The sequence below is a fragment of the Pseudoduganella violaceinigra DSM 15887 genome, from assembly GCF_000425385.1.
Taxonomy (GTDB): Bacteria; Pseudomonadota; Gammaproteobacteria; order Burkholderiales; family Burkholderiaceae_D; genus Rugamonas; species Rugamonas violaceinigra.
In genome coordinates, this window is the sequence record NZ_AUDI01000023.1 from 1 (window position 1) to 55,871 (window position 55,871).

Annotated in this window: 53 protein-coding genes, 1 tRNA gene and 1 pseudogene (1 of these 55 running past the window's edge); 37 read left to right on the top strand and 18 right to left on the bottom strand. The window is 63.0% G+C overall.

Annotated elements, in window-relative coordinates; translation table 11 throughout:
• Nucleotides 1-312 (bottom strand): annotated as a pseudogene (locus H597_RS0114870) (transposase); the annotation flags it as partial.
• A gap of 554 nt (nt 313-866) precedes the next feature.
• Here H597_RS0114870 and H597_RS0114880 point away from each other — a divergent pair.
• Both H597_RS0114880 and H597_RS0114885 read left to right on the top strand, forming a co-directional pair.
• Complete coding sequence (locus H597_RS0114880) at nt 867-2,405, top strand: M20/M25/M40 family metallo-hydrolase (RefSeq protein ID WP_028102851.1); 1,539 nt, start codon at nt 867-869, stop codon at nt 2,403-2,405.
• 213 nt (nt 2,406-2,618) lie between these two features.
• Nucleotides 2,619-3,239 carry a hypothetical protein gene (locus tag H597_RS0114885; protein WP_028102852.1) on the top strand — a complete coding sequence of 207 codons (621 nt, stop codon included), beginning with the start codon at nt 2,619-2,621 and terminating at the stop codon, nt 3,237-3,239.
• An 86-nt stretch (nt 3,240-3,325) separates the two neighbouring features.
• Here the strand turns inward: H597_RS0114885 and H597_RS30990 are convergent, their stop codons facing one another.
• A complete protein-coding gene (locus tag H597_RS30990) occupies nt 3,326-4,024 on the bottom strand; it encodes a flagellar brake protein (RefSeq protein ID WP_051293808.1) in 699 nt (232 codons plus the stop codon).
• 242 nt (nt 4,025-4,266) lie between these two features.
• Here H597_RS30990 and H597_RS33355 point away from each other — a divergent pair, with 242 nt between their 5' ends.
• Entirely contained in the window at nt 4,267-5,076 is an 810-nt protein-coding gene (locus tag H597_RS33355; RefSeq protein ID WP_307579932.1) for a helix-turn-helix transcriptional regulator, read from the top strand.
• A gap of 31 nt (nt 5,077-5,107) precedes the next feature.
• Nucleotides 5,108-5,440 (top strand): putative quinol monooxygenase, encoded by a 333-nt coding sequence (locus H597_RS31005; RefSeq protein WP_051293810.1) that lies wholly within the window; start codon nt 5,108-5,110, stop codon nt 5,438-5,440.
• Between the two features lie 69 nt (nt 5,441-5,509).
• Here the strand turns inward: H597_RS31005 and H597_RS0114905 are convergent, their stop codons facing one another.
• The 5 genes from H597_RS0114905 to H597_RS0114925 form a co-directional block, all read right to left on the bottom strand.
• Nucleotides 5,510-6,472: a hypothetical protein gene (locus H597_RS0114905; RefSeq protein ID WP_028102854.1), complete on the bottom strand. Its 963-nt coding sequence runs from the start codon at nt 6,470-6,472 to the stop codon at nt 5,510-5,512.
• Between the two features lie 122 nt (nt 6,473-6,594).
• Nucleotides 6,595-7,671 carry an acyltransferase family protein gene (locus H597_RS31010; RefSeq protein ID WP_051293811.1) on the bottom strand — a complete coding sequence of 359 codons (1,077 nt, stop codon included), beginning with the start codon at nt 7,669-7,671 and terminating at the stop codon, nt 6,595-6,597.
• Between the two features lie 92 nt (nt 7,672-7,763).
• Nucleotides 7,764-8,987, bottom strand: a complete 1,224-nt coding sequence (locus tag H597_RS0114915) for a GNAT family N-acetyltransferase (protein WP_035374325.1) — start codon at nt 8,985-8,987, stop codon at nt 7,764-7,766.
• 155 nt (nt 8,988-9,142) lie between these two features.
• Nucleotides 9,143-10,066: an aldose 1-epimerase gene (locus H597_RS0114920; protein ID WP_028102856.1), complete on the bottom strand. Its 924-nt coding sequence runs from the start codon at nt 10,064-10,066 to the stop codon at nt 9,143-9,145.
• Nucleotides 10,056-10,955 (bottom strand): SMP-30/gluconolactonase/LRE family protein, encoded by a 900-nt coding sequence (locus H597_RS0114925; protein ID WP_229632177.1) that lies wholly within the window; start codon nt 10,953-10,955, stop codon nt 10,056-10,058. The genes H597_RS0114920 and H597_RS0114925 overlap by 11 nt, the downstream gene beginning before the upstream one ends.
• Before the next feature lie 128 nt (nt 10,956-11,083).
• Here H597_RS0114925 and H597_RS31015 point away from each other — a divergent pair, with 128 nt between their 5' ends.
• From H597_RS31015 to H597_RS0114945, 4 genes are all read left to right on the top strand, one after another.
• The gene (locus tag H597_RS31015) at nt 11,084-12,112 is read left to right on the top strand and encodes a LysR family transcriptional regulator (protein ID WP_051293813.1); all 1,029 of its coding nucleotides are present in this window, start codon (nt 11,084-11,086) and stop codon (nt 12,110-12,112) included.
• 69 nt (nt 12,113-12,181) lie between these two features.
• Entirely contained in the window at nt 12,182-14,140 is a 1,959-nt protein-coding gene (locus H597_RS0114935) for a glycoside hydrolase family 97 protein (RefSeq protein WP_028102858.1), read from the top strand.
• 10 nt (nt 14,141-14,150) lie between these two features.
• Complete coding sequence (locus H597_RS0114940) at nt 14,151-16,151, top strand: hypothetical protein (protein ID WP_035374328.1); 2,001 nt, start codon at nt 14,151-14,153, stop codon at nt 16,149-16,151.
• A gap of 122 nt (nt 16,152-16,273) precedes the next feature.
• Nucleotides 16,274-19,264: a TonB-dependent receptor gene (locus H597_RS0114945; RefSeq protein WP_028102860.1), complete on the top strand. Its 2,991-nt coding sequence runs from the start codon at nt 16,274-16,276 to the stop codon at nt 19,262-19,264.
• A 24-nt stretch (nt 19,265-19,288) separates the two neighbouring features.
• Here H597_RS0114945 and H597_RS0114950 read toward each other — a convergent pair whose 3' ends face one another.
• Nucleotides 19,289-20,452, bottom strand: coding sequence for a glycerophosphodiester phosphodiesterase (locus H597_RS0114950; RefSeq protein ID WP_028102861.1), 1,164 nt, complete (start codon nt 20,450-20,452; stop codon nt 19,289-19,291).
• Nucleotides 20,453-20,577: 125 nt separating this feature from the next.
• On the opposite strand from H597_RS0114950, the gene H597_RS31020 reads away from it, so the two are divergent.
• From H597_RS31020 to H597_RS31025, 4 genes are read left to right on the top strand one after another with little or no spacing between them, the layout of a single operon-like run.
• Nucleotides 20,578-21,003, top strand: coding sequence for a MarR family winged helix-turn-helix transcriptional regulator (locus tag H597_RS31020; RefSeq protein WP_051293814.1), 426 nt, complete (start codon nt 20,578-20,580; stop codon nt 21,001-21,003).
• A gap of 49 nt (nt 21,004-21,052) precedes the next feature.
• Complete coding sequence (locus tag H597_RS0114960) at nt 21,053-21,262, top strand: YtcA family lipoprotein (RefSeq protein ID WP_051293815.1); 210 nt, start codon at nt 21,053-21,055, stop codon at nt 21,260-21,262.
• A 9-nt stretch (nt 21,263-21,271) separates the two neighbouring features.
• On the top strand, nt 21,272-22,297 hold the full coding sequence (gene mdtN / locus H597_RS0114965; protein WP_028102863.1) for a multidrug transporter subunit MdtN: 1,026 nt from the start codon (nt 21,272-21,274) through the stop codon (nt 22,295-22,297).
• Between the two features lie 5 nt (nt 22,298-22,302).
• The gene (locus H597_RS31025; protein ID WP_035374352.1) at nt 22,303-24,036 is read left to right on the top strand and encodes an FUSC family protein; all 1,734 of its coding nucleotides are present in this window, start codon (nt 22,303-22,305) and stop codon (nt 24,034-24,036) included.
• Here H597_RS31025 and H597_RS31030 read toward each other — a convergent pair.
• The gene (locus H597_RS31030; protein WP_154668118.1) at nt 24,026-24,682 is read right to left on the bottom strand and encodes a hypothetical protein; all 657 of its coding nucleotides are present in this window, start codon (nt 24,680-24,682) and stop codon (nt 24,026-24,028) included. The two genes, H597_RS31025 and H597_RS31030, sit on opposite strands and share 11 nt — an antisense overlap.
• Nucleotides 24,683-24,845: 163 nt before the next feature.
• Here H597_RS31030 and H597_RS0114980 point away from each other — a divergent pair, with 163 nt between their 5' ends.
• A complete protein-coding gene (locus H597_RS0114980) occupies nt 24,846-27,068 on the top strand; it encodes a DUF945 family protein (RefSeq protein WP_154668119.1) in 2,223 nt (740 codons plus the stop codon).
• A 12-nt stretch (nt 27,069-27,080) separates the two neighbouring features.
• Here the strand turns inward: H597_RS0114980 and H597_RS0114985 are convergent, their stop codons facing one another.
• Both H597_RS0114985 and H597_RS0114990 read right to left on the bottom strand, forming a co-directional pair.
• Nucleotides 27,081-27,764: a pentapeptide repeat-containing protein gene (locus H597_RS0114985; RefSeq protein WP_051293817.1), complete on the bottom strand. Its 684-nt coding sequence runs from the start codon at nt 27,762-27,764 to the stop codon at nt 27,081-27,083.
• Complete coding sequence (locus H597_RS0114990; RefSeq protein WP_028102866.1) at nt 27,764-27,979, bottom strand: hypothetical protein; 216 nt, start codon at nt 27,977-27,979, stop codon at nt 27,764-27,766. The genes H597_RS0114985 and H597_RS0114990 overlap by 1 nt, the downstream gene beginning before the upstream one ends.
• A gap of 103 nt (nt 27,980-28,082) precedes the next feature.
• Between H597_RS0114990 and H597_RS0114995 the strand changes: the two genes are divergently transcribed.
• From H597_RS0114995 to H597_RS0115010, 4 genes are all read left to right on the top strand, one after another.
• A tRNA-Lys gene (locus H597_RS0114995) sits at nt 28,083-28,158 on the top strand.
• Nucleotides 28,159-28,206: 48 nt separating this feature from the next.
• Nucleotides 28,207-28,893: a YjjG family noncanonical pyrimidine nucleotidase gene (locus tag H597_RS0115000; protein ID WP_028102867.1), complete on the top strand. Its 687-nt coding sequence runs from the start codon at nt 28,207-28,209 to the stop codon at nt 28,891-28,893.
• An 84-nt stretch (nt 28,894-28,977) separates the two neighbouring features.
• Nucleotides 28,978-29,601: a hypothetical protein gene (locus tag H597_RS33360; RefSeq protein WP_154668120.1), complete on the top strand. Its 624-nt coding sequence runs from the start codon at nt 28,978-28,980 to the stop codon at nt 29,599-29,601.
• A 44-nt stretch (nt 29,602-29,645) separates the two neighbouring features.
• Nucleotides 29,646-30,221 carry a hypothetical protein gene (locus H597_RS0115010; protein WP_028102869.1) on the top strand — a complete coding sequence of 192 codons (576 nt, stop codon included), beginning with the start codon at nt 29,646-29,648 and terminating at the stop codon, nt 30,219-30,221.
• On the opposite strand, the gene H597_RS0115015 is transcribed toward H597_RS0115010, so the two are convergent.
• Genes H597_RS0115015 through H597_RS31040 form a run of 3 tightly spaced genes read right to left on the bottom strand, consistent with a single transcriptional unit; the run spans nt 30,218 to nt 32,541 of the window.
• Nucleotides 30,218-31,672, bottom strand: coding sequence for an MDR family MFS transporter (locus H597_RS0115015; RefSeq protein ID WP_229632178.1), 1,455 nt, complete (start codon nt 31,670-31,672; stop codon nt 30,218-30,220). The genes H597_RS0115010 and H597_RS0115015 overlap by 4 nt on opposite strands.
• Nucleotides 31,669-32,127 carry a MarR family winged helix-turn-helix transcriptional regulator gene (locus tag H597_RS0115020; protein ID WP_028102871.1) on the bottom strand — a complete coding sequence of 153 codons (459 nt, stop codon included), beginning with the start codon at nt 32,125-32,127 and terminating at the stop codon, nt 31,669-31,671. Before H597_RS0115020 ends, H597_RS0115015 begins: the two co-directional genes overlap by 4 nt.
• A 21-nt stretch (nt 32,128-32,148) precedes the next feature.
• Complete coding sequence (locus H597_RS31040) at nt 32,149-32,541, bottom strand: hypothetical protein (RefSeq protein ID WP_035374333.1); 393 nt, start codon at nt 32,539-32,541, stop codon at nt 32,149-32,151.
• Nucleotides 32,542-32,609: 68 nt separating this feature from the next.
• Between H597_RS31040 and H597_RS0115030 the strand changes: the two genes are divergently transcribed.
• Nucleotides 32,610-33,674: an aromatic ring-hydroxylating oxygenase subunit alpha gene (locus H597_RS0115030; RefSeq protein ID WP_028102872.1), complete on the top strand. Its 1,065-nt coding sequence runs from the start codon at nt 32,610-32,612 to the stop codon at nt 33,672-33,674.
• Nucleotides 33,658-34,965, top strand: coding sequence for an APC family permease (locus H597_RS0115035; RefSeq protein WP_028102873.1), 1,308 nt, complete (start codon nt 33,658-33,660; stop codon nt 34,963-34,965). Before H597_RS0115030 ends, H597_RS0115035 begins: the two co-directional genes overlap by 17 nt.
• On the opposite strand, the gene H597_RS0115040 is transcribed toward H597_RS0115035, so the two are convergent.
• The gene (locus tag H597_RS0115040) at nt 34,904-36,175 is read right to left on the bottom strand and encodes a hypothetical protein (protein WP_028102874.1); all 1,272 of its coding nucleotides are present in this window, start codon (nt 36,173-36,175) and stop codon (nt 34,904-34,906) included. The genes H597_RS0115035 and H597_RS0115040 overlap by 62 nt on opposite strands.
• On the opposite strand from H597_RS0115040, the gene H597_RS34840 reads away from it, so the two are divergent.
• On the top strand, nt 36,174-36,314 hold the full coding sequence (locus tag H597_RS34840; RefSeq protein WP_154668121.1) for a hypothetical protein: 141 nt from the start codon (nt 36,174-36,176) through the stop codon (nt 36,312-36,314). The two genes, H597_RS0115040 and H597_RS34840, sit on opposite strands and share 2 nt — an antisense overlap.
• 160 nt (nt 36,315-36,474) lie before the next feature.
• On the opposite strand, the gene H597_RS31045 is transcribed toward H597_RS34840, so the two are convergent.
• Both H597_RS31045 and H597_RS0115055 read right to left on the bottom strand, forming a co-directional pair.
• Entirely contained in the window at nt 36,475-37,584 is a 1,110-nt protein-coding gene (locus H597_RS31045) for a sterol desaturase family protein (protein ID WP_051293818.1), read from the bottom strand.
• Nucleotides 37,559-39,220: a hypothetical protein gene (locus H597_RS0115055; protein ID WP_154668122.1), complete on the bottom strand. Its 1,662-nt coding sequence runs from the start codon at nt 39,218-39,220 to the stop codon at nt 37,559-37,561. Before H597_RS0115055 ends, H597_RS31045 begins: the two co-directional genes overlap by 26 nt.
• 85 nt (nt 39,221-39,305) lie before the next feature.
• Between H597_RS0115055 and H597_RS0115060 the strand changes: the two genes are divergently transcribed.
• From H597_RS0115060 to H597_RS0115070, 3 genes are all read left to right on the top strand, one after another.
• Entirely contained in the window at nt 39,306-39,902 is a 597-nt protein-coding gene (locus H597_RS0115060) for an IMPACT family protein (RefSeq protein ID WP_028102876.1), read from the top strand.
• A gap of 67 nt (nt 39,903-39,969) precedes the next feature.
• The gene (locus H597_RS0115065; protein WP_051293819.1) at nt 39,970-40,890 is read left to right on the top strand and encodes a GGDEF domain-containing protein; all 921 of its coding nucleotides are present in this window, start codon (nt 39,970-39,972) and stop codon (nt 40,888-40,890) included.
• A gap of 59 nt (nt 40,891-40,949) precedes the next feature.
• Nucleotides 40,950-41,687 (top strand): hypothetical protein, encoded by a 738-nt coding sequence (locus tag H597_RS0115070; protein ID WP_028102878.1) that lies wholly within the window; start codon nt 40,950-40,952, stop codon nt 41,685-41,687.
• A 22-nt stretch (nt 41,688-41,709) separates the two neighbouring features.
• On the opposite strand, the gene H597_RS31050 is transcribed toward H597_RS0115070, so the two are convergent.
• Nucleotides 41,710-43,347, bottom strand: a complete 1,638-nt coding sequence (locus H597_RS31050) for a methyl-accepting chemotaxis protein (protein WP_083941115.1) — start codon at nt 43,345-43,347, stop codon at nt 41,710-41,712.
• 105 nt (nt 43,348-43,452) lie between these two features.
• On the opposite strand from H597_RS31050, the gene H597_RS0115080 reads away from it, so the two are divergent.
• The 14 genes from H597_RS0115080 to H597_RS0115150 form a co-directional block, all read left to right on the top strand.
• Nucleotides 43,453-44,850 carry an L-cystine transporter gene (locus H597_RS0115080; protein ID WP_028102879.1) on the top strand — a complete coding sequence of 466 codons (1,398 nt, stop codon included), beginning with the start codon at nt 43,453-43,455 and terminating at the stop codon, nt 44,848-44,850.
• 11 nt (nt 44,851-44,861) lie between these two features.
• Nucleotides 44,862-45,518: a thiol:disulfide interchange protein DsbA/DsbL gene (locus tag H597_RS0115085; protein ID WP_028102880.1), complete on the top strand. Its 657-nt coding sequence runs from the start codon at nt 44,862-44,864 to the stop codon at nt 45,516-45,518.
• Nucleotides 45,519-45,693: 175 nt separating this feature from the next.
• Nucleotides 45,694-46,155 carry a hypothetical protein gene (locus H597_RS0115090; RefSeq protein ID WP_154668123.1) on the top strand — a complete coding sequence of 154 codons (462 nt, stop codon included), beginning with the start codon at nt 45,694-45,696 and terminating at the stop codon, nt 46,153-46,155.
• A gap of 80 nt (nt 46,156-46,235) precedes the next feature.
• Entirely contained in the window at nt 46,236-46,691 is a 456-nt protein-coding gene (locus H597_RS0115095; protein ID WP_154668124.1) for a hypothetical protein, read from the top strand.
• Nucleotides 46,685-47,035: a hypothetical protein gene (locus tag H597_RS0115100; protein WP_028102883.1), complete on the top strand. Its 351-nt coding sequence runs from the start codon at nt 46,685-46,687 to the stop codon at nt 47,033-47,035. Before H597_RS0115095 ends, H597_RS0115100 begins: the two co-directional genes overlap by 7 nt.
• 472 nt (nt 47,036-47,507) lie before the next feature.
• Nucleotides 47,508-47,969, top strand: coding sequence for a GNAT family N-acetyltransferase (locus H597_RS0115110; RefSeq protein WP_028102885.1), 462 nt, complete (start codon nt 47,508-47,510; stop codon nt 47,967-47,969).
• A 38-nt stretch (nt 47,970-48,007) separates the two neighbouring features.
• A complete protein-coding gene (locus tag H597_RS31055) occupies nt 48,008-48,415 on the top strand; it encodes a hypothetical protein (protein WP_035374338.1) in 408 nt (135 codons plus the stop codon).
• 111 nt (nt 48,416-48,526) lie between these two features.
• Nucleotides 48,527-49,774, top strand: a complete 1,248-nt coding sequence (locus H597_RS0115120) for an efflux RND transporter periplasmic adaptor subunit (RefSeq protein WP_028102887.1) — start codon at nt 48,527-48,529, stop codon at nt 49,772-49,774.
• Nucleotides 49,771-50,433: an ABC transporter ATP-binding protein gene (locus H597_RS0115125; RefSeq protein WP_028102888.1), complete on the top strand. Its 663-nt coding sequence runs from the start codon at nt 49,771-49,773 to the stop codon at nt 50,431-50,433. The genes H597_RS0115120 and H597_RS0115125 overlap by 4 nt, the downstream gene beginning before the upstream one ends.
• A gap of 9 nt (nt 50,434-50,442) precedes the next feature.
• On the top strand, nt 50,443-51,681 hold the full coding sequence (locus tag H597_RS0115130) for an ABC transporter permease (protein WP_028102889.1): 1,239 nt from the start codon (nt 50,443-50,445) through the stop codon (nt 51,679-51,681).
• Nucleotides 51,681-52,883, top strand: a complete 1,203-nt coding sequence (locus H597_RS0115135) for an ABC transporter permease (RefSeq protein WP_028102890.1) — start codon at nt 51,681-51,683, stop codon at nt 52,881-52,883. Before H597_RS0115130 ends, H597_RS0115135 begins: the two co-directional genes overlap by 1 nt.
• Before the next feature lie 9 nt (nt 52,884-52,892).
• The gene (locus H597_RS0115140) at nt 52,893-54,266 is read left to right on the top strand and encodes a sigma-54-dependent transcriptional regulator (protein WP_028102891.1); all 1,374 of its coding nucleotides are present in this window, start codon (nt 52,893-52,895) and stop codon (nt 54,264-54,266) included.
• Nucleotides 54,263-55,567, top strand: a complete 1,305-nt coding sequence (locus tag H597_RS0115145) for a sensor histidine kinase (RefSeq protein WP_028102892.1) — start codon at nt 54,263-54,265, stop codon at nt 55,565-55,567. The genes H597_RS0115140 and H597_RS0115145 overlap by 4 nt, the downstream gene beginning before the upstream one ends.
• A gap of 171 nt (nt 55,568-55,738) precedes the next feature.
• Nucleotides 55,739-55,871: the start of a histidine phosphatase family protein gene (locus H597_RS0115150; RefSeq protein ID WP_028102893.1), read on the top strand. 632 nt of this gene lie beyond the right edge of the window; only the first 133 of its 765 coding nucleotides appear in the window; the start codon lies at nt 55,739-55,741; its stop codon lies beyond the right edge, outside the window.

The following is a 55,871-nucleotide window of genomic DNA, read 5'->3' on the forward strand; positions in this document are numbered from 1 at the left end:
TTATGAACGCGTACCTGGCAGCGACTCCCGCGCAAAGTACGCCGCCGCCTTTTTTACGATATCTCGCTCCATGCGGGCTTCTGCGAGCTCTTTGCGAAGCTTGGCAACCTCCGCCTCCAATTCTGGAACAGAACGGCCGCCTGGCGCCGCTTTAGTCGATGGGCCGCGCTTCGCAGCTGCCACCCAGTTTGCCAATGTGCCTTTAGGAATGGTAAGTCGGGTCGCTGCGTCCTCCAGCGTCAAGCCCTGGGCCAAGACCAGCTTTACTGCTTCTTCTCGAAGCTCTGGCGTGTACGTTTTTACTTGTTTCATTAAATGCTCTCCAGTTGGTGAAGTTTACCAAACAGGAGTGTCCGAAAAACTCAGATTACCTCATACTTCACCGGAGCTCCCGTCGTAATTCACACTCTGTACGACTACGATGCGCGCCAGAACACTGTGACGAACATCAGGCCGCCGTTTGCGTTCGTGTCAAACTTGGGGAACCCAACACTCACGCGCATCCGATAGCGCTCAACCCAGACCATCGTCTAGCCCCCCGTGTCCGGCGAAGCGCAACAAGGTCAAGCAGTGCGTATCAAACGAGTTGATCGACATGCCTGCGCCAGTTTCCCCCGCGGCGATGGCGCGCACTACAGAACGAAGGAAGACAGCTGACGCCATGCTCGTAAAGCTCGTCCCGTCATTTTCCTCATTGGTTAGCCTCGCCGTCCCCGCACACTTCGCTCGCACTCCAGCCAAGGCCTTGCGAACACATTCCTAAGCTTGGCTAATTTCTCTCCTTATCGTGCGTGAATTGACCATGAAAATGGGCACATGCTTGAATGCGCGGCATGCAATAAACAATTCACCCTGGAGATAGAGAAATGCACCAAAAGCTGTTTGCCGCCCTGCTCGTCGGCTGCTCCCTCAATGCCGGCGCCGCCTCGGCGCCAAAGAAAGTCTGGATCACCCTCGGTGACTCTGCGTACATCGCGCTGAAACAAATTGCACCGGATGCCACCGCGCGCGAATCCCGATCCCTCGCCACCGCCCATACCTTTGCCGGCGCTGTTCAAAGCGACCGCGTGCACGTGGTGGAAGTCAATGAAACAAGCCTGTCCGAGCTGACGCATGCGGTACACGAAGACCTGCGCCGCTGCGGCGGGTATGTCGCGCATGACTCGTATGCCGAGGCGGTACGCGCCTTGCAGGCGGTCACGCCGGCCCAGGTAACCGCGCCATCCTATGCGATCGACAATCAGGAGCTGGTCAAGCCAATGCTGGCCCAATTACAGGACATCAATATAGGTCGCACCATTACCGACCTGTCCAATTTCACCAATCGCTACTACAACAGCCGCCATGGCGTGGCGGCCTCCGACTGGATCAAAGCGAACTGGTCTACCCTCGCCGCTGGACGCAGCGATATCACGGTCGAGCAAATCGCCCACACAGGGTGGGCGCAAAAATCGGTCATGATGACGATCAAGGGCCAGTCTAAGCCGGATGAAATCATCGTCATCGGTGGGCATCTCGATTCCATCCATCGCGGCAGCACGGACGAAAACGCTGTCGCGCCAGGCGCTGACGACGATGCGTCCGGCATCGCCACCATGACCGAGGTAATCCGGGTGATGACGCGCAACGGCTATAAGCCGAACCGTACCATCAAATTTATCGGCTACTCCGCCGAAGAAGTGGGATTGCGCGGCTCAAAAGATATCGCCCAGCGCTTCAAGGCCCAGAACGCCAACGTCATTGGCGTCCTGCAGCTTGATATGACGAACTACCAGGGTGCGGAAAATGACATCTATTTGTTTACCGATTACACCAACGCCGCGCAGAACGACTTTCTGGCAAATCTGATCAAGAGTTATACCCCGGCCCTGAAAGTCGGCCAGGACCGCTGCGGCTATGGCTGCTCGGACCATGTATCCTGGTTCAACCAGGGCTATCCCACCTCGATGCCATTCGAAGCAAGTTACGCCGGTATGAACAAGAACCTGCATACTGTAAACGACACCTTCGCCTCGATGGGCAGCCAGGCCGTGCATGCCCTGAAATTCGCGCAACTGGCGATGGCATATGCGGTTGAACTGGGCAGCGATGCTGCGGCGCCATCGACCGGCGGGATCGACGAGACTCATCAAGGCAAATTAAGCCCGGGCCAAAGTGTGCGTTTCGGCCCCTACAAGCTCAGTGCCGGTACGCGCTTGAGCGCCGAATTGAGCGGTTCTGGCGACGCCGACCTGTATCTGCGCACTGCTTTGGCGCCGGAAAAGTTCGCTTGGGACTGCCGCCCTTACCGTGGCGATAGCGATGAAAAATGCGCTGTCACATCGGTCGGCGCGAGCGAAGTATTTCTGATGGTTGATGGTTACCGCGACGCCAGTTACACACTGGTAGTCAAAGCAATTAAGTAAGCGCGCTGGACTTATCCAGCCGCGCACGCCGCCAGCGCCACCAGCTTCGGCAAGCACGCCGGCACAAGCTGTGGCGCTGATTAGCGCCCACTTCAGCATGGAGTACAGCGACAGCACAGAACCCCTTACAACCGTGATTTTGTGTGCAATTTGACCCTGGTGCGGTCTGCTACACTTTTCCCCCTTAAAAATCCAAAACACCTAAGGGGAAATATGCTTCTGATCTGGGGAAAGCGCATGTATGGCGCAGCTGACAAAGTGGGTTCAGTTTCCGTAAAAACAATATTTGGCCACTTCTGGTACATCCCGCTATTCCCAATGACAAGCTACTACGTCGAAACGAAGACCGACCGGGTATTTGAATTGAATGGGATCCGGTGGCTTTCCGTCCTGTTCGCCTACCTTCGCGGCTGGGGGACAGTGGTGGCACTCTTCGCCTTGATTCAGATTGCAAGCCGGGATTCCGATGCGGCACTTCCGACTTATGCTCTCATTGCCGCCATGGCTGCATTAGTCGCCGCATCGTATTTCTTCGACAAGAAGATCCAGCGCGAGGAAGTACGTAAGCTGCGCCAGTTGATGGACAAACACTTTGGCCTCGCATTGGATCCCTACGAATGCCTCGTAAGCCTGGAGCAAGAGATTACGGCGCGAGCCAGGGACAATGCCGCCACTCCGCTCGAAGAAGACTGGTACAAGCGCATTGTCCGCGATCGGCTTTCCGACCAGCGGCTGCTGGAACTGGCCATGCTTCGGGCGCGATGCGACCAGCATGACAAGGCCTTGCAGCAGGAAGTGCTCGGAAGACTTGCTGGTCCATCCCAAAAAGCCTGATAAACAGAGCTTTTGTTTCGCCCCCGAACAGTCATTGAAGACCCAGGGCTGTTTCAATGGGGAAGAGCTTCCGCTGCAGCACGATCCTAGCCTGTCGTACCGGCTTCACCGTTTGCAGCGGGAACATGAAGGATCTGCGCCATAACGCTCTTGAACTTGGCTTCCTCCTCGGGCGCCAGCGTGTTGAACTTGCAGCCGATATGCAGCTGTTCACCCAGCAGGAAGGAACGGTGGGCACGCGTGAAGCGCACTTCCAGTTCCGCCACCGTGACAGTTTCCTCACCCAATTCCAGCACCACATCGCGCAGCTTACGCCCCTTGAGCAAGCCCTTGGCCTCGATCTTGGTGCAGCGCAGGCCTATTCCGCCCATCGATAAATCGTAGATCTGAAACTCATGCGGCGTTGTGCCGTTCACCACGAACGACGCCATGAAGCTGGCGCCCAGGGGCGATTCCACACGCTCCGCGGCGCGCCGGTTCAGCACCACACAGGTTTCCGGGAAGATCATCGGGATCAGCTGCGGCTTGCCCACGACCGTGCCCCATTCCTGGCTGGCGAGACGGAACTGCAGCTTCGCATTGCCCAGCACTGCGACAAAGGTGATTTTGCCGGGCACCAGGGCCGCTCCTGCATTGAGCTCCATGACGAAATGCGGCAACTCGGGGTCGACCGAGAGGATGCGTCCAAGCACCGGCTCGCGGCTGCCGGGCGCGTACATCGATATCGCGTCGCCGTGCGCGGCCAGCAGCGTCAACGCGTCGCCGATCTCGTCTTCGCTGGTCATGTCATACGAGCTTGCCCCAGCCACGAAGGGGGCTATCGCATCTTGCGGCCGCGGCGGTCCTTTGCGGATCGGGACGGCATGGGGCTCATGGAGTAGCATAGCGCCTACTTATGATCAGGATAACTTTTCACTCGGCCTGAGTCAGCCTATGAATTCATCATAGTTTGCGTTTTGCTCGATAGCAACTTATTTCGAAACTTGCAAAAGGAATTGTCATCTCGAAATCACCTGATAGCGCGTCCATACGCCCATTTCGCTGGCATCTTCGTCCAAGATCTATCCTGCGCCCCTACATCGACCGTTATTGGGGTTGGGAAGGCCTACACCGGCTCCCACCCCTGCTGCCGCCCGGAACCGGTTCGGAGTGCGTTTTTCATTACGCCAAGCCTTACCTGTTGAATGGGAAGGATGCGCCGCATGCGATGCTCCTGTGCATCCGCACGCACGCGGTCGCCATCGAGGAAAACGGGGCGCTTGGTTTCGTCGCCGTACGTTTCCGTGGCGGCAGCCTGCGTCATTTCTGCGCCCAGCCCCTGGCTCATTTGCATGACCAGGAATTGCCAGTGCAAGCGCTCTGGGGCGGCGACGCGGAGCGTTTGAGCGACCAGCTAAGGATGGCGGACGGCCCCGCCACCCGCGCCGCGGCACTCGATCAGTTCTTCCTCGCGCGACTGGGCGAATATGAACGCCGATCCGAACGCGGGCTCGACGCGCAGCTCGACAAGCTGTATTACGCCCCTGGCATGAGCATAGACACACTGGCAGAGCATTCGGGCTGGACGCGCCGCCACTTCCAGCGCAAATTCACCGACGCATTCGGCCTTGGCCCCAAGCAGTTCGCCCGGATCGCGCGGCTCAGCCATACGATGCGCCTGCTGGCACTGGAACCGAATGTGACGGCGCTCGATGCGGCGTTGCGCATCGGATATTTCGACCAGGCGCACTTCATCCACGAAACGCGCGCGCTGACGGGCGTTACGCCGCAAACCATTATCACGGGGATGCGGGAAAAGTCCCATTTCTACAATCCGCCATCGCGACCAATTGCATAAACTCGGTACTCCTCTCACACATGGAGTCCACATGTACCTGCTTGCTACGCTCGAAGCCCGCCCGCAATTCCTCGATACCCTGCTCGCCGAACTGGATCATATGGTCGCGCATTCGCGCTCCGAACCCGGCACACTGCAATACGAAGTATTCACCGATCTTGAAAACGGCAGCAGGATTACCGTGTTCGAGCGCTACACCGATGCCGCAGCAGTGCAGGCTCACCTCGATAGCGCGCCGCTGCAGACGCTTTTCGCCAAGTTCGAACACTACCTCAGCGCACCGCCAACACTGCTTCGCATGACACGGCGGGAGGGATTCCTGCGTGAAGGGCTTGCGAATGCGCCTGCCGTCGAATTGAAATGAGGAGATCGCCTCTGGAGGCCTCCTCTCATTATTTGATCCAGGACCTACAGGCATTCGCCTTGCTTGCAGCTAGCCCATACCTGCCAGCGATCGGAAGATGAAATTGCCGGCAAGCGCTATCGCGCAGACGATGCTGTATGCCACGACGAGGGACAACGCTATGGCGTGGGACGGGCTCTGGTCGATTTTCAGCCTGTCCCTCACCCAGGTCGCGCCTTGATCCAGGCGGACGGCCATATACAGGACAAGATAGCCAATCAAATACAACCATAGCCAAACGGAAGTCAGCAGGCTCGATAGGAAAAGAATCGACTCCGGAAAGGCGTAAACAAGCTCAGTCAGAAGCCCGCCCTTGATGTCAAAGCCGCCCCGTCCCGAAGGCACGAGCATGTCGCTGGTAAGGTCCCCAAGAAGCTGCAACTGAGTGGGAAGAACGGCCGGGTTCAACCAGATATCCAGCGCTTCGGCCGGCCCAAGCGCCGAGAATCCCGGCACGACCACTCCTTTCGCTGCCGTAAAGAGTAAATAGAACAGGAGAATGGACAGGAAAAGATCGATGATCACGGCCCCAAACGGCGAAAGAGATCTTTTCCCCACCGACAAATGGATGATCTTTCGAGTAAGGCTGGTCGACAAAAAATCGATCGCCAGGGAGACGGCAATCAGCGGTCCGGCGCTCTTCAAAATCAGGTGCCGTGAAGCGGCGTTTTCAAGCCAGCTGGTGTAGCTGGGAAACATCAACGCGCAAAACGCAAGGACCAAGGCTATCCACACTCCGCTAAGAGCAACTGAACGCCTGACCGCCTTCCATGAGAGAATTTTCGGTCCAAAGAACCGGTCCGACACATAGAGAAAGAATTTGAACGCAGATCTGGATGCAGGAAGCAACGATCGCTTCTTTGCAAACTTTATCATCTCTTGCTTTGCAAGATCAGACGCACCATGCTCGGCGAGATGAGCCAGGTAGTAGGCAAACCCCGCAACGCCCGCAAGCGAAGGCGCCAGGATTTTCAACAGATCCAGGTTGGTCATTTATCCCCCAGGTATGTGTCCGGGAACAGCAGAATTGCTTGCACCAATAATGCTTCGGCACTGGGGACGTTGGCAAGCTCTGGAACAAAGCCGGCCGCTACAGTTTGGCCTGGATCAGATCTCTAAGCACGCTGGGTGTTTCCCGTTTGGCTAGTCGATGCCTGCAAGAGTCGGCCCAGCGGGATCTCTACCCAGCGATGGAAGGCCGCCCCGGCAACAAGGCTTGCGCCCCATGCCGTCAGCATGCCGGCGCCCTGCAGCACAGGATCGGCCGGCACAAAACGCGTGAAGGCAGCGTTCACCAGCAGGCAAACCGGGAAGTGGATCAGGAAGACCGCGTACGAAGTCCGCGCCAGCGCGTTGACCACGGACAGGAGGCGGCTTTTGCGCTCGAATTGCATGCGCCCGAAAATCACCAGGGCGCAGGCCACCATCATCGCCAGCGCCAGACGGCTGCGGAAATTCACGGCCAGCGCCACCAGGGCCGGCAAGAAGATCGCCGCCTGCACCAGCACCGCGCCGCGCGTTTTGCGGCGCGGGTCGCCCGCCCACCATGCCGCCATGCCAAGGCCATAGCTACCGAAGAAGTACGGCGCCCAGTTGTCCCAGGACGAATCGAGGTTGAAGTGCAAGACGGAGAAGGCGCAGCAAATCGCAACCATGGTCGGCACCAGCCACGGACGGCGCACCGGGCCGGAAATGCGGGCCGCCAGCCAAAGGATACCGACCATCATGGCGTACAGCTGGAAGTCGATCGCGACGTACCAGGCGCCGGCCGACAGCGACGGATAGCCCAATACGCCATGCGCCAGGGCGGCATGGGCGGCCAGCTGCCCGACTGTCGCCGGGGCGGAAATCGAATGGTGATCCATCCAGTGACTGGCCAGCAGCGAAGCGACAGCGGCAATAAGGGTGGCGGCGATGAAGGGTGGCGCCAGTTTGGCATAGCGGCGCCAGATTGCGCCCAGGGGGTCGATCATCACGGGCTGGGCGCTGGGCGCCAGCGATTTGGCCGCGAGGAAGCCGCCGACCACCAGGAAAACCTGGACGGCAAGGCGCGCGCTGCCCGCCAGCCAGTCAATCAAGTCTGGCAGGAAGGGCCGCACCTGGTCGGCCATCGGGCCGTAGAATGCAAGGTGGTGCAGCACAATTAACTGTGCTGCAACAGCCTTTAGTAAATTGATCACGCCGTACTTCATTACATCTGCTGCCGTCGATCCAAAAGGACGACATGATACCTGAGCTCAGCAGATTAGCGGCGCGCGCCTAGCAACCGCTAAGTAACGAAGTGTTACGCCGCCTTGTTTTCAGCCTTCTTGAACGGGCTGCGGTCAGGGGCTTCGTCATGGTCGATATTCAGCAGCAGGTGCTTGATGACCTTGTTCATCAAGGGCTGGCGATGGCGGATCAGGACGCCGAACGGTTCCGGTCGCGCGCCCAATGCCGCTTTCGGCTCGAGCGCGGTGCGGCCGAAGGAAACGCGCTTGCAGCCCAGGCCGATGGCGTCCGAAATGCCGGCATGCAGCAGGCGCAGGTAGATCGGCAGGTCGGCGGCGGCCGCGCGGTCGAAGCCGATGTGGAAGGCGATGGCCGTCTCGCAGTCGGCAATGGTGACCAGGAAGCCCAGCATCTTGCCTTCGCGCTTGACAATACTGCAACGGAAGCGCTCCCCCGCCGCTTCCTGCAGCACCGGGAAATATTCCGGCGACAGTTCGAAGGGACGGAAGCCGGCGTTCATCTGCACCGCCTTGTACAGGGCGTGAATTTCGTCGCGCATGCCGGCCATGTCGGTGAAGTGCTCCACCGTGCATTGCGCCTGTTCGATCGGCTTGAAGATGCCATTGCGGATGTTGGCGCGGTATTTCGAAGCCAGGCTGGCCAGGTAATCGTCGTAGGTTTTCCAGCCCTCTTCCAGCGCCAGCACCATGTTCGGCTCCGTTTCCACGAAACGGTAGCTGAGGTTCTTGAGGAAGGACGCGTCTTCCACCTGCGGGCCGTGCAAGTCCTTGATCATGACGAAATTTGCCGAACCGGCAAGTTTTTCAGCCTGGCGTACGCGGTACAGGACTTCGGCCACGCCGTGCCAGGCCAGTTCCGGATCGACGCCCGGGGCGAAGGCGATGCCGTGCTGGCCGAAGGTGAGCAGGTTGCCGCAGGTGAGCACGCGCTGCCCCAGGCTTTCGCCCAGCGAGCCAAGCGAGGCTTTGCTGGCCTGCGCCAGCTTGATGTCGGCCAGCTGCATGTAGATGGCCGCCACCGGCTGCTCGTCCTCATAGACCAGCGCATAGCGCGGATCGAGGTTGGCCGGCAGCACGGCTTCCAGCGCATGCAGGTAGTCGTAGGACAGGAAGAAGCCCGAGGCGGCGGTGAGGCCTTGCCAGGCCGGAGCATCGAGCATGCCGATCGAATCGGCGATGGCGTAGCGCAGTTGGGCGGGGCCGCGCAGGCGCTTGCGTACCTCGCGGCGTTCGGTCAGCGCGTTTTTTACGGAGCGCAGTGTTTGCTGGATCTTCATCGTTACGAAATTGGCAATGGAACGGCGCAGTCTAACACGTCTGCCGCCGGCTTAGAGGCTGTTTCAAAATGGGCATGGCTAGGCGCAGCGACGAAGGCAGCGCGCCTGCACGGCAAGGAGCTGCAACAACGCCATGGCCATTTTGAATCGGCCTTTTAGCCGATGTGCGCTTCCAGGCGAAGCGCGCTATGCAGGGCGGCGCCGGGTGCCAGCACTGCACCGCCGGTCGCCGCGGGCGGGTAGCCGGCCAGGTTCAGCCAGTCGGTGCAGTTGCTGACCGGCTCCACGCAGAACCAGCGGGCGTTGGGTGGCACATAGAGCGCCAGCAGGTCGAGGGGCGCGGCGGCGCGCAGGGTCAAGGCCGCGGCCCGGCGCCGCTCCCCGGCTGGCCAGTCGATGCGCGCCACGCCCTGCCAGCCGCAGAAATTGTGATCGAGGCGCAGTCCTTGCAGCTTGCGGCCGGCGGCCAGTTGCTCCAGCAAAGGCGGCTGCTCGAGCGCGGTAGGCAGGCAGGCCGCGTCGGTGGCCCATTTCCCTTCGAGGCGCGCCTGCAGCCGGGTGCCGTGGCGGCGCGGCAGGTAGGGATGGTGGCCAAGCCCCACCGGCATGGGGTCGTCGCCCAGGTTGCGGATGGAGAGCTCGAGCAGCATGCCTTGTTCGTCCAGGCGGATATCCTGCACCGCTTCGAACGGCCAGGGCCAGCCGCCGCGGGCCTGGCCTTCATAGCGCAGCGTCATGCGGGCGTCGGCCGCACCGCCGATCTCCGAATGCCAGGGCAGCTGCCAGCCTACCCCGTGCAGCGCATGTGGCACGGTGCTGGGATGCGGCGCCAGGGCGATCTTGCGGCCGCCGTATTCGGCGCGGCCACCGCGCAGGCGGTTGCAGAAGGGCAGCAGCGGGAAGCTGGCCATGGCGCGCGCGTCACGGGCGCGCAGCGCGCCTTCGCTGGCGGGCCGCAGCCAGTGGAAGCGCTGTCCCCGCCCCTGCTCGCTGTAAAAGCGCGCCAGCGAGCCACCGATGCCCGGCGCCAGCTCGGCACGCAGGCTGCCGTATTGAAGCGGCAGGAGCCTAGTTCGCATGGAACTGGAAGCGGCTTTCCGCCAGGCCGCGCGCTTCCAGCACAGAGACGCGGAACAGCGCCCCGGCGCGTGGCTGCAGCGCCAGTTGCGCCGGCGACAGCGACTGCCGTGCGCTGGTGACGAACAGTTCGTCCATGTCGGCGCCGCCCAGGGAGACGCAGCTGGGCTGCGCCACCGGCAGCGGCAGCGTGCGTTCCAGTTCGCCCTGCGGCGTATAGCGCGCCACCTGCCAGCCGCCCCATTGGGCGTTCCACAGGTGGCCGCCGGCGTCGACGCAGGAGCCGTCCGGCACACCGATGGCCAGCGTGGCGAACACGCGCACATTCGCCAGCGAGGGATAGTCGCAGCACAGGATGCGCGAATCGCACGAGTCGCAAAAGTACATGGTGGCGCCGTCGGGCGAGAAGCAGATGCTGTTGGCGATGCCCACCGGCGGCAGATCCAGCAGTTCCAGGGACAGGTTGCAGTTCAGGCGGTAGAAACGGCCCAGGGGGGCATGCTCGGGGGCCTCGTTCATTGTGCCGAACACGAAGCGCCCGGAACGGTCGCAGCGGCCGTCGTTGACGCGCACGCCGGGCGGAAGCTTGAGCGCATGCAGCGTGTGGACGGCGCCGTCCGCGACATTCAGCACCGCCAGACGCGACGCCATGCCCAGCAGGATCAGACCGTTTTTCGACGTCGGCGCCAGCGAGGCCACGCGCTCGGGCATCTCCCAGCGGCGCAATGCGCTGCCGTCGCTGGCGCAGCAATACAGCGCTTCGCCCTCGATATCGCTCCACCACAGGCGCTGGCTGTCGGCGCACCAGTGCACGCCTTCACCCAGCATGTCGCAATGCGCTGTCAGCGCGCGCGCCATGCCGCCCATGTCCGTCCTCCACTGATATGCCATGCCGCTCCCCGAAACAAATTGTGCCGATTATGTTAGCGGAGCGCGCGATATGAATCCAATCAACAAATTGCCAACACCGATACCAATTTAAGTATGTTAAAACGCCATGACACCCGAAAGGCAAGGTAATGACTGCTCCAAATCCGAACTGGTTTCTACGCGCGCGGCTTAAGACGCGCCAGCTGCTGCTGTTGATCGCTATCGATGACGAACGCAATATCCACCGTGCGGCGGAGGCGCTGTGCATGACGCAGCCGGCCGCCTCCAAACAGCTGAAGGATCTGGAGGAGATGCTCGGCATCGCCCTATTCGAGCGGCTGCCGCGCGGCATGGAGCCGACCATTTACGGCGAAAGCATGATACGCCATGCGCGCATGGCGCTCACCAGCCTGGCCCGCGCGCACGAGGATATCGTCGCCCTGAAGTCCGGCCTGGCCGGCCAGGTCGACGTGGGCAGCATCATGACGCCCGCGCTGCGCCTGCTGCCGCGCGCCATCACGCGCGTCAAGCAGCAGGTGCCGCAGCTGCGCATCGGCGTGCAGATCGAGTCCAGCAACGAGCTGCTGGAGCGCCTGCAGCGCGGCACCCTCGATTTCCTGCTGGCGCGCCTGTCCAATTTCCACGACAACGCCGACCTGCATTACGAGGAGCTGGCGCCGGAGCCGGTGGTGGCGGTGGCGCGCATCGGCCATCCGCTGGCCGCGCGCAGCAAGCTGACCCTGCAGGATCTGGTGCGGGTGCCGTGGATCATGCCCTCGCCCGGCAGCCTGCTGCGGCAGCGCTTCGACCAGCTGTTCCACAACGCGGGCATGGAGCCGCCGAGCGATGTGGTCAATACCAGCGAGATCGTGCTGATCACCAGCATGCTGCAGATGAGCGATGCGCTGAACGTGATGTCGACCGATGTCGCCCTGCGCTACCGGGAACTGGGCCTGCTGGCCATCCTGCCGCTGGACCTGGACTGCCGCATGGATCCCTTCGGCATTGTGCGGCGGCGCGACCGCGTGCTCTCGCCCGGCGCGGAGCTGCTGCTGCAGGCGATCCGGCGCGAGGCGTCGGAATCGCCGGCGCCGGCCGCGGTCGCGGCTCCTGCCGCAGCAGCTGCTGCTGCCGCGGCCCCGGCGGCGGATAACGTATTCGATATCGCTTTGGCATAAAAAGTCATTGGATCGGTATCCCTGCCCGCCCTTAGCATGGGCCGGAATACCTATATCCGGAGACCTGCCATGAACAACCTGTCCCTTGCGCGCCGCCTGGCCGGTGCGCTGCTGTTGATTGCGCCGCTCGCGGGCCACGCCGCGCGCTCCCTCGAACTCAGTTCGCCCGACCGCCAGCTGCGCGTCACCATCGACACCGGCGAGCGCCTGGCGCTGGCCATCAGCCATCGCGGCACGCCGCTGGTGCTGCCGACGCCGATCGGCATGACCTTGAGCGGCATCGGCACCCTGGGCGACAAGCCGCGCCTGACCGGGCAGCAGCGCCGCAGCGTCGACGCCACCGTGCAGCCGGTGGTGGCGCAGAAGTCCAGCGTAGTGCGCGACCGTTACAACGCCCTGCAACTGGAATTCGCCGGCGGCTACGCACTGGAGGTGCGCGCCTACGACGAGGGTGTCGCCTACCGCTTCCGCACCAGCCTGCCCGGCCAGGTGACGGTGGAGGACGAGCAGGCCGGCGTCAACCTGCGGCCGCAGGACACCTTGTACTGGCCGCAGGAAAAGTCGATGCAGTCGCATAACGAGCACTATTACCAGGCGCTGAGCGTGGGCGACGCCGCCGGCAAGCTGGTCGGCGTCCCGGCGCTGGTGAAGAACGGCGGGCTGCACCTGGTGTTCACCGAATCGGGCCTGCGCGACTATCCTGGCCTGTACCTGCACGGCGAAGCGGCCGGCCTGCGCGCCATCTTCCCGAAAGTGGCCCTGGCCGAGACGGCGCGCGACGACCGCAACGTGCCGGTGACGCAGGAGGCGCCGTATATCGCGCGCACCGAAGGTAAGCGCGCCTTCCCCTGGCGCATCCTGGGCATCGCCGCCGATGCCGGCGGCCTGCTGCTGAACCAGATGCCCTACCTGCTGGCCGATCCGCAGGAATTAAAGGAAACGGGATGGATCAAGCCGGGCAAGGTGGCCTGGGACTGGTACAACGGCAACAAGCTGTATGGCGTGCCGTTCAAGGCCGGCCTGGATACGCGCACCTACCGCCACTACATCGACTTCGCGGCAGACAATGGCCTGGAGTACATCATCATGGATGAAGGCTGGTACAAGCTGGGCGACCTGCTGGCGGTCAAACCGGAGATCGACATGCCGGAGCTGATGGCCTACGCAAAACAGCGCGGCGTCGGCATCATCCTGTGGGTGTCGTGGAAGACCCTGGACAGCCAGATGACGGCGGCACTGGACCAGTTCGCGCGCTGGGGAGCGGCGGGCATCAAGGTCGACTTCATGCAGCGCTCCGACCAATGGATGGTGAACTACTACGAGCGCGTCGCGCGCGAAGCGGCCGCACGGCGCCTGCTGGTGGACTTCCACGGCAGCTTCAAGCCCAGCGGCCTGCAGCGCACCTGGCCCAATGTGCTCACCTTCGAGGGCGTGAAAGGCCTGGAAAACAACAAGTGGACCGACAAACAGACGCCGGAGCACGACGTCACGCTACCCTTCATCCGCATGTTCGCCGGCCCGCTGGACTACACGCCCGGTGCCATGAGCAACGCCCACCGCAAGGATTTCGTGGCCAGCTTCGACCGCCCGATGAGCCAGGGCACGCGCGCGCACCAGCTGGCGATGTACATGATCTACGAAAGCCCGCTGCAGATGCTGGCCGACAGTCCCTCGCAATACCGCGCCAACCCCTCTTCGCTGGCCTTCATCCGCCAGGTGCCGGTTGAATGGGACGAGAGCCGCGTGCTGCACGCCCAGCTGGGCGGCTATATCGCCATGGCGCGCCGCCGCGGCGATACCTGGTATGTGGGGGCGATGACGGGCGCGGACGGGCGCGACCTGGAGCTGGACCTGTCCTTCCTGGGCCAGGGCGATTACCGCATGGACAGCATGGAAGACGGGCCCAACGCCGCCGTCTTCGCCATCGACGTCCAGCAAGGCTGCGCCGCCGTGACCCGCGCCAGCCGGATAACGATGCGCCTGGCGCCGGGCGGCGGCTGGGCCGCGATCATCCGCAAGACGAATTAAGGAGAAGCCTATGCAAAGCCTATTCCGCGCCCCCCTCGCCGCGGCACTGCTGGCCGCCGGGCTGGCGCAGGCGGCGCCGCCCGCCTTTACGCCGCGCTGGCAGATCGACGGCAACGCCATCCGCTGGCAGGTGCAGGACGCCCACAGCGACCAGCTTGAAATGAGCGGGCGCCAGGTCTCCGCCGTGATCGACTACGGCAGCCGGGCCGACGGATCGCTGCTGCTGGCGCGCACCGTGGTGTGGCCGATGCTGCGCACGATTCCGGACGATACGCACGCCAGCCTGATTCGCAAGTTCGGCGCCGAGGCGTCGCCAGCCATCGCCATCGACGGCCAGCCGGCCGCCGAGCGCCTGCAGCAGGTGCGTTTCGACGGCCGCCTGGCCCTGCAATCGCAGCTGGCGCCGGGCATCATACTGCTGCGTACCCTCACACCTTCGCCGGACGAACCGGCGCTGGTGGAGCGGCTGGAACTGGTCAACAACGGCAAGACGGCGCGCCGCTACAGCTTCGCCGCGCTGGAGCGCAGCGAGAGCACGCCGGCCGAACAGGGCACGCACGGCGCCTATGTGGTCGAAGTGCGCTCGCCGGCGCGCGAAGGCGAACTGGCGCCCGGCGCACGCACCCATGTGGACCTTGTCTTCAGCGCCCGCCTGCAGAACGAAATGGTGTACGTGGACGGCGATGAAGCCCTGCAGGCGCGCGCGCGCAAGGTGGCGCAATGGCGCGAGAACCTGGTGCTCGAAACGCCCGATCCCGTGATCGACGCAATGTTCGCCTTTTCCAAGGTGCGGGCCGCCGAAAGCATCTTCGCCACGCGCGGCGGCCTGCTGCACGGGCCGGGCGGAACACGCTATTACGCGGCCATCTGGGCCAACGACCAGGCCGAATACGTCAATCCCTTCTTCCCCTACCTGGGCGACCGCGCCGGCGTGCAGAGCGCGCTAACGAGCTTCAGCATGTTCGCCCGCTATATGAACGCGGACTTCAAGCCCATCCCCTCGTCCATCGTGGCGGAGGGCCGCAGCTACTGGAACGGCGCGGGCGACCGCGGCGACTGCGCCATGATTTCCTACGGCGCCAGCCAGTTCGCCCTGGCCCAGGGCGACGCCAATACCGCGCGCCAGCTGCTGCCCCTGATCGACTGGTGCCTGGAATTCACGCGCCGCAAGCGCGATGCGCAAGGCATCGTGCATTCCGACAGCGACGAGCTGGAAGGCCGCTTCCCCTCAGGCAAAGCCAATCTGTCGACCAATGTGCTGGCCTACGGCGGCCTGGAAGGGGCAGCGCGCCTGGCGGCGGCGCTGGGCGATACGCCGCGCGCCGCCGCACTGCAGCAGGAGGCGCAGGCGCAGCGGGGCGCCATCGAGCGCTATTTCGGCGCCCGCATGGGCGGCTACGATACCTACCGCTATTACGACGGCAACGATAAGCTGCGCGCCTGGATCGCCCTGCCGCTGGCGCTGGGCATCAACGAGCGCCAGCACGGCACGGTCGATGCGCTGCTGTCGCCGCAGCTGTGGACCGAGAACGGCGTGCTCACCGAAGCGGGCGACAAGACCTTCTGGGACCGCGCCACGCTGTATGCGCTGCGCGGCCTGCTGAAGGCCGGCGAGCTCGATCGCACCATGCCCTACCTGCGCTATTACTCGGGCCGGCGCCTGCTGGGCGAGCACGTGCCGTACGCGGTGGAAGCCTGGCCGGAGGGACAGCAGCGCCACCTATCGGCCGAAAGCGGGCTGTATGCACGGGTCGTGACGGAAGGCCTGTTCGGCATCGAACCAGCCAGCCTGCGCAGCTTCACCATCGCACCGCGCCTGCCCAAAGGCTGGCCGCGCATGGCGCTGCGGCATTTGCGCGCTTTCGGCGCTGGCGCCAACGGCGGCGGCATCGACATCGTCGCCACCCGCACGGCGCGCGGCCAGCGCGTGCTGGTACGCCTGGACGGCAAGACCCTGCTCGACGAGGCCTGGGACGGCAAGGCGCCCCTGCTCGTCACCCTCCCGAATTAAGCCATACCGTTTTCAGTATTGATGGCCGCCAAAGATTCATTAGCTCGCCATCAATATCTTGCCTAGCATATCTCCGTCGGCCGCCACTGCGCGGCCGATCGATAACTACACCAGGAGATAGAATGAAGAACACGTCCCAACGTGTGCGGATGACCATCCTCGCGCACGCCCTTGCAATGGCTTTCGCTGGGCCAGCCCTTGCACAATCGAATGCCACCGGTACCATTTTCGGTCACGTCGCCAACGGCAGCGGCGTCACCGTGGTGCTGGAGAATGTCGCCACCGGTGCGCGCCGGACCGTCAGCGTGGACGCCAAAGGCCACTACAACGCCAACTCCATGCAGCCTGGCGCCTACAAGGTGATGCTGGTACGCGACGGCAACGTGGAGCGCGTGCTCGAGGTGGAAGCGCTGATCGGCCAGGGCGTGGAAGCGTCCTTCGAAACGATGCAGGCTGTGACCGTGACCAGCCGCCGTCCAACCATCGACGTCAGCAACACCAACAACGGCGTGGTCTTCACCGCGCGCCAGCTCGACGAACTGCCTATCTCGCAAAGCATTTCCGGCATTATCGCCCTGGCGCCGGGCACCACGCGCGGCAACCCTAACGTCGCCGGCGACAGCTTCGGCGGCGCCGGTGTGTCGGAGAACGCCTACTACATCAACGGCTTCCCGGTCACCAATGTGTATCGCCAGATCGGTTCGACCACCCTGCCCTTCTTCGCCATCTCCCAGGCCCAGATCCTGCAAGGCGGCTACAGCGCCGAATTCGGCCGCTCCACCGGCGGCGTGGTGAACATCACCACCAAGAGCGGCACCAATAAATGGGAAGCGGGCGCCGTGCTGCAATACACGCCGAACTGGCTGCGCGCCAAGCCGGACGACACCTTCTACCCGAACACCGGCAGCAATCCGAAAACCGACGGCAAGCTGCTCACCTACCGCCACATCAACAACGCCACCGACGTCTTCGGCAGCGCCTATGTCGGCGGCCCGCTGATCAAGGACAAGCTGTTCATGTTCGCCAACGTGGAGTCGGACCGCTTCACCACCGGCTATGTCAGCAAGAGCTCCGATTCGCTGAACAAGACCAACGGCTGGACCGAACGCGAAACCCGCACCCCGCGCTACCTGCTCAAGCTCGATTACAACATCACCGACGAGCACCGCCTGGAATTCACCCAGATCCACGACGAAAACAAGAAGACGCAGCAAAACTACGGCTTCGATTACGCCACCCTGGCGCACAACAGCACGGTGGCCGGCGGCACGACGGGCGACGGCGCCAAGACCGACGACTCGATCCTGAAGTACACCGGCTTCCTGACCGACAACCTGACCGTGACGGCCCTGGCCGGCCGCTTCAAGTCGACCTATCCGCAAAGCCGCGCGGGCTATGTCCCGACCATCTACCAGGTCAGTGCACCGCTGAACGCGCAGGTACCGGGACTGACATACAACAATCCGCAGACCATCGGCGGCACCGTCCAGGTGGAAAACGCGGAAGACAAACAATCCACGCTGCGCCTGGACGTCGAGTACAAGCTGGGCAAGCATGCCCTGCGCGCCGGTATCGACCGCAACAACGTATCCTCCATCAACGGCTCGGAACTGGCCGGCGGCGGCAGCTATTACTACCTGCGCAGCAACAATCCGAATGAAGCGGTCGACGGCGGCAATTCGCCGGCCTCGGGCGGCGGTTTCGGCCCGCAAGGCTATTACGTCAATGTCTACCACCAGAGCGACGCCGCCTCGCCGAAAACCGACCAGGCAGCGCAATACATCCAGGACCGCTGGCAAATCACCGACAGTGTGCTGCTGGACATCGGCCTGCGCAACGAACAGTTCACCAACAAGAACAGCGACGGCATCGCCTATGCCGCGCAACGCCATATGCTGGCGCCGCGTGTGGGCGCAGCGTGGGATGTACGCGGCGACGGCACCCTGAAGGCCTTCGCCAACGCAGGACGCTACCACCTGCAGATTCCGACCAGCGTGGCGCAGCGTATCGCCGGCAATCCGGTCCACATCGACCACTATTACACCTATACCGGCGTTGACCCGGTCACGGGTGCGCCGACCGGCCTGGTGGCAATCAGCCCGCCTATTTCGTCCGGCAACGAATGGGGCACGCCCAAGGATCCACGCCAGGTGGCGGCCAGCAACCTGGGCGCCACCTATCAGGACGAACTGGCGCTGGGCTTCGAAGCTGCGCTGAACCCTGAATACACCTTCGGCTCCAAGCTCACTTACCGCACGCTGCGCAACACGATCGAAGACTGGTGCGACTCGCGTCCGGTGCAAGCCTGGGCCAAGCGCAACAACGTCGACGCCAGCGGCTACGGCATGCCTTGCCTGCTGGTCAATCCTGGCCGCGACAACACGCTGACGCTGGACCTGCGCGGCGACGGCAAGCTGGTGACGATTCCGCTGACGGCCGAGGAAATCGGCCTGCCGAAAGTGAAGCGCATCTACACGGCGCTGGACATGTTCGTCGAACACCCGTTCCGCAACGGTTGGTACGGCAAGGTCAACTACACCCTGTCGCGCAGCTACGGCAATATGGAAGGCCAGGTGATGTCCGATATCGGCCAGGCCGACATCGCAGCCACCACCTCCTTCGACTTCCCGGAACTGATGGACGGCGCCAGCGGCCTGCTGCCGAACAACCACAAGCACGTGCTCAAGGCGTTCGGCTACTACCAGGTGGCGCCTGAATGGACGCTGGGCACTAACATCAACATCGTCACCGGCGGTCCCAAGTCCTGCATCGGCAACCTGCCCAAGGCGCTCAACCAGGATGGCAAAAACCCGGCCGCAGGGTACGGCTCCGGCACCTTCTATTGCGATGGAAAGCTGGCGCCGCGCGGTTCGGCGGGCACGCTGCCGACCGACATCCGCATCGCCCTGAACACGACCTACTCGCCGCAATTCATGAAGGGGCTGAAACTGAAGGCCGACGTATTCAACCTGCTGAACCGCCAGACCGTCCTGGCCACCCAGCCGGTGTACAACTCGGGCAAGGATACGGTCAGCCCGTACTACGGCCAGGTGCAGGGCCGCGCACCGGAACGCCAGGTGCGCTTCTCCGCGGAGTACAACCACAAGTTCTGATCTTGCTGTAGTCTGGAGACGAGGTTAGCGCCCCGTCTCCTTCAAGTATTCCGCGCGCGCCGCCAGGGCGGTGTCCGCGAAATCGGAGAACAGGCCGTCGACGCCCAGCGCGAAGAACTGTTTGTACTCCAGCACTGGATCACCCTTGTAGTTGCTGGCCAGGCGGCGTTTCTCGTTGCGGAAGGTGTAAGGGTGCACCAGCAGACCGGCCTTATGGGCGTCGGCCACCAGCGTGGTCGGCGCCATCGTCGTCGTGTCGGCATCATTCACCTTGCCGTCCCCGTTCACGTCCGCCACCTTGCCGTTCGCATCCAGCGTGCCCTTCACGCTCACGATATAGCGCTTCCACGGGCCGATCCCGTCGGCATAGGTCTTGATCTCGGCCAGCCCGGCCGGCGTCACCATATCGCTGAACTTGCGCTTGTCGCCCGCCAGCGCCCAGTCGAATGGTTTGTCGTACGGCGCCGCGTATGTCAGGGCGCCCGTCTTCAGGTCCACATCATCGGCATCGATCAACTGCACCATCTTCAGCCTGGAACCCTTGCTGCGCATGTATTTCAGGCTGCCCGGTTCGAAGGACTGCACGAAAACCGGCGCATCGCGCTCGGTCCAGCCGGCGGCGGCCAGCAGCGCCAGTAGCTTGTCCTCCAGCGGCAATCCTTGCTGGCGATGGAAGCTGGGGTTCTTGGTCTCTGGATAAATGGCGATATTGCGGCCGCTTTTCTTGACCAGATCGATCACTTCCTGGATGGTCGCGATCCTGAACTTGCCGTTGAACTGCTGCGGACGTTCGGCGTCGGTCGAAATGCCGCCCAGCGTCTTGATCTCGGCCAGCGTGAAGTCGCTGGCGAACCAGCCTTCCTGCATCTCGCCGTCGACGCTCAGGGTGCGCTTGCGCGACGCAAATTCGGGGTGCTGCGCCACATCGGTGCTGTAGGCCAGGTTCGGGTCGTGGCGGGCGATCAGCACGCCGTCCTTGGTGGAGATCACGTCCGGCTCGATCGCATCGGCGCCCAGTTCGATCGCTTTGGCGTAGGCTTCGACGGTTTCCTCCGGCAGATAGCCGCTGGCACCGCGGTGCGCCACCACCAGCGGCAATTGTCCCTCGAGTGTCGGCAGTGCCGGCAGGCCGCCGCCGCATGCCGCCAATACCGCTGCCACCAATGTGCATCCCACTACTTCTTTCATTGCTGCTCCGCCTGGAAAGTTGAAAATGCGGCGGATTCTAAAAAGTAAAAATGACAAGGTGATGAATCAGGCAAGCGTGCGCACAGTGCTTGACAATCATTGCCCAGGCAACATATAGTTCATTTATGAATAAAATCCCGCTCCCCCGCCGTGTTGCCCGCCTGATCAGCCGCGCCCAGTCCGTCCTGGCGGACGAGCTCGACGCCAAACTGGCGCCGTTCGATATCACGGCGGCGCAGTACGTGGTGCTGTCCACCCTGCACAGCGGCCGCGCCAATATCGCGGCACAGATCTGCAAGGAGCTGTCCTACAGCCCGGGCGCGATGACGCGCATGCTGAACCGGCTGGAGCAGAAAGGCATGATCCAGAAAGGGCCAAGCCTGGACAGCCGCCGCACCGTGCGCCTGGAATTGACGGAAGCAGGCCAGCGCCTGTTCCCCAGCCTGCTGGCGGCGTCGGGCACGGTCATCGCAGACTACTTCGGCACGTTCAGTACGCAGGAACTGGAAACGTTCGAGGCCCTGCTGCTGAAAATGTTCGCGGGGAAGTGAGTCTTTTTTGCCCAAACAGTTGCCTAGGCAACCAATTCATAGGAACGCAATGGAACCATCAATCAATGTGCTGGGCGCTTACTTCCCGGACTGGCTGTTCTGCATCGCGGGTGCCACGGTGCTGAGTTTCCTGCTGCACGCGCTGTTGTCCGCGCGCGGCTGGCTGGTGGGCGTGCCCTCGCACCTGCTTGCGCTGGGCTATCCCGCCTTCGCCACCGTGCTGTCGCTGTCCGCATGGCTCATGCTTTTCCAACATTAAGGCGCCACCATGAAGAAAACCCGCAACTCCCGCCTCTGGAGCGCCATCGTGCTGACGCTCACCCTGACGGCGATCGGCCTGGCCATCTATGTGGTGCGCACCCTCGACCGCGCGCCGCGCACCGACGATGCCTATGTCTACGCCGACACGATCACCGTCGCGCCCGAAGTCAATGGCCGTATCGTGGAACTGGCAGTGACCGATAACCAGCGAGTGAAGCAAGGCGACCTGCTGTTTCGCATCGATCCCCAGCCCTTCGCGGAAACCCTGGCCAAGGCCGAAGCCAGCCTGAAGGCGCTCGACAGCGAAATCAGGCTGACCCGGCGCGCGGTGGAAGCGCAGAAATTCGCTGCTGCCGCCTCGCGCGCCAACGTCGAACATGCCCGGGCGGCGAACGAACAGGCGGGCGACACGCTGGCGCGCCTGGAGCCCCTGCTCAGCAAAGGCTTCGTGTCCGCGGAGCGCATCGACCAGGCGCGCACGGCCAAGCGCAGCGCACAATCCCAACTCAGCGCCGCACTGCTGGACGCGCAGCGGGCCGAGGCCTCGGTCAGCGGCGTCGACGCGCTCGTCGCGAAACGCGAAGTCGCCAAGGCTGAAATCGCCCTGGCGCGCCTGAACCTCTCCTACACCGAAGTGCGCGCACCGGGCGACGGCATTGTGCTCAACCTGAAAACCGCGCCCGGCCAATTTGTCGGCGCCGGCCATCCGGTCTTCACGCTGGCCAGCTCGAACCGCTGGTATGTGGTGGCCAATTTCCGCGAGACCGACCTAGCCGGTATCAAGGCCGGCCGCCACGCCCAGGTCTATCTGCTGGGGGACACCTCGAAGCGCTACAGCGGCACGGTGGAATCGATCGGCTACGGCGTATTCCCGGATGACGGCGGCAGCGAAGTGGCCGGCCTGCCGCGCGTGCCGCGCTCGATCAACTGGGTGCGGGTGGCGCAGCGCTTCCCGGTGCGTATCCTGGTCGAACAGCCCGATGCCGCTTTCCGCATCGGCGCCTCCGCCGTGGCCATGCTGGGCACCCGGTGAGCGCCATGGACACCCTGCTCGCCCGCGTGCGCGCCGAGCTGGCGCCCTTCCCCGGCCGCATGGATGCCGTGTGGCGCCTGCTGGCCAGCTGCACCCTGGTCATCGTCTGCTCCATGACTCTGCAAGTGCCCTCGCTCACGCTGTCGCTGATCATGGTGTTCTTCACGGCGCAGGAAAACACCGTGCTCACCCGCATGAGCGGCATCGCGCTGATCATCGGCAGTACGCTGGCGGTCGCATCATCCCTGCTGCTGGTCAAATTCACCATCGACGTGCCCATGCTGCGCATTCTGGGAGCGGCCTTGATCGCATTTTGCGGCATGTATTTTCTACGGGCCAGCAAGCGCGGGGCCATCGGCTTTCTAGTGGCGCTGATCGTCGTGTACGCCCAAAGCATGGCCGACATTTATGAAAGCCCGGAAGTGCTGACGCGCGCCCTGCTGTGGGTATGGGTTGCGTCCACCTATCCGATCGTCCTGACCATGACGGTACAGCGCCTGTTCCGGCCTGCGTTGCCGGTCCGGCTGCTGGTTGAAGAATATGCGCGCCAGTTGGACGAGGTCGTGCATCAGCTCGATGCACGCCTGGCGGGCACTGCCCCGCCGCGCTTCCACAGCGGGCGCGTTGGCCAGGGCGTACTCGCCGTGCAGCGCCAGCTGGCATTTGCCGCGCTGGGAAACCAGGAACGCAGCATGGCGCGTGCCGCGGCGATCAGCCGCCTGCACGCGGCGGCGGCACAACTGGCCCGCCAAGCACCTGTCGATGTCTCGCCAGACGAGCGCATTCGCATGCTCGCCATGCGTGACGCATGCATATCGCTGCGTGACTGCCTGGGGCATGACGCGCCCTTCCATCTTTCGGCGCAGGACAAAGGGGAAGCACGCCATAGCGGCGCCCCCCGTCCCATCCTGCGTGAAATGGAGCGCGCATTGCGCGCAGCGGCATCCGCCGAAAGCGCCGCCAACGAGCCTGGCGCCGCTTCGCCGCCGCAGCCGCAGCCGGCCGCTACCGCAAGCGAAGCAAACCGCCTGCTCTATGCGAAATTCGCATTCAAGGCCGTGCTGGCGGCCATGGGCACCTATGTCATCTATACAGCCCTGCAATGGCCCGGTATCCACACCGCCATGCAGACCTGCATCATACTGGCCCTGCCCAGCCTCGGCGCGACCACCCACAAAGGCATCACCCGCTTGCTGGGTTGCTGCCTGGGCAGCTTGGCGGCGCTGGTGGCAACCGTGTTCGTGGTTCCGCACCTGGAAAGCATCGTCGGCCTACTGGCCATGTCGCTGCCCATCATCGCTGCCGGCGCCTGGATCGCAGTCGGCTCGCCGCGCTCGAACTATATCGGCGTGCAGATGATGTTCGCATTCGCCCTCGCGCAACTGGGCAGCTTCGGCCCCGTCACCGACGTGACCGAAATCCGCGACCGCCTGGTGGGCATTCTGCTGGGACTCGCCGTCTCGATCACGGTCTATACGGTGCTGTGGCCGGAACGCGAAGGCGATGCACTCAAAACCGCCCTGGCGAAATTAAGGAAAGCAGTGTCGGCCTGCGCGCATGCCAGCCATGAAAATATCAGCGCCGCGCGGCTACAGGCATGGGTTCTGCTGCAGCAGTGCCGCGAGCTGCAGGCGCGGGTCGCGCTGGAACCGGGCTGGCGCGGGCGCAAATCGCGCCGCGTTGCCCGGCAGCTGGCGCAGGCGGAAGAAAGCCTGGCGGCGCAGGGCCTCAGGTCTTAGACAATGCGTTCACCAGCTCTTTTTCCAGCGAGGCAAAGTTGCCCTGGACGCTTTGCAGGCTGCCCTGTATCTGCACGGCCGCATAATAGAGGCCGGTGCCGTCCACCTTTCCGAAATCAAGATCGGCCGCCTTGTTGAAGAACGACGGCGCGTCGACCATCTTCAGCACGTCGACGCTTGCATTATCGCGCTGCAAGGCATAAACCCCGGCGTAGCGCTGCAGGCGAACCGGGTCCATCCAGCTCGCGGCCTGGCTGGCCACAGCCACTTCCCAGGCTTCGCGGCGCAAGGTCGGCGTCGCCACGTGGATGCCGAACTTGTGGTCGCTGGCTGCCATCAGGTGTTCCAAAAGCTGTTTGCCTTCCACTTTATCGCGGATGTCCTGGCTAAGCACTTTGCGAACCTTCTCGAGCCGCTCGATTTCCAGCTGGTTCTTGTGCATGGTGGCGCGCAATTCTTCAAGGTTGGCCCGCATCTCTGCATTGATGCTCTCCTCCGCCGCATGTGCGCGGTGGCTGTGGTGCCAGCTTTGCACCGCGTGTTCCAGCGCCAGCGCAGTCAGGATACTCACCACAATCATGGTGTATTCGCCGGCGAACATTTTCATGGAGGCGAGCGCGCCCTTTTTCGGCATTTCTACGTGCATTGGCTTAGTCCTTGGTCTATCGCCCTCGCGGCGGGGCGCGCATTATCTTACACTATTGGCATGTCTTTTTTAGAACGAAAATCACGGAGTGATAAAGAGCGCATTTTTTCGCCTCCGCGCCGCACTATAATCTCCGCGAATTCAACAGCAACCGCTTTCCACAGTGTCTAAATCGCAACTCCTCTGGGCCTTGCTTGCCCTGTCTCCCCTCGCATTTGCCGAACCAGCCAATACGCCGCAAACCGCCAGAGCCGCTTCCGGCTACGCGAACGAATACCTGATGCGCGAGCTGGGTGCCCGCATGTCGGTACCGCAAGGGAAAACCATCCAGCCTGATAAACCCAGCAAAAACTATTATTCAGCGCAGCAGCGCGAAGCACTGCGCACCGTGTTCGGCAGCGAGAATCCGCTTCTCGCCAAGCGCCAGCCGGCTGGCGGCGGCCGCATCAACTACAGCCTGTCCCTGCCGGCCGGCCATTACCAGGACGCTTCTGCCCTGACGATTTGGGACCAGGGCGACATGCAGGTGGCCGTCGCCCCGAATGGCAGCCAGGTCTATTCCGGCAGCCTGCCGTCCCTCAGCAGTCTGGATAAGGCAGGCCGCTTCGACATCAAGGCAGTCAGCGCCAAGGGCCATTCCATGGCCGGCTCCTGGGGCGGAAAAGCCCACGGGGAAATCGCACAAGTGAGCTACACCCCGCACAGCGATGCGCACAAGGGCTTCAGCCTCGAACATCTGCGCTACGACAGCGATTACAAGCGCCAGGGCCAATACATCAGCGGCGGAGCCGAATACAGCATCGGCCGCGCCAGTGCCGAGGGCCAATCGATCGACCAGTTGCATCTGTCACTGCGCTGGCGCCAGCTGGATGCCGCCGCGCTGGCGGGGCTTAAACTGGAAGCGGACCGCTTGCGGACCGCCGGCTGGCTGACGGCGGACGGCGATGAGTTCCTGAACCGCAGTGCCCCGATGCTGAAACGCTTGCTCATGGGCGGCGCGGCACTGGAGATCGAAGACCTGAGCGGCAGCTATCGCGGTCAAAAGCTGACCGTCAAAGGCAAGCTGGCCCTGCCAAACGCCAAGGATGCCGACTTTTCATCAGGTCCCGCCCTGTTGAACAAGCTGGTGGGCAGATTGGAAATCGCAGTCCCTCAGCAACTACTGCGCGAGATCGCGGCGACAATGGCGGAGCAATACCAGCGCAGCAATCCTGGTATGGAGACGCCGCTCGACAAGCTGACCGCACAATTCTATGAGGCGATGTCCAGCAAGGCCCTTGCCAGCAATTACGTGCGGCAGGATAAAGACATGCTGCGCACCCTGATCGAACTGAAGGATGGGGTCGTGACCATCAATGGCAACGCCCTGCCGCCGGAAGTCCTGTTGAAGCTATTCGGCAAAGGCAAGGTGCCGCCCGCCGACACCGAAGCACCGGTTGCCATCACCATGCGCCAGCGCGGCCTGCAGGCCGCGCAGCAGTTTGCAGAGAGCGGTGACGGCAAGGGCATGCTCGAACTATGCCAGCGCATGGTCGACGGTTTTGAAGTGGACCGGGACCTGCAAAAGGCTAACGAATGGTGCGGCAAGGCCTGGGATAAGAGCCTGTACGCTGCGGCAATCCCATTGGGCGAACCTTTCCTGAACGGGGAATTGAACGATCCAGCCATTCCCCGCAGGCTGCAGGAAGCCGCCGACAAACAGCATTTGCCGGAGGCGCAATTCCTGATGTCGCGCCTGCACCGCGAAGGCAAAGGCGTGCCAAAAGACCTGGAGAAAGCTGGCGCCTATCTGCAGCAATCGGCTGACCAGGGCTACCTGAAAGCATTCCAGGCAAAGGTGGAAACCGATGCTGGCAAGCGCAGCGCCAGCCCAGATTCGAAATCTGGCGAAGACGGCGCCGCCGCTGCGGCAGCCGCTGCAGTAGCAAACCCGTGGAACCTCTTGATGCAAGTGGAGGCCGGCTTTATTTCCGAGCAGTCCTACCGCTTTGACTCGGATAAGCATCGGCGCCTGGACGTATCGCTGGACAAGCTGAAGACACATGAGAAATGGGCCCCGCTGCTCGCGGTCTGCCTGTCTGCAAATAATCCAAGTGACGTCGCCTGCTTCAGGCTGATTGCCTACAAGGGCGAGAAGCCACGACTCCAGGCCAGCAGTGATATTAGCGGCAACCAGAGCGAGCAGAGACACAACATCCAGGCTCTGGCAACGTCATTCGAGCCTGGTGAGAATGTCGACCTCACGGTATATGCCAGCGGCAAACAGGTCCATTTCGTCGTGAATGGCAAAGAATCGCTGGTGCAGGACGTGGACTTCCCGGCAGAAGTCCTGACGCTCCACTGCTCAACAGGAGATTGCAATTTCAATTTCCTGCCAGCGCCGTAAGCCCGCACCGGGCTAGGACACCAACAAGCCCATCTCGCCCAGGATAACGGCTGCCTGGGCGTGTGAGATCACCGCCCCCTTGAATGCGCGCATGTCGGCGATCTTAAGACCGCCGAGCTCGGCCCCGCGCAAGTCGGCGCCTTCGAAGCGCGCCAGCTTGAGTACCGCCTCGCGCAGGCTGCCGCCCTCAAAAACGGCTTCGCGGAAATCGCAGCCGGACAAATCGGCATCCGAGAAATCCAGCTGTACCAGCGACGCCTTGCGGAACGAGAAGCCGCGCATATCCGCGCCCACCAGCAGGCTCTCTTCGAAACTGGCGCCGAGATGGGATACCTCCTCGAAAGATGCGCCAGTCAGCTTGCAGCTGCGGAAGCTGGCCGACGCCAGCCTTGCACGGCGCCACTTGCTGTTATTCAGGTCGCAGCCTTTGAACTGCGCATCGACCAGGTCGGCCGACTCGAAATCCGCCGCCATGGCGCGACAACGCTGCCAGCTGCTGCGGGCCAGCTTGGCCGCATACAGGACCGCGTCGTGGAAAGTGCACGACTCAAACACGCAATCCTGCAGGTCCAGCCGCGACAGGTCCGCGCCGTCGAAGCCGCATTGCACGAAACGCCTGGCGCCGGCGGCAAGATGCCGCGCCAGCGCATCCCGATCCAGGTCGATCCCTTCGATATGATTTAACTGGACTTCCATCACTTGCGCTGGCTGCGGGCAGCATAGGCCTCGTAAATGGTCTTTGCGTCCTTGTGCGCCTGGTCGATGCTGCGCAGCTTCTTGTCATCGTCATGGCGCACGAAGAATTCCGCGTTCTGCGCATCCATGACCAGTTTGATCGCGACGGAGTCCTTCAAGTTATATTTTTCGAAGATGAGCGTGGTCACTTCGTCGAGGTATTCTTCGTAAGTCATGTGATTTCCAATGGAGCGGCAAAGTGCGCTGATTATAAGCTTGCCCCGGCTTAAAGCTTGCACTTGCCGAATCGATTCAAGGTCTATATAATTCATGCCCTTCGGGTCGTTAGCTCAGTTGGTAGAGCAGCGGACTTTTAATCCGTTGGTCGCAGGTTCGAGCCCCGCACGGCCTACCAGTATCAGTAAAATAGCCAGCCTTCGGGCTGGCTATTTTATTTCTGCGTATGAAGCATTCTCTATTCCTCTTCGACCTCGACGACACCCTGCTGGACTTCCGCGCCTCGGAACAGCTCTCCTTCGAACGCGTGCTGCGTGAGCTTGGCTTCCAGGCTGGAATCGATAAGCTGTTTCAGCAGTATCAGATTTTCAATATCGAGTTATGGCGCGCTTTTGAGGCCGGCACGGTATCGAAGGACTTCCTCAAAATCGAACGCTTCCGCAAGACGTTTGCAGCAAACAAGCTCGAACTTGATCCCCACCAGGCAAGCCATCGCTACCTGGAATCGCTGTCGGAAACCGTGGTGCTGGTCGATGGCGCCAGAAACCTGTGCGCCACACTTGCCGCCGCCGGCGAAGTGGGCATCATTACCAATGGTGTGGCGCATATCCAGGATCGCCGCATCGCCAACTCCGGCCTGGGCGATTACATCTCCTTTACCGCCACCTCGGAAGCTTGCGGCTTTGCCAAGCCGGATACGCGCTTCTTTGAATACGCAAGCAGGATGGCGCGCGCCTTCAGCAAGGAGCAGACCGTCATTATCGGCGACCGCCTGGATGCGGACATCCTTGGCGCCAACCGCTTTGGTATCGAGAGCTGCTGGTACAACCCTGGCCGCCTGGCCAATGACACCGCCGCACGCCCCACTTTCGAAGCCAGCCACCTCGATCAAGTAGCGGGCGTGCTCGTTTAAGCAGCGGCACGCCATTTTTCGTGCGCCTGATTACCACAAATGATGTCATTAACACATCATTTGTGACTATTTGATAGTTTTTGAATGGCAACTATTGTTAAAATACTGCATCCAACGTCCGCACCATTGAAAATGTCCGAAAATCTTTACGCCGCCCCGCTTTCCAGCCTTGACGATCACAAGCTGTCTTATCTCGACGACCGCTTTCTTGTGGTTTCGCCGCGAAAACTGTTGGTCATGTCGTTTGCAACTGCCGGCCTGTACCTGTTCCACTGGACCTTCAAGAACTGGGCGCTGCACCGCGACGCAACCGGCGACAACGTGTGGCCGCTGCCGCGTACGATCTTCTGCGTCTTCTATACACACAGCCTGCTCCGCCACATCGCGAACCACGACACCAGCGGCCATCGCCGCGCCTGGGACAGCGACAGCTACGCCACCGCCCTGGTGCTCGTGATGCTGGCCAACTACGCACTATCCTGGACCGGTCAGGGTTCGCGCATCATTAGCGGCCTGGCGTTCCTGATGCTGATTCCGACCACCCTACTCACGAAGCAGGTGCAGATTGAAATCAATGCGCGTTGTGGCGACCCGGAAGGCAGCAGCAACGACAGCATCACCGGCGCGAACATCGGCTGGATCGTCGTCGGCGCGGTGTTCTGGCTCTTCGCTCTGATCGGCCTCATGATTCCGCCTTACGTCGAATAAACATTCATCGCAATTCAAGCCATTTCACCACCTCGGGATCACATATGTCCAACAACGTCTACGCCGCACCATTGTCCAACCTCGACGACCGGATCGAGGCCGGCTCCGATGATCGCTTCTACGTCGTTTCGACGCGCAAAATGCTGATCCTGTACTTCCTGACCTTGGGCTTTTACCGCCTCTATTGGAATTACAAGAACTGGTCCCTGCACAACAAGGCCACGGGAGAAGGTGTATGGCCAGTTCCGCGCGCGATCTTTTCGGTGTTTTTCACGCACGCGCTGTTCCGCAATGTCGAGTCTCACGATGCTACGGGCGAACGCGGATCCTGGGATGCCGGCAAACTCTCAACCGCCATGGTGATTGCCCTGATCACCAGCAACATCCTTGCCCGCCTGTCCTGGAAAGGTATTGGCTTTCCATACGTTAACATCGCATCCTTGCTGATCATGCTGCCGATCGGCTTCCTGTTGAAGAAGGCGCAGGATGAAATCAACGCACGCTGCGGCGACCCGGCCGGAAGCACGAATGCGTCGTTCTCGGCCGGGAACATCGCTCTTTGCGTCGTCGGCGGCTTATATTGGCTGCTGGCGATCGCCGGGCTCTGTTCCCAGCCTTAATCGGATTTGTGGCCTGCCATCGGAATCTCCGGCAGGAACAGCAACGCGATCAAACCAAGCAACACCAGCACGGCGCCAGCGCCAAAGATACCCGCGATCGCGTGGCGATAGACCGCCACCGTCGACGGCAGGACGCTGACGCCCTCGCCCACCGCCGCTACCGCTTGCACGCCGTGCATATGCAGCGAACGCGCCAGCATGGCGCCCGAGCCGGTCACGCCCAGCAAACCGCCCAGCGAACGGAAAAACGTCAGCATCGCCGTTCCCACCCCGCGCCGCGCGGGCGGCAAGGCGTTCTGCACCGCGATGGTCATATTCGGCATCACCAAGCCGAGCCCTGCGCCAAGCAGGAAGATCGCCGGCTCGATTACCCAATAGCCCCACCCCGCCTCCATGCCCCAGGCCAGCGTGGCAAACGCGATCAGGGCGGCAACCAGGCCGCCCAGTTGCACAGCCTTGTATTTTCCGGTGCGCGCCAGTATGCGGCCGCTGGCGATCGACGAACCGACCAGGCCAATCATCATGGCCACGGTCAGCATGCCTGAACTGGCCGGGCTGCTGCCCATCACCACCTGGAAGAACAGCGGGAAGAACACCGTGGCGCCCATCAGTCCCATCAGGGTCAGCGCCATCACCACGCTGGCGATATTGAACACGCGGTTGCCGAACAAGTCGGGCGGCAGCACGGGCTCCGGCACTTTGCGCACATGGATCGCCAACCAGGCGCCCAGCACCACGGCCAGTACGCTGCATACCCGCACCTGCAAGGAATCCCAGGCCCATTCGGTGCCGCCCAGCGCCAGCACCAGCAGCGCCGCGGTGATCGAAGCCGTCATCAGCACCGAGCCAAGGTAGTCGACCCGGTGCGCGTGGCGCACCTCCTCCTTATGCAGGGCGCGCACAATGGCGTAGAAGGCCACAGCGCCGACCGGCAGGTTGACGTAGAAAGTCCAGTGCCACGACAGCGCATCGGTGATCAATCCGCCGAGCACGGGACCGAGCAGGCCGGTGGCGGCGTACACCACAGGCACCATGCCCATGCGCTTGCCGCGCTCCGCCGGCGGAATGATGTCGGCGATGATGATCTGCGCCAGTGGCAGAAAGCCGCCCGCGCCCACGCCCTGCAGCGCGCGGAATACGATCAACTGCGTCATGTTCTGCGACAGGCCGCACAGTGCGGAGCCAAGCAGGAAGGCGCCCATCGCCGCAAAAATCATGGGCCTGCGCCCGTATTGGTCTGCCAGCTTGCCATACAACGGCATGGTGGCGGTCGACGCCAGCACATAGGCCGTCACCACCCACGACAGGTGGGCCATGCCGCCCAGGTCGGCCACGATACGCGGCAAGGCGGTGGCGACGATGCTCTGGTCCAGCGCGCTGAGACCCAGTACGGCCATCATGGCAAGGTAGACGGCGCGGATTTCGCGCTCGGTGATCGGGGTGTCCTTCATGGCTGTCCAATTTCGTTCAGGGGCTCGATGGCGGCTTCCAGTGCCGCCAGCTGGGATGGCGTGAGGCGGGCAATGCGGCGCGACATCCAGTCCCGCCGCTTGTCGCGCAAGGCTTCGATGCGCTCGGCGGCGAGCTGCGTGACCAGCAGGCCCGAGCGGCGCCGGTCCTGCGGATCGGGCGCGCTGCGCTCCAGCAGCCCAGCCTCCTCCATCGCCTTCACATGGCCGCTCATGGTCGCCGTCCTGACGTTCTCCAGTCGCGCGAGATCCGCCACGCCGATGCCCGGCTGGTCCTGGATGATGGAGAGCAGCATGTACTGCACCAAGGGGATATCGCCGCCGTTTTCGCTGGCGTCGCGCCGCATTTCGCGCACCAGGCGCTTCAGCACCAGGCGCAGCTCTTCGCTGACCGCCTGCACCCGCGGCGATAGCGAAGCCTCATGATTTTTTGACATTGGACAAGATGGTTAGGAAGCCTAACTATCTATTTTAGCGGAATCTCCCTGGCCGCGCAAAAGCCCCAGCAGGTATCCTCTTGCCGCCTGCTTTTCCATCCCCTTTTCCTCCAGATGCGGCAGCAGCTTCTCGAACAGCTGGCGGCGCTTGTGCCCGGCGCCGGAAATATCGCGCCGGTCGGAAAAGAAATCCATCAGGGTGGAGCCGCAAATGCAGTTGCGGTAAGCCTCCACGATGGCGATGTTGTCGTCATCGAAGGCCTGCTTCAGGCCGGAGATATTCGCGCGCAGCGACTTGGTCTGCTGGATGAAGTCGGCGGCTGTGCTGAACATCCGCCCGCAGTTGTTGCAATGCTTGGGAAAGGCAGACGCGGCCAGCGCCCGCAGGCCTTCGAAGAAAAGCAGTTCTTCCATCGTGCGCCCTCCGCTTCCAGTTCCGGACAATTTGTGAGAGAGTAAATCTTTCTCGCACGGAGCAAATAATGAGCCTGCAGGAGCATTACCGTATCGAGCCGCTGGAGCAGGCACACGCGCTGCATGCCGGTTTCTACACCGGCATGCACTGGCTGGATTTCGAACAGCGCGAAGTGTTCGGCAAGAGCTGGCAACTGGCCGCGCATGCCGGCGACCTGCAGCATCCAGGCGACCATGTGACCGCAGATATCGCAGGCAAGCCCATCATCATCATATGCCAGCAGGACGGCAGCCTGCAGGCTTTCTTCAATGTCTGCCGCCATCGGGCCGGGCCACTTGCAACTTGCAATGGAAAAGGCGCGCGGGCGCTGCACTGCAAATACCATGGCTGGACCTACGAGCTGGATGGCGGGCTGCGCGCCGCCACCGAGATGCAGGACGCCGCCGGCTTCGACAAATCGGCGATCCGCCTGCCGCGCGTTCAGGTGCGCGCCTGGCAAGGCTTGGTCTTCGTGGCGCTGGATATCGCTACCCCGCCGTTCGAACAGGTCTTTGCCGGCATCGGCGAACGCATTGCGGTGGCCGGATTGCCGCAGATGCGCTTTGCCAAGCGCGACACCTACCAGCTCGCATGCAACTGGAAGGTCTACATCGACAACTTCCTGGAAGGCTACCACCTGCCCTTCGTCCACCCCGGCCTGTCGAAAGTGCTCGACTACCGCGCCTATGACACCGAACTGGCGCAATGGCATTCGCTGCAGCACTCGCCGCTGCGCAACAACGACGGCATCTACGGCGACGGCAATGCCTGGTACTACTTCATCTATCCGAACATCATGCTGAACATCACCCCGGGCCGGCTACAGACCAACCGCGTCCTGCCGCAGGGCGACGGGCATTGCATCGTCGAATTCGACTACTACTACACGGACGAGCCGCAAGTGCAGGCGCGCGTCCAGGCCGAACAAGCCTTCAGCGACGAGATCCAGGCCGAGGACATCGCCATCTGCGAGCACGTGCAGCAAGGCCTGGCATCCGGTTCGTACAGCGCCGGACGCCTGAACCCCCGCCGCGAAAGCGGGGTGTGGCATTTCCAGAACCTGCTACGCGCCGCCTATGCACGCCAGGGATAAGGCCAAGCCGCTGGGCTTCTGGATGTGCACCTCGCTGATCGTGGGGAATATGATCGGCATGGGAATTTTCATGCTGCCCGCCGCCCTCGCCCCTTTCGGCAAGAATGCCTTTGCAGGATGGGCCATCACCGTCGTCGGCTGCCTGTTCATCGCCCATGTCTTCGCCCGCCTGGCGCGCGCCATGCCGGATGAGGACGGCCCATACGGCTATTGCCGGCGTGCCTTCGGCAACGGCGTCGCCTTCTTTACCATGTGGTGCTACTGGGTCTCGATCTGGGTTACCAATGCGGCGCTGGCGATCGGCATCGTCGGCTACCTGACAACGCTTCTGCCAGCGCTGTCCTCCCACCCGGCCCTGCCGCCGCTGGCGGCCATGGGCATCATCTGGTTCTTCGTCCTGGTCAGCCTGCGCGGCGCACTGGCCTCGGGACGGGTGCAGCTGGCGTCGGCAGCCCTCAAGCTCCTGCCGATGGGCGCCATCGTACTGCTCGGCGTGTGGATCTTCGCCGCCGACAGTGCCGCCTACGCGGCGCATCTGCCGCCCACACCGTTCACCCTGGACGGCACCGCCGCAGCCGGCACCATCGCCCTGTTCGCCATGCTGGGCGTGGAATGCGCCTCGCTGCCCGCCACCAAAGTGCACCAGCCGGAACGCACCATCCCGCGCGCCACCATTGCCGGGACGCTGGCGGCGGCCATCGTCTATGTCTGCGTCTGCACCATCCCCATGCTGCTCCTGCCGCAGGCCGAGCTGGCGGCTTCCAACGCCCCCTTCGTCGACCTGTTCCGCCACTACTGGGACGCCGGCAGCGGCCATTGGCTGGCACTGGCCGTCATCGTCAGCGGGCTGGGAGCGCTGAACGGATGGACCATGCTGGCAGGCGAAGTGACCGCTTCCATGGCGCGCCACGGCATCTTCCCGGCGGCACTGAACTCGCAGAACCGCCACGGCGCGCCGGCCTGGTCGCTGCTGCTGGTGGGAGTACTGGCCAGCGTCATGGTGGCGATGAACTACAGCCGCTCATTGGCCGAAGGATTCACTTTCCTGACCCTGGTGGTGACGGCGGCCAGCATGCCGCTCTACTTGGTCGGCGGCGCCGCCGTATTCAAGCTGCGCCAGCGCGGCGCCATGCTGGCGACCAGCGCCGTGATGACATGCGTGTTCTCGCTGTGGGCCTTCTACGGCATGGGCCAGGAAGCGTTCTGGTGGGGTGTTGCGCTGGGCGCCGTCAGCCTGCCGGTGTTCTGGCTGGCACGTCTGCGGCGGCGGGCCCAGGCGCCGGTCTGCTGATGCTCTGAATGGCAGAATTGCTCAGCTTTTCCAGAATACGGAACAGCAGTTCGATGCAATAGCCCACCAGGAACGCCAGCGCAAAGGACGCGTACATGGGAGATGCCGTCGGCACCTTGATGAATTCCCCGGCGCCAAGCCAGCCCACCACCACGCCGGCAATGCCCCCCATCGTGATGCGCATCACAACGCTGTACCATTCCATTGACGGTGTCCTGGTGTTGGCAATATTCTGCATCACGAAGATGGAAGCACCCAGCATGCCAAACATCACAGGAAGGCACCACACGACGCGCAAAGAAATTTTGTTCAGGATCGCGCCGGCATAGACCAGCGTTGCGTCCATATCGGTCAACAGCGCGGAGTCGCTGCCATTGCCCAACGCAAGCTGGAAACAATAATCGGAGAGCCACTCCTGCACCGCATCCTTCAGCCACCCTGGATACTTTTGCCAATGCGGAGGCAGCATCCATTGCCCCTCATTGTTCACGCAGAACGCCGAATTTGACTGCTTGCCCGCAGCCTCCGGACTGGCACCGCCATAACTTCCCCCCGAGCTTGAGCCCGACGTCGTCAGCACGCCGCCCCCCGTTAGCGCCGGATCAGGCACAGCTTGCGCCTGTGCCACGGCATCGGAAAGATAGGGGAACAGGGGGAGGCTGGCAACCTCCACGGTGCCCGAATGATACGTGCCGATCAGGCGGTTCAAATGCAAATACTCTTCCCGCTTGAGGTTGTATTTTTCCGTCAGTATGGCCTTGGCTTTGTCGTTCGCTTGCGGCAGTTCCGATTGCGCCAAATGGCGCAGGTCCGACAGCAGGATAGTTGGCTTGGCATCCTTGAAGGCCTCGATGTGCGCCAGCACTTCCTGTTCGCGGCGCAGGGCATCGGCAAAGTAGATGATATTCAACAGCACGGCAAAGGAGAAGATGGTCAGGGCGATGCGCAGGAAGCGCAATCTGCCCTGGTTGGTTTCAAGGAAGGGATCCCGGCCTTCCTTTAAGTCCGCCAGCGTGACCGGCCGGATAATGTTGATCAGACTGCTTAGCAGCTGCGCCAGCGGCCCCACTCTGGGGATCTGGCCATCGTGTATTGCCTGCTCGGCGTGCGTGATCGGATCCAGCATCGCACTATTGCCGATCAAGCCAGCCCGCGCGGCATAGCGCGCTGCGAGGCGCACATCATCGAGCAATATATGCGCCTCTTCCATGGCCTATCCCAAGGTACCCTGCACCGGCCCGAACGGGGTGCGGCAAGTGCAGGCCGCTCCTGGCGGCCCCGGCGGATTGGCCCAGCACCAGAACTGGGGCGTGAAGCAAATGCTGCCAGGCCGATGCGGCGGCACCTGAGCGAACGCCAAGGAAGTCGCGCCGGCCTGACTGAGCATAACAATTACAGCGACCACTAGGCGGACCCTGTGCATGACGCCTCCCTCAGACGATGCCCACATTGTATTCAATGTAGACAGGATGACAGGATTGTCAAGCAGTGAACATTCGTAGCAGTGTGCTACTGATTGGCGGTGGAGGACGCCGGCGGTTGCAGGCAATACGCCATCAGCAACAGCGCCGCGCTGACCGCGCCGACCAGGGCCAGTTTGGGCAGCGGCCCCAGCGATGCGGTATGCGAGACCAGCTGGTTTTGCAGAAGCACGGCGGCGCTGAACATCGCCAGTGCAGCGGCCGTCCAGCGCCGGCCACGCGCGGCTGCGCGCGTCGCGACATACAGCCGCCCCGCCGGCAGCGTGAACGCCGGCCAGGGATCGGCGGCGGCCACATCGGCGGGGCGCCAACCGGTACGGCGGAACCACAATGACAGCTTGTCGCGCCAGCGCGCCGCGCGCACGGCGTCGTGCCACAGCACGGCCGGCCAGGCGAATTGGGCCCACACGGCGTTCCAGCCCGGCCCGCCTTTCCGCACGCCGTACACGCATTCTTCACCTTCCTCGATATAGGTGCCGAACAGGCGGTCCCACAGCATCAGCGTACCGCCGTAGTTGCGGTCAAGGTAGACCTCGTTGACCGCATGGTGCACCCGGTGCGCGCTGGGCGTATTGAGGATGCCTTCGATCAGGGGCACGCGGCGCACCAGGCGCGTGTGGATCCAGAACTGGTAGAACTTGCTCAAGGTGAGCTGGATGATGAACACGCCCGGCGGGCAGCCAAGCAACGCCAGCAGCATGAACAGCGGCGCATGGAACATGTCCTGGAAGGCGCCCTGGCGCAGCGCGGTGGTGAGGTTGAATTCCTCGCTCTGGTGGTGCGGCGAATGCACCGCCCACAGGATATTGATCTCGTGCGACCAGCGGTGCGCCCAGTAGTAGACGAAGTCGAAGACAAAGAAGGACCAGACCCAGGTCCAGGCCGAGTCCGGCCCCGACGGCCACCGCGCGAGATGGCGGAACACCCAGCCATAGGCCAGCAGCATGGCCGCTTTGGTGAAGACTTCCAGGGTCACGGTCCAGATGCCGCACGCCATGCTGGTCAGGCTGTCGGCCAGGGTGTAAGCCTGGACGCGGCGGCGCCAGGCCAGCCAGGCTTCCAGCGCAATCAGGAGCAGGAAAACCGGGGTGGCCGCCGCCACCAGGGCATTGTTATCGAGCATGCGCAGGCTTCGCATCGGCTTTGCGGCCGAGTGCGCTGCGCAGCACGTCGCCAACCGGGCGGTTCAGCACCGCGGCCACTTCCTGCATGCTGACGGGACGGTTCAGCACTGCAGCGACCTCTTTCATGCTCACGGGCCGGTTCAGCACCGCGGCCACGTTCTGGATGCTTGACGCGGCCTGCGCCGCTTGCGCAGCCTTGGCCGCGGCCGCCTTGGCCTTGGCTTCGCGGCGCTCCGCCGCGGCCAGTTCGGCCAGTTGCGCCAGCTGCATCGGGTTCGGGAAGGTGGCGACGAAATAGCGCGGCGGATAGTCGTCGGTGCGCTGCATCAGGGCGCCCACCACCGGCATGGCGGCGTCCCAGCTCACGGTGATCGGCGGATCCAGGCTGGAGGGGTCGGCAAAATACAGCAAATCGGTCTTGGGCAGCAGGCTGGGCATGTCGCGCGTCCAGGTACAGGCGCTGGTGCGCACTTGTTCGTGGCCCAGCTTGCCGACCAGGTAGGTCACCACGCAGCGGTTGCGCCCGCTGGCCAGTTCGTGCGCTTTCAGCAATTCCTTCTGCAGGCGGTAGTCGTTGCCTTCCACATATTTCGCCAGGCTGTTCAGGCGCCGCTCCAGGCCGGGCGGCACGAAAATCTGCCAGCGCCCATCAACCAGGCGCAGCAGCCGTGGCATCACCATCTTTTCTTCGCGCATGGCCGCAATCGCCGCCTTCAGCATGGCATCCATGGCCTGCTCGTTCTGGTCGCTGCACACCATCAGCATGCCGCGCGTAGGGACCATCACCACCGGACGGCCGACGCTGACGGCGCCCTCGATCAACTCGGTCAGCAGCATGCGCGAGGAGGCATAGCCGTCGTCCCAGCCGCCGCCCAGCACACCCGCCGGCGAAGGCAGCAGCGGCGCGGTAGACACCGCGCGCAGGTTGGCGTAGGCGGCGTCGAAGGCCGCCTCCTCGTTCAGGCCCCAGGCCTGCAGGTGGGCTTGCGCCACCCGGTGCACCACGCGCCCGCGCTGGTAGGCCAGGCCGACTTCCAGCCCTTCGCACAAGGGGCGGAACACCAGCGGCGAATAGCCGCGCGCGGCGGCCAGCAGGGCCTGCCCGCGTTCGGCGCAATTGCGCACGATCGGCAGCAGGTAACTGGTGACGTCCTGCGCCATGCCCGGGGTATTGCCCATCAGGACCATGCCGGCGGTATGGCGCAGCAAGTCTTCGCTGGCGGCCAGCGAGGCGCCCAGCCACTCCTGGTACAGGCGTTCGAGCGGCACCACCAGCTCCAGCGGATAGGGCGATTCGGGGCCGGGCACGCCGAACAGCTCGCCTTCCGCCTCGATGAAGCTCCAGCGCCGTCCCGGGTCGAGCATTTCCAGGTGGTCCTGCAGCTGGGTCGCGTATTCGGCCAGGGAGGCGCACGCGAGCGCCTCCTTTTCCGCTTCGATCTCGCAGCGCAGGCCGCATGTCATCAAGGCATCGCGATAGCGTTCGGCCGTGGCCCAGTCGACGCCCTTTTTCAGCACCGCACCGTTGCCTTCGGTAATCGGGCGCACCGCCTCCAGCGGACGGCGGAACAAGAGCATCAGGCGTGCCTCGACCCGCTCCTTCTGGGAGCCTGCTTGCACACCAAGGGTTTTGATCCGATAGGTCGCCACGGGCTTATCAAGTTGAAAAAATCGCAACAGCATTGTAAGGCAAGGTGGCCGTGAACAGGCGGCAAACCTGTATCATGTTGGGCCCATGCCACAGACAATTATATCGCCCGCTACTAGCGAATTGCTCGTAAAGAAAAGCCGTTTCCTCGGTTTCGTGCATCCGGCCGCCGACCGCGCCGCAGCGCAAGCCATTGTTGCCACCCTGCGCGCCCGCCATCCGGACGCCGCCCATGTCTGCTGGGCCCTGCTGGCCGGCGGCCAGTCGGCGGCCGTCGACGACGGCGAACCGGGCGGCACCGCCGGGCGCCCCATGCTGGACGTGCTGCGCCACCAGGACCTGGAAGGCGTGCTGGCGGCCGTGGTGCGCTACTACGGCGGTATTAAACTGGGCGCCGGCGGCCTGGTCCGGGCGTATACCGATACCGTGGCCAAGGCCCTGCTTGCGGCGCAAAAAACTGCCATCGTGCGCTATACGGAACTGCACTGCAGCCTGCCCTATTCCCTGGAAGGCTTGCTGCGGCGCGTGCTGGCGGCGGCCGGGGCCAGCCTGGTGGGCGTTGCCCACGGCCAGCGGGTGTCGCTGGCCTTTCGCATTGCGGACAATGCAGCCGCCGCCCTGATCGCCCAGTTGAACGAGGCGGCCAGCGGGCAGCTTGAATGGCATGGGCCGAACCATGAATAGTTAAAAAACAAGTAGAAAATTATTAACAATTTTTGCGTTATTGCCGGGCAGTGGCTACTGTTGGAATATGCGTAAAGAAACATTGTTTTCAAGCAATCAACTGGCTTCCCTGCTGAATGCCCTGCCCGACCCCGCGTTCATCCTGACGCGCAGCGGCCGCTATCGGGCTATCCATGGCGGCGTCGACACCCGCTTTTACCACGACAGCTCACCCTTGATCGGCAAGACCATCCACGAAGTGATGGCGCCGGACCGGGCCGCCTGGTTCCAGCGCGAGATCGAAACGGCCCTGCGTGGCCGGGCCATGCACATTGTCGAATACAGCCTGACGCCAGGCGATATCCAGGGGCTGGCCATCAACGGCCTGAGCTGCCGCCTGTGGTTCGAGGGCCGCATCCAGGCCTTGGATTTCGCCGTGGACGGCGAAGACGCCGTGCTGTGGGTTGCCAGCAATATCACGGCGCGCAAGGAACTGGAAGTGCAGCTGCGCAGGCTGAGCGAGGTCGACGCGCTGTCCGGCCTGCTCAACCGCCGCAAGCTCATGCATTTGCTGGCCGAGCATTTCGACACGTTCGAGCGCTATGCCACGCCGATGGCCATGCTGATCTTCGATATCGACCATTTCAAGCGGGTCAACGATGCGCACGGCCACCTGGCGGGCGACATCGTGATCAAGACCACCGCCGACGTGTGCCGCCGCGAATTGCGCAACACCGATGCGCCGGCCCGCCTGGGCGGCGACGAATTCGTGGTCCTGATGCCACACACCAGCGGCGAACAGGCGGCGCCGATCGCCGAGCGCCTGCGCCAGCGCATCGCGGAATCCCTGCACGCCCTGGGGGCTGTCGGTGAAGGCGCCACCATCAGCGGCGGCCTGGCCGAATTCGGCGCCGCAGACGCATCCTGCGAAGACGTCCTGCAGCGGGGCGACGACGCCCTTTACCGGGCCAAGCGTTCCGGCCGCAACCGCATCGTCAGTATCGACTGAGGCTTGCCGGGTCTTGGCAAAAGGTTCAGAATTCCCCTAAAGCCCGAGGGAGGTTAGCGATGAACTCTTTACTGCAGTTCAAATCCGGCGACACCTGGCTGCTGCGCGGCCGTGGCGCCCGCGACAGACACCACCTGCTGGCGCCGGCCGCCGCGCCGCGCGCCGACGCCTTGCCCGTCTTCGGCCGATGGCGCACCATCGACACCCTTCCCATGCACCTACTGGAAAAGCTGCGCGCATCGCGTGCCAGCAACGCCTATGCGCGCCAACTGGACGAGCTGCAAGTGTCCCTGGGCCGCGCCGAAGTGCAACTGCGGCTGCTGACGGCGGCCCAGCCCTGGCAGGTGCCGGCCGCCGGCAAAGTGCTGGGCGGCGACGGTATGCTGGCCAGTTGGCGCCAGGCGGGAGACAGCGGCCCGCTGGCGCGCGAATTCGCCACCTACGCCTGCCATGTCTCCGCCTGCACCCGGCAACTGCAGCGCGCCCTGGCCAGTTTCGACATCCTGGCGCAGCAAGCGGCAGAGCCGCAGCGCCAAGCCGCCCTGTTGGCGCAGGCGGAGCGCCTGCTGGCCTGGGGCGATACCCTGGTCGAAGACGAAGTCGCGGACGAAGTCATGCTGCGCATCCAGGCCTATCCGGAACTGTACGAGGAGATGCTGAACGCAGCGGACGGTGGCAGCGACGAAGCGGCGGCCAGCCTGGAATCGCTGGGCGACGCGGACCTGTTACGGCTCGATTGGGCCGGCGGCCAGCGCGGCAAACTGCTGAAGGCCATGGCGCGTCTGCGCGCCGGCTGATCACCGGCGCGGCAAACCCCGCCTACGTGATCGCGGGCGGGCTGCTTGCCGTCAGCCGCCGCATCGGCGTCCGGCTCGCCGCGGTGCGCATCGCCACCTCGTAATGCCCTTGCAGCTTGAACACGCCCACCAGCTGGTCCAGGTGGGCGGCCTGCTGCTTCAGCGCCTCCGCCGCCGAGGCGGCTTCCTCCACCAGCGCCGCATTCTGCTGCGTCACGGTATCCATCTCCGTCACGGCGCGGTTGATCTGCTCGATGCCGGCGCTCTGTTCGTCGCCGGCGGCGGTGATCTCGCGCATGATCTGCGACACCCGCTGCACCGACATCACCACTTCATCCATCGTGCTGCCGGCGCGTTCCACCAGGGCGCTGCCCTGCTCCACCTGCTCGGCCGAACTGACGATCAAGCCCTTGATCTCCTTCGCCGCCGCCGCCGAGCGCTGGGCCAGCTGGCGCACTTCGGACGCCACCACGGCAAAGCCACGTCCTTGCTCGCCGGCGCGGGCCGCTTCGACCGCGGCGTTCAAGGCCAGGATATTGGTCTGGAAGGCGATGCCGTCGATCACGCCGATGATCTCGGAAATCCGGCGCGAGGAATCGCTGATCGAGCCCATGGTCTGCACCACCTGGCCCACCACGGCGCCGCCCTGCTGCGCCACGGCGGTGGCGGCCGCCGCCAGTTCATTGGCCTGGCGCGCGTTGCTGCCGCTTTCGCGCACAGCGCTGGTCAGCTCCTCCATCGAAGACGCGGTTTCCTCCAGGGCGCTGGCCTGCTGCTCGGTGCGCGAGGACAAGTCCATATTGCCGGCGGCGATCTGGGACGCCGCCGTATTGATGGTTTCCGTTCCCTGCCGCACTTCGGACACGATGCGCAGCAAGCTGTCGCGCATCACGCTCATGGCCTTCATCATGCTGGCCTCGTCGTCATGCCGGGTCTGCACCTGCACGGTCAGGTCGCCGGCGGCGATACGGCCGGCGATTTCGGCGGCAACATCGGGCTCGCCGCCAAGCTGGCCAAGCAAGCGGCGTGCGATCAGGGTGGCCGCGACAACGCCAGCCACCAGGGCCAGCACGCTCATGGACAACATCAGGGCGCGGGCCGAGTCATAATCCGCGGTGGCTGCCGCAGCGTCCTTTTCGTTGTGGCGGCGCTGCAGCTGGACATCCTCGTCCATCGCGTCCTGCCAGCGCTGGGTGACCGGTCCCGCCTTTTGCACCAGCAAGGCGGTCGCCTCGGCATCCTTCTGCTGCAAGGCCAGTTGCAGAACCTGATCGGTCAAGGGCCGCGCTTCCTGGCGCAAGGCGTCGATGCGGGCCCGGATCGCCTGGCCCTCCGCCGTCGACGGCAGGGCTGCCAGGGCCGCCCTGGCCTGGTCATAGGCCGCGCGTGCCGCCTGGATCTTGGGCAGTTCGCGCTGCATGGCCGCTTCGTCCGACAGCAGCACGATGGTGCGGCTGACGCGGGCAACGATGTGCACCGCTTCGGACATATCCTGAACATACGTCAGCTTGGCCACATTGAGCTTCACGACTTTTTCAAGCCGGGCATGGATGCGCTCCATATTGTAGATACCCAGTCCCGACACGCCGGCCATCAGCGCCAGCACCAGGCCAAAGCCCAGCGCCAGGCGGGTGCCCACCTTCATCGATTGCTTCGGCATGGCTATTCCTTTCGTAGCGACTCTGCAACCAAGGCACTGCAAATAGGCAAGACTACACCAATTCAATTAGAATCTGTCGATTCTAAAATTCAAGTTGCCGCCCACATGAACCTGCAAGTGATCCTTAACCTGGCCGTCGCGGCCATCGTCCTGGCCTTCCTCGTCATGCAACAGCGGCGCCATGCCAGCTTCACGGTGCGCGTGTTTTCTGCGCTGGGGCTGGGCGTGGCCCTGGGTGCCGGCCTGCAGGCGTTCTACGGCGCGGGCAGTGCGGAAGTCAAGCTGACCGGCGAATACCTCGATATCGTCGGCAACGGCTATGTCAAACTGCTGCAGATGATCGTGATGCCGCTGATTATGGTGTCCATCGTCTCGGCCATCCTCAAGCTGCGCAATGCCAGCTCGCTGGGCAAGATCAGCGCCCTCACCATCGGCACCCTGATGCTGACCACCACCGTGGCGGCGGCCATCGGCATCCTGATGGCCAAGCTGTTCGGCCTGAGCGCGGTGGGCCTGGCCTCGAACGCGGCGGAAGTGGCGCGCGGCGCCTACTTGCAAGGCAAGCTGGCCGACGCCCAGGCGCTGTCGCTGCCGAACATGCTGCTGTCCTTCATCCCGAGCAATCCCTTCCTCGACATGACCGGTGCGCGCAAGACCTCGACCATCGCCGTGGTGGTGTTCTCGGTCTTTATCGGCGTGGCCGCCATCGGCATTGCGGAAAAAAAGCCGGAACACTTCACCTCCTTCGATTATGCGGTGCATGTGGCGCACACCATCGTGATGCGCATGGTGACCCTGGTGCTGCGCCTGACGCCGTACGGCGTGTTCGCGCTGATGGCGCAGGTGGTGTCCAGCTCCAGCTATGCCGACATCCTGAACCTGATCGGCTTTGTGGTCGCCTCCTACTGCGCCCTGCTGCTGATGTTCGGCGTGCACCTGGCGATGGTGAGCGCCAGCGGCCTCAATCCGCTGCGCTATACGAAGAAGATCCTGCCGGTGCTGACCTTCGCCTTCACCTCGCGCACCAGCGCCGGTTCGATCCCGATGAGCGTGCAGACCCAGACCCAGCGCCTCGGCACGCCGGAAGGCATCGCCAATTTCGCCGCCTCCTTCGGCGCCACCATCGGCCAGAACGGCTGCGCCGGCATCTACCCTGCCATGCTGGCGGTCATGATTGCGCCCACTGTCGGCATTGATCCATTTACGGCATCGTTCCTGGTGCCCCTGCTGGCCATCATCACCGTCGGATCGGTCGGCGTGGCCGGCGTGGGCGGCGGCGCGACCTTTGCCGCCCTGATCGTGCTGTCGTCCATGAACCTGCCGGTGGCTTTGGCGGGCCTGCTGATTTCGATCGAACCGCTGATCGATATGGGCCGCACCGCCTTGAATGTCAGCGGCTCGATCGCCGCCGGCACCATCACCAGCCGCGTCATGGGCGAAACCAATATGTCGGCCTTCGCCAGCGAGCAGGAACTGCAGATCGATTCCCAAACCACCGTATAACTGGAGACCTTATGCGTCGTACCGCCTTGTCCCTGGTGCTGGCCGCGCTTTGCGCCGGCACCGCCATTGCATCCCCCACCAACCCGGTCGACGGCGCCGAGTTCCGCACCCTGCCCCAGGCGCAGCCGACCCAGAAAGTGGCGGGCAAGGTCGAAGTGATCGAATTTTTCATGTACCACTGCCCGGCATGCTATGCAGTGGAGGCGCCGATGACGGCCTGGGTTCAGAAAAACGCGGATAAAGTGAACTTCCGCCGCATCCACCTGTCCAGCGGTGATATGCGCGACTACGAAGCCCGCCTGTACGCGACGCTGGAGGCCTTGCAGTTGCAGGATTCAATGCATGAAAAAGTTCTGCAAGCCTGGCACCAGGAACGCCGCCGCCTGCGCAGCGATGCCGAAAACCTGGATTGGGCCCTGCGTAACGGGATCGACAAGGACAAGTTCCTGGCGGCTTACAACTCCTTCGGCGTAGGCATGCGTCTCAAAACGCTGGCGCGCCTGGCCGAAACCTATGGCGTCAACGGCACTCCGACCATCATCGTCAACGGCAAGTTTGTGACCGAACCGGGCATGGTGGCACAAGCCAACCACGACCTGGCGCGCGAAGCCGTCATTCCAGCCTCCTTCCAGGTGCTCGACGCACTGGTCGCGCGCGCGCGCCAGTAAGGCCGCAGCCTTGCAATCTCCGCCAGACCGCCCATTTCCGGCCGGTCCTGGCGCTCCATTCTGTGCCAGCCGCCCTTGCCGCCATTGCCCGCCGCTGCATTACACGTCATAATGAAATTTACCAAAACGTCAACACAACGTTTGTTTTCATTTGACCAAATCTGGAGAATCAGCGGTGCTCGCAAAGAAAATACTCGCTTCCCTCGCCATTTCGACGGCTGCCATGACGTCGATCCCTGCACATGCCGGGGTGTATGGCGATGACCTGGGCAAGTGCCTGGTCAAGTCCGCAACGCCGGAAGACAAACAACAACTAATGCAGTGGATCTTTTTCGCCATCGCCTTGAATCCGGAACTTAAGCAGTATTCCAGCATCACGCCGGAAAAGCGCGATGCCGCCGACAAGGCCATTGCCGGGGTTTTCTCCAAGCTGGTAGGGCAGTCCTGCACGGAGGAAGCCAAGCTGGTCATCCAATACGAGGGTCCGCTGGCATTCCGCACCGCCTTTGAACTTCTCGGAAAAATCGCGGCCAGCGAGCTTTTCTCAGCGCCTGAAGTAGCAGCAGGAACTTCGACTTTTACCAAATACCTGGATTCCGCCGAGCTTCAAAAGAAGCTGGGCCTGCCCAAGAAATAGGGTACAGCGCTGCGCGTCCCTGCTGAAATTGCTCCACCGGCCTATTGCCACGTCGATCACTGAAAAGGACAGCATCCACCGTGAAATTCATGTGCCCTGTTCTATTCGCCACCGCGGCATTGCTATTGAACGTCGAGGCCATCGCCGGCACGATCCGCTATGATGGCGTCTACGTCCACCAGGATTCCCTCACTGAACAAGCCGAAGGCGGGAACGAAAGCGAAGGCAAGCAACATTGCTATTACCTGCGCTTCTACCCGAAGGGCACCGTCATCTCTGTCACCAGCGATTGCGGGGAAAAGGCGATGGGAAGCATCAAAAAATGGTTCGAGGCGAGGAATGCCGGCCCGACGCATACCGGCCTGGCCAGAGGCATGCTGCGCGTCAAAGGCAAGCAGCTGAAATTCGCACTGCGGAGCAAGGAAGGCCTGGTCAGCTATTCCGGCAAGTTCGTCGGCGAGCGCATTGAACTCAAGTCGCACTCGCATATCAATGGTTTTAACGACAAGGCGACCTACGCTTTCACGCCATGGTAACGCAAGCACCGAAGAATGGCGATGCGGCGGACTTTAGCGATCAATGGAAAGCGGCCCGCGAGCGGATGGCCGATGGTGTCGAAGCGGTCCTATGTTTCGATGCCGGTTTTACCGGTGCCGAACTCTTCGGATACACATCGTTTGTGCTGGACGATGTCGTCTTGCCGGAATTCGAAAAAGCCGTAGGCCGCGAACTACCAAAGTCATGGTGTGTGATGACACTGGAATCGAACAGCAAAGTCGTCGTGCGATCCGGCCTTACTCGGGAAGGCGCCATGGCGCTCATCAAGCAGTTGAACGAGGAGAAAGGCGTGGGGGAGCACTGGATTCAACGAGATTTCTGATTTCCGGGGATGTCGACGTAGTTACCGGGCTACGCAAAGCAATCGCAATAATTTGGAAGGTATTAGTTTTGTTTATTATTTTTGGGTGGGTCAAAGAGACCAGGGAAGTGGGCACTGCGCTGGCCTGTCATTGTTATCGCTGCCAGAGACAGCGGACTTGGGAACATTGGAAAGAGACCGAGTGGGTGTCTTTCTTCACGATCAAAACGATCCCATTCCTGTCCAAATCTCACGCTGTGTGCAGGGGCTGCAGGGAGTCCATCAAGCTGAACCCAAATCAAGCCAGGTCAATCGGCATTCAAGGCAGCGCTCATCAACTGGCCAGCTTCGTTGAAGAGCATCAGCTGTCCGGGAAGAGCGAAGTTCAGCGCAACTACCTCCGTTCCCAGCGCGCTCAAAACGACTCGCGCGACTAATCGATGGAAATCACGTCAAATCGACGCAACTTACTCGTGGCCTGGAAAGGCGGCTGATGTACAAACAAATCTCCATCAGGCCCATTGAGCGAAGCGACTACCAAGGCTGGCGCCCGTTATGGGATGGGTATAACGCTTTCTATGGCCGCAGCGGCGCCACCGCGCTTGCAGAGGAAATCACGCAGGCGACGTGGGAGCGGTTTTTCGATCCGACCGAGCCGATTCACTCGCTGATCGCGGAAGATGCAAACGACGTGGTCGGATTGGTCCATTACGTCTTCCATCGCAGCACAACGCGTTTGCACGACGTGTGCTATCTGCAGGACCTGTTCACTGCCGAATGTGCCCGCGGCCAGGGCATTGGGCGGAAATTGATTGAAGCGGTGTTTGACGCTGCCCGCAAAAAAGGAAGCTCCCGAGTCTACTGGCAGACGCAAGCCACCAACCTGGCCGGCCGGGCCTTATACGACAAGGTCGCGCAGCATCGCGGCTATATCCTTTATTCGCACGAACTGTAACAAGCACTGCGGCGCCTTATGTCGTGCAGTCTTACCGTATGAAGACTCCCCCACTCAAATACTTCGAGAAGAAATGCGAACCCAGCGGATTTCCGCCGCAGGCAATTGAATCGCTCGAGATGTCGATCGCCTACTCCAGCACGCAGGATTTATTGAACGTCTTTCAGACGCTTGGCGTCAGAACGATCGTTCCGCAAGTGGGTCCGAGCGCAAGCGAGTGGGGACAGGAAAGTCCCCTCAACCTGATCGCAGGGCATTCAATCGAGCAGCCAGGGCATTGTGAAATATTTGGCGTCAAGATCGCGATCTGGTGCTCTAACGGGAGGATTACCGTTTCGGCCAGTCCCACGGCTTACGACGTAACAGAAGAGCATTACAGCAATGCGGCAATCATCGAGGCCAACATCGACAAACACGTCGCGCGTATCCGATCCGGCGAGTCCTAGACGACTGTCCGGAATCGAACACCCACTGTACGAGGCCGCGCATACCGCTGCCCTCCCGCCACGGAAAAATGCGGCTCCTGAGCATGGCACGGAGTTTGCAATACCCGTGTCATGGACCAAACCATCAACCCTTCCATCATCAAACGCCGCCGGCGCATTGCGCTGGCAGTGACCGGCGCCATCCTGTCGTTGGCCTGCGCCGCCGTGTGGGGCGTCAACCGCGCCGTGGCGCCCAGCGCGGACGCTGGTGAACTGAATATCGCCGAAGTACACCGGGGCAGCGTCGCCGATACCATCAGCGCCTCCGGCATTGTGGTTCCCGTGCACGAAGAGCAGGTGCCAAGCCCGATCCCGACCCGCATCGCCAAAGTCCACGCCCGTCCCGGCCAGCAGGTGGCCGCCGGCGCCCTACTGCTGGAACTGGATAACCAGTCCGTCAAGCTGGAACTGGAACGTTTGAAGGAGCAGCTGGCGCAGCAGGATAACCGCATCCAGACCTTGCGCCTGGAGCAGGAGCAAAAGCGCAAGCAGCTGGCCAGCGGCATTGAACTGCTGCAGCTGGACCTACAATCGACGCGCGCCAAGCTGCAACGTTCGCAAACCCTGCGCCTGCACGGCGGCGTATCGGCGGAAGACCTGCTGACCGCAGAACTGAATGTGAAACGCAATGAAATCCAGCTGCGCCAGCAGCAGGAGCAGATCGACGACGTGCGCCGCTCGACCGCCAGCAATATCGAAGGCGCCCAGCTGCAGCAAAGCATCCTGCGCAAGCAGCTCGCGCAGCAGGAGGAGCTGCTGGCCCGCACCCAGGTGCGCGCCCCATTCGCGGGCATGCTGACCTGGCTGCTGCAGGACGAAGGCGCGGCCGTTGCCGCCGGCCAGTTGGTGGCGCGCGTCACAGACCTGCACAACTACCGGGTCGAAGCCACTCTGTCCGATTTCCATTCGCGCCGGGTCGAACCAGGCCAGCAGGTGCTGGTCGAACAAGGCTCGCTGGAGCTGCAAGGCAAAGTCCACACCATCCTGCCGGAAATCCAGGATGGCACCGTCAAGCTGCTGGTCACGCTGGAGCAGCCGAACCACCCGCAGCTACGCAATAAGTTGCGGGTGGACGCCAATATCGTCGCCGCGCGCAAGGAAGGCGCACTGGTCGTGGCGCGCGGTCCCGCCTTCAATGGCCGCGGCCAGCAAGCCGCCTTCGTGGTCGATGGCGGCACGGCCCGCAAGGCCATGCTCGACATCGGCGCCAGCGACGGCAAACAGATTGAGATCCTTGGCGGTGCACGCGCCGGCGACCGCATCGTCATTTCCGACACCACCCGCTTCAAAGACTACGACTCCTTCAGGATCGCAAAATGATTAAACTCGAAAAAATCAGCAAAACCTACCATACCGACAAAATTCAGACCCTGGCTCTGAAAAACATCGACCTCCACGTCAAGAAGTCGGAATTCGTCTGCATCATGGGCCCCAGCGGTTGCGGCAAGAGCACGCTGCTCAATATTATCGGCCTGCTGGACCGGCCCGGCGCCGGGGCGATCCATGTCGGCGGCCAGGCCGTGCAATCGTACAAGGACAAGCATGTGGCACGGCTGCGCAACGACACCTTCGGCTTCATCTTCCAGAGCTTCCATCTGATCAACGACCTGCGCGTCATCGACAATGTGGAACTGCCCCTGCTCTATCGCCGCATGCCGGGCAGCGAGCGGCGCGAACGCGCCCGCGCCGCGCTTGAGAAAGTCGGCCTGGGCGCCCGCATGGAACACTACCCGAACCAGCTTTCGGGCGGCCAGCAGCAGCGCGTGGCGATCGCGCGCGCCATGGTCGGCCAGCCCGAAATCCTGCTGGCCGACGAACCAACCGGAAACCTGGACAGCAAGATGGGCGCGGAAGTGATGAATATCCTGCTCAAGCTGAACGAGGAAGGCACCACCGTGGTGATGGTGACCCACGACGAGAACGAGGCCCGCCGCGCCCACCGCATCGTGCGCGTGTTCGACGGCCAACTGGTGGCGTAAAGGACTGCCATGCTGAAAAACTATATGCGTATGGCGTGGAATGTGGCCCGGCGCCGCAAGCTGTTCACCGCCATCAACCTGGCCTGCATCGTCATCACCCTGGTGGTGCTGCTGGTGGTCACCGCGCTGCTGCAGGAAGCCTTCTATCCGGTCGGCGTGGAGCACCGCAGCAGCCGTTTCGTCGAAGTCTATGTCATCGATGCGACCAATACGAAAGGCACTTCGACCAGCACCAGCCCGCTCGGCTACAAGGTGATCGAGAAATATCTGAAACCGCTTTCCGGACTGGAGGCCGTATCCGCGGTGTCCGGCGTCCAGACCGCATCCGTCATCAAGGATGGCAATATCATCGCGGTCCAGACGCGCCACGTCGATGCCGAATACTGGCGCATTCTCGACTTCAAGCTGCTGGCCGGACGTCTGCCCAGCACCGACGACGACGAGCAAGGCCGCATGGTCACCGTGCTGGCGCGACCGATGGCGCTCAAGCTGTTCGGCGACGCCGCACCGCTCGGCCGCAAGGTCGAATCCGGCGGCCAGACCTTTACCGTGATCGGCGTGGTGGAGCCGGCCCTGGCGCTGAATGCCTACGCCGATATGTGGATGCCGATCACCACCTATCCAAGCACCCAGTACCAGCACCAGATGACCGGCAATTTCTTTGCCCTGCTGCTTGCCCGCAGCCCGGACGACTTGCCGGGCATCCGCCAGCGTGTTGCGCAAGTCGCCAAGGAGATCCGCTTCAAGGACAAGCTCGAATACGACATTGTCTACTTATGGGCCGACAGCAAGCTGGATATTTTCGCGCGCACTTTGACCAGCAGCCGCGAACTGGATTCAGGCAGCGGCAAGGTGGTGGCCGTCATCGCCGGCGTGATGATCCTGTTCATGCTGCTGCCGGCGCTGAACCTGGTGAATCTCAATATGGGCCGGATTCTCGAACGCAGCACCGAAATCGGCGTGCGCAAGGCCTTCGGCGCCAGCAACGGCCAGCTGGTCATGCAGCTGGTGCTGGAAAATGTGCTCCTGTGCCTGGCCGGCGGCCTGTTTGCCTTGCTGGGCGCGCAAGGCGTGCTGCTCTGGCTGGAGGCTTACGGCCCCATGCCTTACCTGAAAGTCAGCCTGAACCTCGCCGTCTTCGGCTGGGGCTTGCTGTTGACCATAGTCTTTGGCGTGCTTTCCGGCGTGATCCCCGCCTGGAAAATGGCCCGCCTCGATCCTGTATATGCTTTGAAAGGAGCCGCGTAATGCTGGGCCATTTATTGAAACTGACATGGAAGCGCAAGGGCCGCTACCTGATGCTGAGCGTTGAGATCCTGCTGGCCTTCATGCTCGTCTTTGCGGTGATCGCCACCAGCACGCGCTACTGGCAGGTGCAGCGCATGACGCTTGGCTTCCAATACGACAATGTCTGGGCGGTCGAAATGCTGCCGCCGGAAGGGCGCGACGCCCAGCTGAACGGCCCGGCGCAGGCGCGTATGCTGCAGTCGCTGCATGCACTGCCGCAGGTGGAGCAGGCAGCGGTAGCGCCCTTCCCGCTGTTCCAGAACTCCAGCATGCGCACCTCGTTCGCGCTGCCGGGCGAGAAGCGGTTTATCCAGTCGGACTGGCTTGAAGTAAGCGACCAGTTCTGGCCCACCCTGGGCATGACGCTGGTGGCCGGCCGCTGGCCTTCGGAGCAGGACGAAGGCGCCAAAGTCATCCCCGCTGTGCTGAACCAGCGCATGGTCAATGAACTGTTTGGCGGCAAGGCGCCGCTTGGCCAGGAAATCATCGTGGAGGACTCGAATCCGAAGGAGCCCGAGCGCTATCGCGTGGTGGGCGTGATCGAAGATTTTCGCAACCGCGGCGACTTTATGGCGCCCCGCAATTTCGTGATCAGCCGCCATTCGCTGGTGTCCGGCGAACGGCCCTTGTTGACCATCCTGGTCCGCACCGCAGCGGGCACGCCGCGCGCATTCGAAGCCGATTTGCAGCGCCAGCTCAAGCTGGTGCGCAACGACTGGGACTACCGCATCGCGCCGCTGGCCGAATTGCGCAGCAGCCAGCTGGCGGAAACGCTGATCCCGCTGAAGATACTGGCGGTGATCGCCGGCTTCCTGCTGCTGATGGTGTGTTTTGGCCTGTTCGGCGTGTTGTGGCAGAACACCACGCGCCGCATCCCGGAAATCGGCCTGCGGCGCGCGCTGGGCGCCACCGCCGGCAGCATCTACCAGCAGATCGTGGCCGAGCAGATGCTGCTGTCCACCCTGGCCATGCTGGGCGGACTGGCCTTGCTGGTGCAGCTGCCCTTGACCGGGGTGCTGGGCGAATCGCTCAATTGGCGGGTATTTGGCGGCGCCACAGTCCTTTCAATGGGCGTTATCTATCTGATATCCTTGCTATGCGCGCTGTATCCGGGCTGGCGTGCCAGCCGGCTCCATCCCGCCGCTGCCCTGCACCACGAATAATAGGAAGACATGCGCCGTATCCTGATTGTTGACGACGACAGCGCCGTACAAGTTTCGCTGCAACTGCTGCTGAAGCAGGCGGGCTATGAAGCCCGCTGCTGCGACGAGCCGCAGCAAGCCTTGCAGGCGCTGGCCGCGGGCCCATTCGACCTGATCCTGCAGGACATGAATTTCTCCCTGCGGACCAGCGGCGAAGAAGGTCTGGCACTGCTGGCGGCTGTCCGCGCCGCCCACCCTGCCCTGCCGGTGCTGCTGATGACGGCCTGGGGATCGATCGCACTGGCCGTGAAAGGCATGCAGGCCGGCGCCGCCAACTTCTTCACCAAACCATGGGACAACGCCCAGTTGCTGGAACTGGTGCGCACCACGCTGGCGGCCGTCCCGCAGCAAGGCAACGACGGACCAACGCGGGCCGACCTGGACCGCCAGTTCGACTTTACCGGGATCATCGGCGAGCACCCCAAACTGCTGCGCGTGCTGGCCACCATCGGCCAGGTGGCGGCCACCCGCGCACCGGTGCTGATCCTGGGCGAAAGCGGCTGCGGCAAGGAACTGGTGGCCGACGCCATCCACCGCAACAGCCCGCGCGCCGCGCTGGCGCCGGTGAAAATCAATATGGGCGCGGTCACCCCCAGCCTGTTCGAAAGCGAAATGTTCGGCCACGTCAAAGGCGCCTTCACCGACGCGCGCAGCGACCGGCGCGGCCACTTCGCCACAGCCAACGGCAGCACCCTGTTCCTCGACGAGATCGGCGAACTGCAGCGGCCCGACCAGGTCAAGCTGCTGCGCGTGCTGCAGGACCAGACCTTCACCCCGGTCGGCGCCAGCCGCAGCGAACAGGCCGACGTGCGCGTGGTATCGGCCACCAACCGCGAACTGGCGGAAATGGTGGCCGACGGCAGCTTCCGCGAAGACCTGTTCTACCGGCTCAACCTGATCACCATCCGCCTGCCGGCCCTGCGCGAGCGGCGCAGCGACATCCCGCTGCTGGCGCGCCACATTCTCGGCACGCTGGCGCACAACTACGGCCTGCCGCCGGCCAGCGTCACACCGGCCGCGATGGAATGGCTGGTGGCGCAGCAGTGGCCCGGCAATATCCGCCAACTGCGCCAAACGCTGGAGCGCACCATGCTGCTGGCAGGCCGCCCGCTGCTCGACAAACCCGACTTCATCGGCGCCAGCGCCCATGAGGAAGGCGGCAGCCAGCGCCTCGGCGTGGACGGCATGACGCTGGACCAGGTCGAACGCCTGATGATCGGCAAAGCCATGGAACAGCACCAGGGCAATATCACACGCGTCGCCACCGCGCTCGGCCTGTCGCGCGCCGCGCTGTACCGGCGCCTGGAACGGCACGGGATGGGCAGCGCCCCGGCCGGCGAATGAAGCGCCTGCGCGTCCAGCTGTTCGCCTACCTGTTCGCCCTGCACGCGCTGCTGTTCGTGCTGGTGTTCCTGCTGCTGCGCGAGCAGCCCTGGCTGTTCATCGGCCTGGAAGTCCTGCTGGCCGCCAGCTTCGTCCTGGGCTTGCGGCTGCAGCGGCGCGCACTCGAGCCGCTCGGCTACACCCAGCACCTGCGCGAACTGCTGCAAGACCAGGACTACGCCGCCCGCCTGCGCAGCAGCGGCGGCAGCGAATTGGACCAGCTGGTTGGCCAATTCAACGCCCTGCTCGACACCCTGCACGCGGAACGCCTGCGCATCGGCGAACAGCAAGGCTTCCTCGACCGCCTGCTGGAAGCGACGCCAAGCGCCGTCATCGTCTTCGACTTCGACGGCCGCATCTCCCTGCTCAACCCCAGCGCCCAGGCCCTGCGCCACCGCGAACAGCTGTTGCAGCAACTGGAGAGCCTGCCCGACGGCGCCAGCACCATGCTGTCCGACCCGGACGGGCGGCGCTACCGCGGCCAGCGCGGCCACTTCTACGACCGCGGCTTCGCGCGCCGCTTCCTGCTGCTGGAAGAACTCACGGAAGAACTGCAAAGCTCCGAACGTGCCACCTACGAAAAACTGGTGCGCGTGCTAGGCCACGAAGTCAACAACACCGTGGCCGCCACCGGCTCCGTGCTCGAATCGCTGCTGTACTACCGGCGCCAGCTGGCCGCCGCCGACGGCGAAGACTTCGCCACCGCGATCGGCGCGGTCAAGCGCCGCAACGCCAGCCTGGGCGAATTCATCGAACGCTTCACCCACGTCGCCAAGCTGCCCGCCCCCGAACTGCGGCCCTGCGCCGTGCAGGACGTGGTGGAAGACATCCTCTACCTGTACCGGGAACCATGCCGCAGCCGCGGCATCCGCATCGGCTGGCGCCACCGCGACCAGGCCGGCCCGCTGCCGATGGACCGCCAACTGATCGAACAAGCGCTGCAAAACCTGGTCAAGAACGCCATGGAAGCAGCCGACGCCACCCAGCAGGAACGGGGCGGCCAAGCGGCGGTCGAGCTGGAGCTGGTGCGCGAGGCCGGCGGCATGCGCCTGTCCGTGATCGACTCCGGCGCGCGCCTGGCGGAAGTACCGGCCAGCCAGCTGTTCACCCCCTTCTTCAGCACCAAGAAAGGCGGCCAGGGAATCGGCCTGCTGCTGGTCCGCGAAGTACTGCTGCGGCACGGCTTCGCCCACCGCCTCGCCCCCAACGCCGCTGGCGAAACCAGCTTCGACATCTGGCTGCCCCACCACCCCGCCAGCTAATGCATGGGCCTGTAGCAACCTTGGGGTCAGGCTCTTTGGTTGCCAAGTTTGGCAACCAAAGAGCCTGACCCCAAGGTTGCTACGGACTCGGCCGAGGGGCCGGGGATCGTGTGCCGCCCGCTGCGCGCTTCGCTTACCATGGGTTTTTGACTGTCCGCCGAAAGGTATGCGATGGAGCAAAAATGGCCGCAACAGGTCTGGCTCGTGCGTCACGGCCAGAGTGCCGGCAACGTGGCGCGCGATGCGGCCACCGCCGCCAATCAGTTGCTGATTGATATTGCCGAGCGCGATGTCGACGTCCCCT

What these genes read in the sequence shown, in the direction of transcription:
- H597_RS0114880 (WP_028102851.1), top strand. Translation starts at nt 867, where the DNA reads ATGCACCAAAAGCTGTTTGCCGCCCTGCTCGTCGGCTGCTCCCTCAAT.
- H597_RS0114885 (WP_028102852.1), top strand. Translation starts at nt 2,619, where the DNA reads ATGCTTCTGATCTGGGGAAAGCGCATGTATGGCGCAGCTGACAAAGTG.
- H597_RS30990 (WP_051293808.1), bottom strand. Translation starts at nt 4,024, where the DNA reads ATGACCAGCGAAGACGAGATCGGCGACGCGTTGACGCTGCTGGCCGCG.
- H597_RS31005 (WP_051293810.1), top strand. Translation starts at nt 5,108, where the DNA reads ATGTACCTGCTTGCTACGCTCGAAGCCCGCCCGCAATTCCTCGATACC.
- H597_RS0114905 (WP_028102854.1), bottom strand. Translation starts at nt 6,472, where the DNA reads ATGACCAACCTGGATCTGTTGAAAATCCTGGCGCCTTCGCTTGCGGGC.
- H597_RS31010 (WP_051293811.1), bottom strand. Translation starts at nt 7,671, where the DNA reads ATGAAGTACGGCGTGATCAATTTACTAAAGGCTGTTGCAGCACAGTTA.
- H597_RS0114915 (WP_035374325.1), bottom strand. Translation starts at nt 8,987, where the DNA reads ATGAAGATCCAGCAAACACTGCGCTCCGTAAAAAACGCGCTGACCGAA.
- H597_RS0114920 (WP_028102856.1), bottom strand. Translation starts at nt 10,066, where the DNA reads ATGCGAACTAGGCTCCTGCCGCTTCAATACGGCAGCCTGCGTGCCGAG.
- H597_RS0114925 (WP_229632177.1), bottom strand. Translation starts at nt 10,955, where the DNA reads ATGGCATATCAGTGGAGGACGGACATGGGCGGCATGGCGCGCGCGCTG.
- H597_RS31015 (WP_051293813.1), top strand. Translation starts at nt 11,084, where the DNA reads ATGACTGCTCCAAATCCGAACTGGTTTCTACGCGCGCGGCTTAAGACG.
- H597_RS0114935 (WP_028102858.1), top strand. Translation starts at nt 12,182, where the DNA reads ATGAACAACCTGTCCCTTGCGCGCCGCCTGGCCGGTGCGCTGCTGTTG.
- H597_RS0114940 (WP_035374328.1), top strand. Translation starts at nt 14,151, where the DNA reads ATGCAAAGCCTATTCCGCGCCCCCCTCGCCGCGGCACTGCTGGCCGCC.
- H597_RS0114945 (WP_028102860.1), top strand. Translation starts at nt 16,274, where the DNA reads ATGAAGAACACGTCCCAACGTGTGCGGATGACCATCCTCGCGCACGCC.
- H597_RS0114950 (WP_028102861.1), bottom strand. Translation starts at nt 20,452, where the DNA reads ATGAAAGAAGTAGTGGGATGCACATTGGTGGCAGCGGTATTGGCGGCA.
- H597_RS31020 (WP_051293814.1), top strand. Translation starts at nt 20,578, where the DNA reads ATGAATAAAATCCCGCTCCCCCGCCGTGTTGCCCGCCTGATCAGCCGC.
- H597_RS0114960 (WP_051293815.1), top strand. Translation starts at nt 21,053, where the DNA reads ATGGAACCATCAATCAATGTGCTGGGCGCTTACTTCCCGGACTGGCTG.
- mdtN (WP_028102863.1), top strand. Translation starts at nt 21,272, where the DNA reads ATGAAGAAAACCCGCAACTCCCGCCTCTGGAGCGCCATCGTGCTGACG.
- H597_RS31025 (WP_035374352.1), top strand. Translation starts at nt 22,303, where the DNA reads ATGGACACCCTGCTCGCCCGCGTGCGCGCCGAGCTGGCGCCCTTCCCC.
- H597_RS31030 (WP_154668118.1), bottom strand. Translation starts at nt 24,682, where the DNA reads ATGCACGTAGAAATGCCGAAAAAGGGCGCGCTCGCCTCCATGAAAATG.
- H597_RS0114985 (WP_051293817.1), bottom strand. Translation starts at nt 27,764, where the DNA reads ATGGAAGTCCAGTTAAATCATATCGAAGGGATCGACCTGGATCGGGAT.
- H597_RS0114990 (WP_028102866.1), bottom strand. Translation starts at nt 27,979, where the DNA reads ATGACTTACGAAGAATACCTCGACGAAGTGACCACGCTCATCTTCGAA.
- H597_RS0115000 (WP_028102867.1), top strand. Translation starts at nt 28,207, where the DNA reads ATGAAGCATTCTCTATTCCTCTTCGACCTCGACGACACCCTGCTGGAC.
- H597_RS33360 (WP_154668120.1), top strand. Translation starts at nt 28,978, where the DNA reads ATGGCAACTATTGTTAAAATACTGCATCCAACGTCCGCACCATTGAAA.
- H597_RS0115010 (WP_028102869.1), top strand. Translation starts at nt 29,646, where the DNA reads ATGTCCAACAACGTCTACGCCGCACCATTGTCCAACCTCGACGACCGG.
- H597_RS0115015 (WP_229632178.1), bottom strand. Translation starts at nt 31,672, where the DNA reads ATGAAGGACACCCCGATCACCGAGCGCGAAATCCGCGCCGTCTACCTT.
- H597_RS0115020 (WP_028102871.1), bottom strand. Translation starts at nt 32,127, where the DNA reads ATGTCAAAAAATCATGAGGCTTCGCTATCGCCGCGGGTGCAGGCGGTC.
- H597_RS31040 (WP_035374333.1), bottom strand. Translation starts at nt 32,541, where the DNA reads ATGGAAGAACTGCTTTTCTTCGAAGGCCTGCGGGCGCTGGCCGCGTCT.
- H597_RS0115030 (WP_028102872.1), top strand. Translation starts at nt 32,610, where the DNA reads ATGAGCCTGCAGGAGCATTACCGTATCGAGCCGCTGGAGCAGGCACAC.
- H597_RS0115035 (WP_028102873.1), top strand. Translation starts at nt 33,658, where the DNA reads ATGCACGCCAGGGATAAGGCCAAGCCGCTGGGCTTCTGGATGTGCACC.
- H597_RS34840 (WP_154668121.1), top strand. Translation starts at nt 36,174, where the DNA reads ATGGCCTATCCCAAGGTACCCTGCACCGGCCCGAACGGGGTGCGGCAA.
- H597_RS0115040 (WP_028102874.1), bottom strand. Translation starts at nt 36,175, where the DNA reads ATGGAAGAGGCGCATATATTGCTCGATGATGTGCGCCTCGCAGCGCGC.
- H597_RS31045 (WP_051293818.1), bottom strand. Translation starts at nt 37,584, where the DNA reads ATGCGAAGCCTGCGCATGCTCGATAACAATGCCCTGGTGGCGGCGGCC.
- H597_RS0115060 (WP_028102876.1), top strand. Translation starts at nt 39,306, where the DNA reads ATGCCACAGACAATTATATCGCCCGCTACTAGCGAATTGCTCGTAAAG.
- H597_RS0115065 (WP_051293819.1), top strand. Translation starts at nt 39,970, where the DNA reads ATGCGTAAAGAAACATTGTTTTCAAGCAATCAACTGGCTTCCCTGCTG.
- H597_RS0115070 (WP_028102878.1), top strand. Translation starts at nt 40,950, where the DNA reads ATGAACTCTTTACTGCAGTTCAAATCCGGCGACACCTGGCTGCTGCGC.
- H597_RS31050 (WP_083941115.1), bottom strand. Translation starts at nt 43,347, where the DNA reads ATGCCGAAGCAATCGATGAAGGTGGGCACCCGCCTGGCGCTGGGCTTT.
- H597_RS0115080 (WP_028102879.1), top strand. Translation starts at nt 43,453, where the DNA reads ATGAACCTGCAAGTGATCCTTAACCTGGCCGTCGCGGCCATCGTCCTG.
- H597_RS0115085 (WP_028102880.1), top strand. Translation starts at nt 44,862, where the DNA reads ATGCGTCGTACCGCCTTGTCCCTGGTGCTGGCCGCGCTTTGCGCCGGC.
- H597_RS0115100 (WP_028102883.1), top strand. Translation starts at nt 46,685, where the DNA reads ATGGTAACGCAAGCACCGAAGAATGGCGATGCGGCGGACTTTAGCGAT.
- H597_RS0115110 (WP_028102885.1), top strand. Translation starts at nt 47,508, where the DNA reads ATGTACAAACAAATCTCCATCAGGCCCATTGAGCGAAGCGACTACCAA.
- H597_RS31055 (WP_035374338.1), top strand. Translation starts at nt 48,008, where the DNA reads ATGAAGACTCCCCCACTCAAATACTTCGAGAAGAAATGCGAACCCAGC.
- H597_RS0115120 (WP_028102887.1), top strand. Translation starts at nt 48,527, where the DNA reads ATGGACCAAACCATCAACCCTTCCATCATCAAACGCCGCCGGCGCATT.
- H597_RS0115125 (WP_028102888.1), top strand. Translation starts at nt 49,771, where the DNA reads ATGATTAAACTCGAAAAAATCAGCAAAACCTACCATACCGACAAAATT.
- H597_RS0115130 (WP_028102889.1), top strand. Translation starts at nt 50,443, where the DNA reads ATGCTGAAAAACTATATGCGTATGGCGTGGAATGTGGCCCGGCGCCGC.
- H597_RS0115135 (WP_028102890.1), top strand. Translation starts at nt 51,681, where the DNA reads ATGCTGGGCCATTTATTGAAACTGACATGGAAGCGCAAGGGCCGCTAC.
- H597_RS0115140 (WP_028102891.1), top strand. Translation starts at nt 52,893, where the DNA reads ATGCGCCGTATCCTGATTGTTGACGACGACAGCGCCGTACAAGTTTCG.
- H597_RS0115145 (WP_028102892.1), top strand. Translation starts at nt 54,263, where the DNA reads ATGAAGCGCCTGCGCGTCCAGCTGTTCGCCTACCTGTTCGCCCTGCAC.